Genomic DNA, 49848 nt, shown 5'->3' with positions numbered 1-49848 from the left:
ATGGCAAAAGAAAAGTTTGAACGCGTAAAACCGCACGTAAACGTTGGTACAATCGGCCACGTTGACCACGGTAAAACTACACTAACTGCAGCAATCACTAACGTACTTGCAAAAGTATACGGCGGTGTTGCTAAAGATTTCGCATCAATCGATAACGCTCCAGAAGAGCGCGAGCGTGGTATCACAATCTCAACTTCACACGTTGAGTACGATACTCCTACTCGTCACTACGCACACGTAGATTGTCCTGGTCACGCCGATTATGTTAAAAACATGATCACTGGTGCTGCTCAAATGGACGGCGCTATCTTAGTAGTTGCTGCGACTGACGGTCCTATGCCACAAACTCGTGAGCACATCCTACTTTCTCGCCAAGTTGGCGTTCCTTACATCGTTGTATTCATGAACAAATGTGACATGGTTGATGATGAAGAGCTACTTGAGCTAGTAGAAATGGAAGTTCGTGAACTTCTTTCTGAATACGACTTCCCAGGTGATGACTTACCACTAATTCAAGGTTCTGCACTTAAAGCACTTGAAGGCGAAGAGCAATGGGAAGCTAAAATCGTAGAGCTTGCAGAAGCACTAGATACTTACATTCCAGAGCCAGAGCGTGACATCGATAAGCCATTCATCATGCCTATCGAAGACGTTTTCTCAATCCAAGGTCGTGGTACTGTTGTAACTGGCCGTGTTGAAGCTGGTATCATCAACGTGAACGACGAAGTTGAAATCGTTGGTATCAAAGAGACGACTAAGTCTACTTGTACTGGTGTTGAGATGTTCCGTAAGCTTCTTGACGAAGGTCGTGCTGGTGAGAACATTGGTGCACTTTTACGTGGTACTAAGCGTGAAGACGTTGAACGTGGTCAAGTACTAGCTAAGCCTGGTTCAATCAAGCCACACACTACATTCACTTCAGAAGTATACGTACTTTCGAAAGATGAAGGTGGTCGTCATACTCCATTCTTCAAAGGTTACCGTCCACAGTTCTACTTCCGTACAACTGACGTAACAGGTGACGTACAGTTACCAGAAGGCGTAGAAATGGTAATGCCTGGTGATAACGTTAAGATGACTGTAACGCTAATCGCGCCAATCGCGATGGACGAAGGTCTTCGTTTCGCTATCCGTGAAGGTGGCCGTACTGTAGGTGCTGGTGTTGTAGCAACTATCGTAGAGTAATAATTAACGTTTAAGTTAATTGTTAGAAAAAGGTCACTTAGGTGGCCTTTTTTAATGGCTGCGATTTACATCATGTGAAGGTGGCGCAGTTACCTTAGGCGTAGGTGCTTTGTAGCAACTATCGTAGAGTAATAGTTAGCCTAGCTAATTAATACTAAAAAAACCCGAGCTTAGCCTCGGGTTTTTTAATGTCTGCAATTTACTTCATGTGAAGGTGGCGCTCTTACCTTAGGGGTAGGTGCTTTGTAGCAACTATCGTAGAGTAATAATTAGCCTAGCTAATTAATATGAAAAAAACCGAGCTTAGCGTCGGGCTTTTTAATGTCTCAAGAAAAATACAGGTTTCAGGTATTAGGTGCGAGGCTTCAGGCAGAGCAAAGTGGTATTAATTTGATCATCGTAGCATGGGTTGAGTTTTATCGAACTCAGAGGATAAAGCATGAAGGTGGCGCACTTACTTAGGCATCGGTGCTTTGTAGCAACTATCGTAGAGTAATCATTAGTTGTAATGCATTAAGCATTAATAAAACCCGAGCTCAGTCTCGGTTTTTTTATGCCTGAGGTAAAGTGTAATTATTAATGTTATCGCTGTAACAAAGTAGGAGTATGGACTTAATTAGTTAGTAACCAGCATTCTTACGTATTTCATCAAGCATATCTTGGTTACCCATCATTTCGTCAAGCGTTGCCCTTACTGCATTGTCAGAGCTGTTGTCATAAACTGAAAGTAGATGTTGCGCCATTTGCTTCGTATAACCACCTTGTTTATTTTGAGCTTGGTAGTATTGCGCCATCAACCCTTGTGCAGCTAAGCGACGGATATAATCATTCGTGTCTTGCTCTAACAAGTTTGTAAACTGCTCTGCAAGGCGGTAATCAAGTACCGGTGTTTGAGTTGATAACTCAACAGCTTGAATTTTAAATTTTTCGTCACTACTGTTGTTCGCTAAATTTAAAATGTTACCCACTACTTCATAGTCATACTCAGGCATAGTAGATTTATTTAGAATATACATATTCATTTGCAGTTGGCTCAGTGCAGCTAACCTATTTAAATCAGAGATGCTTGGATCTAAAGTTTGCTCTCTTAATTGAGAATTTATTTGTTTTGCATAATCAGGTTCTGATTTGATCCTTAAATCATAGTCTTCTGGTAAATCTGCATAAAAGCTATAAAGAGGGTTTTGCTCACGTCGTTTTTCATCTTCTTGCTGCTGTTTTTCCTCTAGTACGTCAAGAACAAGTTCCTTAAATTCGTCGGTATCTTGTTCTTGATAAGAGTCATTAGCGTGCAGTTTTAAGTTTGCTATTTTGCGTTGTAGCGAACTTACTTTCTTGCTTAGTTCGTCAATTAGGGCTTCATTTGATTGCTGGTATTCTGCAGGAGTACTAATAGAAACTGTGGAGCTTAGCTGTTGCTGGTTGGGTTTATTAAGCGAACTGGCCTGATCTTTAAAAAATGTTCCGTAGCATGAAATTACCAAGGCAAGTGTTGCTATAGCAATCGCAATAGTTCCTTTGTTTATAGTCATAAAATAATCAGCCTCTAAAATGGGTAATTTATCTGTTTTCGAAATATAAGTCTGTTAAAAAGTGTGTTAAATGAGGGTTAAATATACAGGTTAATTAAGAATGCGGGGCGTGAGTGGCGAAATACGGTGTTTAAAGTGGCTATAAGCGCTAGACCTAAGCCTAGCGCGTAAAGCTTAATGAGATTTTGCGTATTGCTCAGCTTGCTTCCACACTCTTAGCGTATTGCCGCTTAAAATCTTTTTAATATCGCTATCGCTGTAGCCTCTATCCATTAAGCCTTGTACAAGGTTTGGGTAGCTAGACACATCTTTTAAGCCGATAGGCAGCGAGTCACCTACACCGTCGTAATCAGAGCCAATACCAACATGATCGATACCAATTAGCTTCACAACGTGATCAATATGATCAAGTACTTGCTCTAAGCTTGCAAATGGGTAGGGGTTTTTAGCGCGGTACATCGCATCAAAATCTTTACTTAACTTAGTACCATCTTTTTTTACCGCTTCTTTTTTACTCTTTAACTGTTTGCCCCACGTACCTGCTTTAGCAGTAACAAAGCTTGAACCAAAGTTAATTTGAATCACACCACCGTTCTTTTTAAGAGCTAATAACATGTCGTCATTCATATTACGCTCAAAACCTGGTGTGTATTTACGTAGTGATGAGTGTGATGCAATCACAGGGGTGTTAGACAGTTCCATCACTTGATAAAACGCATCGTCCGAGATATGAGACACATCAATCAGCATGCCGATATTATTCATCTCTTTTACTAGCTCTTTACCAAATGGGCTTAGGCCTTTCCACTTGCGACGAATATCGTATGATGAGTCAGAAATATGGTTGCTTTGCGAGTGAGCAAGGGTGATATAGCGCACACCACGGTCAAAAAAATGCTGTAGGTTGTTTAAATCGCCTTCAATGGGTGAGCCGTTTTCCATGCCCATAGCAATCGACATTTTACCTTGCTTAAATTGTGCTTCGATATCGCTTGTTGAGCTGGCAATGGCAAACTTGTCAGGTGCACGTTGTGCAATTGCTTCCATACCATCAATCAATTGATTCGCTAATTGAAAGCTTTTGCCTTTGCCTTCAAACTCTAAATGAGCAGGAATATAAATCGACATAAATGGGGCGTTTAAACCACCTTCAACCGCGCGTGGGTAGTCAAAGTCACCGCCCTCAGTGGCTTTAGTAACATCTGCCCATTTATCATGAATACGGTAAGGTACATCAATGTGGGTGTCGATTAAAATGGTATCGTGAGCAAGCTTGATTGCTTTATCCGAAGGGGTAACTTGCGTAGCGTGTGCCCCTGCAACGGTGAGTGCGATGGCGCTAAGTGCTAGACGTAATTTCATGTTCTTACCTGTTTTATTATAATAATGCTAATGATTGTAACAACAATCGATTCGTCCTGCCTACTATCCGTTTATCCTCTTTTTTAGCCATTAATCACTTATTACCCTAAGGTATCAAGCGTAATCGTTATAGTTCTAGCCAACAAAGACTCAGTATGCATCTAAGGCGTACTGCAATTTAAGGGGTATCACTATGCAATTTACTATCAACAATAAGCAGTGCAAACTATCTTTAAAACCAACCTTAGCAGTATTATTACTGGGATTGTCATCAATTAGTTACGCCAATGAAACAGATGATAAAACCGATTTAGTGCTTAAATTCCATGAGGGTTTCTCTGTTGACTTTCAAACAGCCAAAATAAAAGACGTGTTTGATGGTAACGGTGTTGGTATTAATTACCAAGCTTCATTGAGCGAGCTTTCAGAAGACCAGCTTAATGGTAAGGTTGATCTTTATGGGCGTTTGCAGCACCAAATAAATGAAGAGGGCAGTAAATCTAATTTAACTCAAACCGAAATCACCTTAGGGGTTAATTGGGCATATTCAAATAAGACACATTTTTATATCGAAAGTGCATTAATGAAGCAGCAACTTGAAGTTAATAATCGCGTTGGTTCTCAAACATTTAATATTACTCGTCTCGGTGGCAAATATAATTTTTATAAGGATTTTGTGGTGAATGCGGCTCTAGAGCATCGCGATGCGTTAAAAAACGAGACTGGGTATAAGTTGGCACTTGAGACAACCAAGGCAAAATATGCTTTATTTAGCGCGGGTTACCTAAGTGTAGGTAATAATCAATCAATGTTTTTTACTTTAATATCAAAGTTTTGAGTAGCAAACTAACATAGCTTGGGTACAATACTGTGTATTATCAAAGGAGTGTGCCCATGCGAACTTATTGGCTTTGTCAGTTTTTAGTTTTTATTAGTATTGTGCTTATAAACTATGGTTTAGGAGTTGCGTTATTAAATACGTCAATTGAGCACCATGCTAATTTGCTTTTAAGGACTATCTCGCATGCATCCGTATTTGTTTTATTGACACATTTTATCCTTTACACCCTAGGTAACAGGCTATGTGGTAAGTTAAAAATAGCACGACTCAATATTTTTTTGTTAAGTGCATTGTCTATTTTGTTAGCGCTAATGCAGACGCTGAATGTGATTTATTTTACGCCTTTCATTTTACCTGAGAGCGCGTCGAGTATGAGCATACAAATGTATGGAGAAACAACCGTAGATTTGAATGAGAAACAGTTTACCGGAATAATCTCAAGCTTTTTAAATGCATTAGTAATGAGTTTAATATGGAGTAGTTGTTACTTAGCTGTTGTATCGCGAAGAGAGAAAAAACTTATTATGAGCCAGCTGAAAGAGCAGCAACTTGAAAGCCTTAAAAACCAAATAAAACCTCACTTTTTATTCAATACTTTAAATACAATTCGCGGCATGATTTACCAAGATCAAGATAAAGCTGCTGATATTGTTACTCAGCTTTCGGAGTTATTTAGATATAACCTCAACACAGACTTAGAAACCCACGTCAACTTTGATCAAGAGTGGAAGGTATGTGAACATTATTTAGCGATTGAAAAAGTAAGGTTTGGTAAACGGCTTTTAGTAACAATGCAGTGTGATGATTCGTTAAAAAAAGTTGTGTTACCGAGTATGGCTTTATTAACTTTAATTGAAAACGCCACAAAGCATGGCATTGCTCATTTAGAAGAGGGTGGAGAAATAAAAGTAAATGTAGTCAGAACAGGGGAAACTGTCACGATTACAGTGAGTAACCCTTTTGATGAAACGAAACTTAAGTCCGGCACCAAATTAGGATTACAGAATATTCAATCAAGACTTGAACTAATGTTTGCGCAACGAGGTAAATTGTTTATTGAAAAACAGAGCTGTCAGTTTAATGCAACTTTGGAGGTGCCCTATGCTGCATAATAAGCCAACCATAACAGCATTAATTGTTGATGATGAGCTCCTTGCTCGAAATGAGTTAGCTCGGTTATTAAAGCCTTATAAGCACATAGATATAATTGATGAGGCTGAAAATATTAGCCATGCCAATGAATTAATAAAAAAGCATAAGCCTGATGTTGTTTTTCTTGATATTGAAATGCCGGGCGGCACAGGTATTGAGCTTGCAGAGCAGCTTGCAGGTGAGACACCTATTATATTTTGCACAGCCTACAACGAGTTTGCTGTAGATGCCTTTAGTCTTAATGCCGTTGACTATTTACTAAAGCCCATTGTAAAAGAGCGTTTAGAAGGTACCTTAGAAAAGCTGGAAGGGCAACTGACACAGCGCCCTGTTAGTTACTTAGATGATAACTTTAAATTGATGGTTAAATTTTCTGAGAACATGAAAATTATCAAATTGGCAGACATTTTAAGGTTTGAAAGTATTGGTAATCATGCGGCGATCTATACTGCATTCGGGAAGGCCTATATTCATAGCTCTTTAACTAAAATTGAAGCTCGCTTAAATCCAGATTACTTTTTACGAGCAAGCCGCAGTGACATAATACGACTAGACGCGATAATAGAACTCGAAGAAACTATTAACTATGGGCTATTAGCAAAGCTCAGTAATGGTGCGCAAGTTGAAATATCTCGTCGTCAAGCAAGTAAATTAAAGCAACAATTAAGCTTTAATTTATAGTTATTGCTGCTGATGTTGCTCTTCACTTTGTAGTGCTTTGAATTCACTTTTAGAAATTATGGTGACCGACTCATGTAGCTCAGAGAAAAACACCATAGCTTCGCCGCTTTTTAATTGCTGATTTACTTGCGCTACTTTACTTTCAATACTGAACTCTTGTTCGCCATAGTCAGTGCCTTCGCGCAAAACGTAGCTTTCAATTAGGTTGTACAGTGTGTCTTTATCAAGTTGTTCAAAAGGAATAATCATAGCCACTCTTTATCGGTGTTATTAAATACACATTGCTTAAAATAATCAGGCACCACTTGCTCTAACCAAAACACGGGTTTAAATGGGTTGTTACCGCTAATAAAACCTACGTGGCCGCCCCTCTCTGAGATGCGCAGCGTAACATGCTCACTTACATCCTGACTACTTGGAACTGCTTTAATCGACAGCATAGGGTCGTCTTTGGCATGAATAATTAGTGTGGGTGTCGCAATATCTTTTAAATACGGCATGGCACTGGCTTTTTTGTAGTAGTCGTGCGCATTTTCAAAGCCATGTAGCGGTGCTGTAAGCTGGTTATCGAACTCTAATAAATCGTCAATTTCCATTAACTGATCGGTGGTGATCGGTATTTGCTGTTTAATTTGTGGTAGTTTGCGTTGCATCGACTTTTTCATCCGATCGAGCAAATATTTTTGGTAAATTTTACCTAAGCTTTTACGAATAACATCACTAGATGATGACAAATCATAGGGCGCAGATATCACGGCGGCTGCACTAAGCGGGCAGTGAATGTGTTCTTCCCCTAAGTATTTAGCCAGCACATTACCACCCAATGAAAAGCCAACCGCCAAAATCGGGCGCTTTGGAAATTGCTGTTTTAAATGGTTTATAAAAAAAGCTAAATCGGCAGTGTCGCCACTATGGTAGGCTCTTGGCAGGCGATTGACTTCGGTTGAGCAGTTTCTAAAGTGCATTAGCACCACTGCAAACCCTTGCTTTTTTAATGCTTTCATCATGCCTTTGGCATAAAAACTATTTATGTTGCCTTCAAGTCCATGAAGTACCACTGCGAGCGGCGCCGTTTCGTTATGCGGGAGTGACCAAGCAAGCTCAATAAAGTCACCATCGGGTGTATCAAGTTGCGCAAGTTCGTAGCGAGTATGGTGAAAAGGGCGAAAAAAACGCGGCATTATGGTTTGAACGTGTCGGTTGGTCATCCACCATGCGGGTTTGAACTTAGGGATCATGTCTGTACTACGCACTTTGCAATAAACGAAGCGCTAGTGTAGCAAATTTTTTATATTTAAAAATAAAAAGCGCCTAATCAGTAAACTAATAAGGCGCTTTGTGCGTCGTGCTTAATGCTGTTCTTTAATATCTGCATCGTGTACTTTTTTCATGAAAAAATACACAAAGAAGAGGCATAAACTAATAACGACGCCTAAAAATCCAAATGATAAAAATAGTACTGGGTCGCTAAAAAAATCTCTAAAGAATACGTCCATAATGGCCTCCTGATGTCTATGGGTTAATCATAGGCTGGCTTGGCAGGGCTTGATATGATCCAGATCAAGCTATTTAACAGATTATAAAATGGGCAATGCAGATGTTGATTTTGATCAATAAAGTTAAGTCGATTTTGCACTTTTTAGTAAATTATCTGCGATTTTTTAATCACTTTTATAATAAAGATGGTCAGCAAAGTTCAGCTTTGAATAACCGTTGCTTTGTTTTAAGTTAAATAAAACAAACCTGGTGTTAAATATATTTGACATGGCTAAAGAGTGAACTTATAGTTTTAAAGTCAAAAATATTTTACTTGGGGTTAGCTTTATATGACTCGTTCAGAGCACTTTAAAGAATTTTTACAAAGCATAAGTTTTAGAGAACTGACGCTGAGTATCGATTTACTAGTAAGCGTGTATATATCTTACTTTTATGTAAACAGCCTAATGAATGCGAGTACGCAGCAGCTTAGTTCTGTTTCTTGGTTATCTGGTTTATTGCTACAGGTGTTAATTTATTCTGTGATACTTATAGTATTGAGCTATTTATTACTTTCATTTATCAGTGATAATGAATTAAATCAGCCACCTGATGTGAGAGAAAAGCAAATAAATTTAGTGGGTTATAAATATAAGGCCATAATATTACAGACGGGAATTTGTGTTGCTATTGTTCAATATCAAATTGAAGCTAATAACTGGGGCCCAGCCATTGAATATAATATTCCATACTTACCAATGCACGTCATGGTAGGTGCTTTTTTGATTGCCGAAATAGTCAACTATATAGCGCAGCTTTATAAAGGTAGAACGGGTAATATTTATGAATGAGTATGTAATAACTAACTCTATTCGAACATTACGTTTTTTACGCGATGAAATGACGCAAAAGCAATTAGCAGATGCTATTGGTGTAACTCGGCAAACGGTAATGGCAATTGAGGCAAATAAATATTCACCCTCTCTAGAAGTGGCTTTTAAAATTTCTATAGTTTTTAACTTGCCATTAGAAGAGGTGTTTCAATACAAAGCCAAAGATATGCAGCTTGGTTTATAAAACAAACCAAAGTAACCACGTAAATAACGAGTTAATATTCATAATATAAGTGATCTGATGAAAATAATGGTGAAAAATTATGCCAAATATTTATCGCTGTTATTGGGCGTTGAACAGGCTGTTAAATCCATACTATTAACTACATCAATCAATATTATTTGTTGCTGCTTTTCTAACTTCAACTCGGCGCCGAGAAGTGCTTTTCGAATTGCGGCGTAATCGGTAATCTCGGTTTGATTTGTTTTTAAATAGGCGCGGGTAGTACGTAGAGGCTTTAATACCTGCTGCTCAAATTCACTAATAGATTGTTCAAGCTTGCTCAGCTGTGTTTGGTTAATAGCTAGATTGAGAGAATCTAAGTAATACAGCAACAAGCATAGGTTGACGTTTTTACCTTGCAGGTTTTGGTAATCTAACAGGCGCGCTTGCATGCCATCTTCGCTATAAAGCTGACATGCAAACTGCCAAAAATCGTTGCTGTTAAGCAAGTTCATCGGCGAATGCCTGTTCTTTTTGTTCCATCTCTTCAAGGGCCATTAATAACTCTTCTTCAACATTATTAAGCTTAGGCGTAAGTGTGGCTTGCTTGGTAATTAGCTCTTTGAGCTTAGCTTTATTTTCATCGTTATAAAGTGTGTTATCGCCGAGCGCCTCTTCAACGTCAGCTAATTCTGCAGCAAATTTATCCAATTGCTTTTCAAGCTTTTCAATTTGCTTTTTAAGCGGTTGAATCGCTTTTCTAAACTCGGCCTCTAAGCGCTTTTGCTCTTTTCGGTTTACTTGTGAGTGGGCTTTTGGCTCGTCATCGGTGTCGCTTTTAGCGGCTTCTTTATTAGCATTAAGCAGCCACTGATAATACGCGTCTAGGTCGTAACCAAACTGAGTAACTTCGCCGTTATCAACTAAGTAAAATTCATCAGCGGTGTTTTTAAGCATGTGGCGATCATGCGATACCGTGACCATAGCGCCTTCAAAGCCTTGTAATGCCATAACCAATGCGTGGCGCATTTCTAAATCAAGGTGGTTAGTTGGCTCATCGAGTAGTAATAAATTTGGTTTTTGATAAACCAACATAGCCAGCACTAAACGGGCTTTTTCGCCGCCTGAAAAGGGGGCAACAGGGTCTAGTGCTTTATCGCCTACAAAGGCAAAGCCGCCTAAAAAGTCACGCAGTGATTGTTCGCTGGCTTTAGGGTTTAAACGTTGCAGGTGAGTGACGGCACTGGCTTTTAAATCAAGTGATTCCAATTGATGCTGCGCAAAGTAGCCAATGTTTAACCCCTGATGCTGAAACACTTCACCTGCTTGAGGTTGTAAGTCACCAGAGAGCAGCTTAATAAGTGTTGATTTACCTGCGCCATTTCTACCAAGTAGAGCGATACGGCTGCCTGGCACTAAGTTCAGCTTAATACTGTTTAAAATGGTCACATCACCATAACCGGCTTTCGCTTTGTCGAGTGTCATTAGCGGGTTAGGCAGAGCGGTTGGCTCGGCAAATTCAAAATCAAATGGCGAGTCAGCATGTGCAGGGGCAAGTTTTTCCATGCGTTCTAGCGCTTTAACGCGGCTTTGTGCCTGTTTGGCTTTACTGGCTTTAGCTTTAAAACGAGTAATAAATTGCTCTAAGTGGGCAATTTGATCTTGTTGTTTTTCAAACATGGCTTGCTGCTGTAATAAACGCTCAGCTTTTTGGCGTTCAAACTGCGAGTAATTGCCTTTATATACATTGATAAGTTGTTTATCTATATGCCAAATTTGATCAACCACCGCATCTAAAAACTCTCGGTCATGAGATATCAGTACCAATGTACCAGTGTAGGCACGTAAAAAACGCTCAAGCCAATACACAGCATCTAAATCAAGGTGGTTTGTAGGCTCATCCAGTAACAGCAAGTCGGCATCGCGAATAAGCGCTTGGGCTAAGTTTAAACGCATACGCCAACCACCCGAAAATGCACTTACTGGGTTTTCTATTTGGTTATTAGCAAACCCTAAGCCATGTAATAGCTCTCCTGCCTTGGCTTCTATGCTATAGCCTTTAATATTTTCAAGCTGAATATGCACTTTAGCTTGAGTGTCGCCATCATTGGTTTGCTCAGCTTCACGTAAAGCAATTCGTAGCGCATAATATTCAGGGTGGCCTTGCAGTACGTAATCTATAGCGCTTATTTCAAGGGCGGGGGTTTCTTGTTTTACTGAGGCCAGTGACCAATCTTTAGGAATACTGCAATTACCGCCATCTAACGAAAGCTCAGACTTTAATAAACTAAATAGCGTTGACTTACCACAGCCATTAGCACCAACAAGGCCTACTTTGTGCTCTGGAAATAATGTAGCCGATGCATTTTTTAATAAAGCTTTGCCACCGCGAAGCAGTTCTATTTCTGAGATTTGGATCATAAATACGTTACTTTACTGTGCCTTGATTGAATTGCGGCCATTATAACACGGATCTTATTAGCTATATCAATCGTATCAAGTAGGCAAATATTGCGATAAAATAACGTCAGTCAAAATGGTAGGAAAAACGAAGTGAAACATAAAAAACGATTTATTGCTGGAGCAACGTGTCCTGAGTGTAAAACCATGGATATGTTAATGCTCTACAAAGAGCATGACGTAGAAAAAGTTGAATGTATGCAGTGTGGTCATAAAATGGCTCAACCAGAGCAGGCTGTGCAGGCATCAACACGCCAATTTGAACAGATCATTGGCGTGTTTAATCCAGGCGACTAAACCTAAACAGTTTAGTAATGCGGTGGCGGAGGCTCCGGCATATTCGACATCATAGGTTGCGATGCTTGCGACTCTTTAAGTTTTTCAGCCAGCAATTCGGTTTGGCGCTTTATTTTTGCCAACTGTTGCTGGTGAACTTTTATTTCATCATTCAAAATTTCAATTGTTTCGTCTTGAAAAGCCACTTTAGCCTCAAGTTCCATTAGCCGATGTTCAATTGTGTTCATTTGGTTCTCGTATAATAAAGCGCTCAGCGATTCCGCTCGAGCTTTCAGTTAACAATGATTTACCGTTATCTGTAAATGCCACATCAAGTACCACTGCCGATTTGGGCTTACTGCCTTCTCGCGGAGTGACTTGCCATGTTTGAATTTTTTCACCGCTGGTTAGCTGCCATAAATCAACCCGTTTATTGGGTGAACCGGTTGCTAATAAAGTGCCTTGATCGTTAAAGCGCACTGCGGTAAAAATTTTCTGACGCGCAATATACTTTAGTTTACTAACAAGGTCACCTGTAGTCAGCTTCCATACATTTGCTTGTGCCATACTGTCGGCGGTAAAAGCATAGCGCCCTTGAGGATCTAAAGCGACCTGCGTTACTCGGGTTGGGTGATTAAAGCGATGAACTACTTGCCCACTTTGAGTATCCCATAAGTAGGCAACATAATCGTTAGAGCCGCTTAGTGCATAGCGCCCGTTGGGTGATAGGTCAACGGTATTTACTTTTTCTTGATGGCCTAAAAATTCAATGCGCCTACCTGTGTTAAGGTTTATAAATACCACAACGCCATCGCTGCGCCCGTAAACAACACTTTGGCCTTGGTTGCTAATGGCAATATCGCGAATGCTGGCTTTTTGTATTTTATAAAAGCCTTTATTTTTGCCGGTGGCAATATCCCAGACCGCAAAGGTGGTTTTTTCGGCGGTAACAGCCACGCTATTATCAAAAGCAATGGCTACGGCATAAACTAAGCTATCTTCAGCCTGCTGTTGAAACCATTGGTATTTAAGCGCTTGCTGTTGATTATCCCAAAGGGCGACCCCATGATGGATAGAAGACACTAAGCTGTATTGACCATCGTGCGATAACGCAGATGAAAAGGCGCCCTGTGCAGTGTGCTCAAAACTGGCCACTGCTTGTTGTTTTTCATCACTACATGCAATTGTTAATAAACAGCAAGTGGCGACTAAAAAAGTACGAAATAACGACATATTACAGGTATTTCCTCTTAACTCTTAGTGACTGAGAGGTTAGACTAGGTCTCGTTAAACGCCTAGGTTGTTTGTCTAATCACTGGATATGTTTTTAGTTTAGCTATTAAACAAGCAGCCTACCATGTAGGCCGTTAATCTTTAACTAGTAATATTACAATAAATGGCAACTGCAAAGTGTGTCGGAGATTTAAAATGAGAAAGACGATTAAATTGTCATTGATTGCAGCGTCAGTTTTAGCGCTTACAGCTTGTAATCAAGAAGCAAAAAAAGAGCAAGCAGACGTTAAGCTAGATACTGTAGCACAGCAACAAGCGTACGGTATTGGTGCATCAGTAGGTAACTTTTTAAATAAAGATCTAGCGGATAAAAAAGAAATTGGTATTGAATTAGACCAAGCTTTATTAATGCGAGGCTTTGAAGATGCACTTGCGGGTAATGCAAAAATTGACGAAGAGAAAATTCGTGAAGTACTAACAGCATTAGACGAATCAGTGCGTACTAAACAAGAAGAAAAAGCAAAAGTAGAGTCTGAAAAAAGCAAAGCTGAAGGTGAAAAATACCTAGCTGATAACGCTAAAAAAGAAGGCGTGATGGTTACTGAGTCTGGTTTACAGTACGAAGTAATGAGCGAAGGCGAAGGCGCAAAACCAGTAGCAACTGATGTGGTTAAAGTACATTATAAAGGCACATTGTTAGACGGTACTGAGTTCGATAGCTCTTACTCACGTAACGAGCCGACAACGTTCCCACTAAACCGTGTAATTCCAGGTTGGACTGAAGGTTTACAACTTATGCCTGTAGGGTCTAAGTACAAATTTACTATTCCTTCAGACCTTGCTTACGGCGATCGTGATTTAGGTAAAATTCCTGCTAATTCAACACTTATTTTTGAAGTTGAATTATTAGAAATTCAAAATGATGCAGGAGCTGCCGCTGCAGAATAAGCGTTATAGATAATAAAAAAGGGACCTTAGGTCCCTTTTTTATTACGTCGAATAACTAATTAGTCAGTATGATTAGAAAATAAGTTATCAATCAGCTCATCTTCAAGTGCAAAGCGCGCTTCGAGTGCTTCACCCATTACTGAAAGATCGTTATCAAAGCCTTCTAGTAAATCTTCAGCGTCTACCTCAGCGTACTTATCGTTGAAATCCAGAGCGATGTCAGTGGTATCTGAAATACGTGGGTATATCGTATTAGCGAGTTGCTGGCTTTCTAGGCCTTTCTTTTCGCAGGCTTTAGCAATATCGTCGTACACTTCAAAGTGTCCGGCCGATAAATAATCCATTAAAATTTGGCAAAATGCCTGAATTTGTGATGGTTCAGGCAAAGACTGATCTTTTTTCTCATAAGGTGAAAAGCCTGCAATTTTACAGTAAAGCACAATCAGCTCTTGGCGTTCGTTTAACCAATTATCGATGACCGTATGGCTACCCCCCCACTTTTGTTGAGCTTTTTCTACACGCTTCAGCATAATTCTTCTCCTAAGCTGGGTTGGATTTTTTAAATTAAAAATAAAACTTATGTTATCCAAGATATATTTAATTGGCGTGTATATCAACAAGTAAAATAGATGTAATACCAGAGGGAATTTTGTTTAAGGGTATAAGTTGTAAGTAATTTATTCCAGGCAAGAAAAAACCACCTATTACGGTGGTTTAATTTCTTTATTAGACTTGTTTAAACAAGCATTCTTATTTTTATTAGAGATTTTTATTATTTTTATATTAACAATTTTTGTTATTGTTTTGTTAACGCGGGAGATACAATATCAAGCTTTTTAGATGTTGCAAATAGTTTAATGAAAAGTTTTTATTATTAACGTTTGTTTGGTTGTTTTATGTACAAAGCAACATAAAAATTAAAAATTACTTGATCTAGCGCTACTCTGTAGCGATTTAATCGCTTAGCGATAGAGGGGGCGTGAATATGGTGGTACAATCTTGCACAATTTCTAAAAGCCCTAGGACTCTATACGCTATGAGCGAATTAAAAAACGACCGTTATTTACGTGCCCTTGCCAAGCAACCTGTTGATGTCACGCCGGTATGGATGATGCGTCAAGCAGGACGTTATTTACCTGAATACCGTGCTACACGTGCACAAGCGGGCGATTTTATGAGCCTGTGTAGAAATGCTGAGTTAGCCTGTGAAGTAACATTACAGCCTTTGCGCCGTTACCCATTAGATGCAGCTATTTTGTTTAGTGATATTTTAACTATTCCCGATGCAATGGGATTAGGCTTGTACTTCGAAACCGGCGAAGGCCCTAAGTTTGAACGCCCAATTTCGTCACTAGCTGATGTTAAAAAAATTCCTAAACTTGATCCTACCGATGAGCTTGGCTATGTAATGAACGCAGTGAGCACTATTCGTCGTGAACTTAAAGGCGAAGTGCCATTAATTGGTTTTTCTGGTTCGCCTTGGACACTTGCAACTTACATGGTTGAAGGTGGTAGCAGTAAAGTATTTGGTAAAATCAAAAAAATGGCGTTTGCTGAGCCGCAAACACTGCATTTATTACTCGATAAACTAGCTGATTCGGTGATAGATTACTTAAACGCGCAAGTTAAAGCGGGTGCGCAATCGCTAATGGTATTTGACTCATGGGGCGGTGTACTAAGCCCGCGTGATTACAATGAGTTTTCATTGCAATACATGCATAAAATTGTTGATGGCTTAATTCGTGAATACGATGGCCGTAAAGTACCGGTTACTTTATTTACCAAAAATGGTGGTCAGTGGATTGAAGCGATTGCCGCAACGGGCTGTGACGCAGTAGGTTTAGATTGGACTATTAACATTGGTGATGCTAAACGTCGTGTTGGCGATAAAGTAGCACTGCAAGGTAATATGGACCCATCAATGCTTCATGGTACGCCTGATCGTATTCGCCAAGAGGTTGGTACTATTTTAGAAGACTTTGGTACTGGCAATGGCCATGTATTTAATTTAGGCCACGGTATTACACCAGATGTTGACCCAGAAAATGCCGGTGTATTCATTAACGCCGTGCATGAATTAAGTGCGCAATATCATAAATAGTTTCTAAATAACGATGAGTTATTAAAAAAGCCCGCTTGATTCAAGCGGGCTTTTTGTTACCTAGTGCTTGATATTACTTAAACAAGCGATTTAAGCCATTTAACGCCGCAACTCGGTAGGCTTCTGCCATCGTTGGGTAGTTAAACGTGGTATTTACAAAGTAGTCGATGGTGTTGCCACCATTTTTTTGTTCCATAATAGCTTGGCCAATATGCACAATTTCAGAGGCACGCTCACCAAAGCAGTGCACGCCGAGTACTTCTTTGGTTTCTGTATGAAATAATATTTTTAAACTGCCCACATCGGTGCCTGCAATTTGCGCGCGGGCTAAATGTTTAAATTGCGCACGTCCCACTTCATACGGTACTTTTGCAGCAGTTAATTGCTGCTCTGTTTTACCGACAGAACTCATTTCAGGAATAGTATAAATACCGGCTGGAATATCAATAATCAGCTTTTCATCACAATTACCACACGCGATGGCATCTGCGGCAATTCGACCTTGATCAAAGGCAGCACTAGCAAGGCTTGGATAGCCAATAACATCACCTACCGCGTATACATTGTCTACTTCTGTTTGGTAGGTTTCGTTTACTTTTATCTGTCCGCGGCTATCTGCTTTTAAGCCAATGGCTTCTAAATTAAGGGTATCAGTGTTACCGGTTCGGCCATTGGCAAATAAAATACAGTCAGCTTTAACACGTTTGCCCGATTTTAAATGCATAACAACGCAGTCATCACGGGTTTCAATGCGATCAAACTCTTCGTTATGACGAATTACAATACCGCTATTCCAAAAGTGATAGCTTAATGCATCAGATATTTCAGCATCCATGAACGCCAATAAGCGATCGCGAGTATTCACTAAGTCGACTTTGGCACCTAGCCCTTTAAAGATAGACGCATATTCACAACCAATTACACCCGCGCCGTATATAAGTACGCGATGCGGGTCGTGTTCAAGGCCTAAAATAGTGTCACTTTCGTAAATTCGTGAGTGGGTGAAATCAACCCCTGGTGGGCGATAAGGTCGTGAGCCGGTAGCAATAACAATCGTTTGTGCAGTAAGGCGCTCAGTAGAACCGTCATTACGTCTAATTTCAATAGTGTGCTTATCAACAAAGCTAGCGTCGCCTTGAAACATATGAATGCGGTTACGATCGTAAAAACTGCTGCGTAAGTTTGACTGCTTTGAAATTACCGAACTGGCATGGCGTAAAATATCAGGAAAGGTAAGTCTTACCGGACGCTCGCCTACGTTAAATAAAGGATTTGCTTTGTATTCAATGTAGCGACTAACAGAATGACGAAGTGCCTTTGAAGGAATGGTACCCCAATGTACACAGCCACCACCCACGGCTGTTTGGCGTTCAATAACCGCTACTTTTTTGTTACTTTTAGAGAGGTTCATAGCGGTCCCTTCACCGCCAGGACCCGTGCCAATAATGATTGCATCATATTGGTATGTCACGGGTACTTTTTTCTTTTCTGGTTGTTTGGCCACAGCCACTCCTATTTTAACTAAAAGAGGCTTTTAATAACCTCGCATTAAGTGCTAGCCATGCCTGTTTTTGTGTTTCCCAGGCGGCCTCAAGCTCGTGATATTGTGCCATTAATGCCGACTTTTCACACTGCTTTGCCATATTATTTTTTTTAGCTTCCAACACTTGTTTTTGTAATGAGCAATAATTTTGCAGTTTTTTAAGCAACAAATCGTACTCTTGTTGTAATAATGTAAGCTTATCTTGCGCTAAAGGCAATTTTGCGAGTCGACCTTGCGTTTTGCTCATCAAGGTTTCTGCTTTAGCTTTTTCTATGCGCTCAACCGGTGTGCGCTTTAATTTACTTGCTAGACCAAGAGCTGCTAACGAGCGGATCATCCATTTAGTTGGGTCGTAATGAAACCACTTAATGCCATTGCGGTAATCGCTAGCAAAAATATGATGAAAGTTATGATAACCCTCCCCATAAGTAAATAAGGCTAAAAAGCCATTATCGCGTGCGGTATTTTTTTCTGTGTAAGGGCGAGAACCCCAAATGTGCGCAACAGAGTTAATAAAAAAGGTAAAATGCTGGCTCAGTACTAAACGAAGTAGTCCCGCTAGTAATAACATGCCCCACACATCACCTAACATTAAACCTAATACCAGTGGTAAACCAACATTCATGGCAACTACCAGCTTTAAATAATGTTTATGTTGCCACATCACAATTTTATTGCGTTGTAGGTCGCGGCAATTGCTGTAATCACCGTAGCTATCGCCTTGGTAGTCGCGCAGCATCCAGCCTATGTGACTATACCAAAAGCCGTTGGTAGCGGCATAAGGGTCTTTTACAGGGTCATCAACTTGACCGTGGTGAATACGATGATCGCTGCTCCAATGCAGTGCACTGTTTTGCAAAGCAAACGCGCCGCCTAAGGCAAAAATAAATTCAACGACCGGGTGTGCGTTGTAAGTTTTGTGCGCCCATAAACGATGGTAACCCGCAGTGATCGATAATCCCGCGAAAAACATGCAAGCTACAAAAGCAGCCCATTGTGTGCCTGTAAAGCCATAGTTAAACCCATACCAAGGTACAAGTGTAACAGCAGCCAAAAACGTCAGGCTAAAGAAAAGGACGTTGGTCCATATAAGTGGTGGTTTTTTCATCTTTCTCATTTCTCAGCGTACAACTGTACGCTAAAATAATATTTCAATCTGCTGCCGTCAAGTATTAGACTGTACTATTAGCTATTTTTTTAATTAAAAATTTATTACAAATTCATTCAGGGAGCTGTTGATGTCGGGCGTTAGAGCACAACAGAAACAAAAAACACGACAAGCATTAATAGAAGCTGCTTTTAATCAGCTTAGTGCTGATCATAGCTTTTCAAATTTGAGCTTGCGTGAAGTAGCGCGCGAAGCGGGTATTGCGCCCACCTCTTTTTACCGTCACTTTAAAGATATGAACGAGCTAGGTTTAACCATGGTTGATGAAGCGGGTTTAACGCTGCGTCAGCTGATGCGTCAAGCTCGTAGGCGAATAGCCAGTGGCGGCAGTGTAATAAATACGTCTGTGGTTACTTTTATGGAGTTTATTGATAACTCTAGTAATCAATTTAGGTTATTGCTGCGTGAGCGCTCGGGTACCTCAAAAGCATTTAGAGCGGCAGTAGCACGTGAAGTGAAACACTTTATTTTAGAGCTTGCTCATTATTTAGAAAGTGAAACGCCCTGTGATGCGATTCATGCGTATATTCAGGCAGAGGCTATGGTTACGTTGGTATTTAATGCTGGCGCCGAAGCGCTAGATATTGAAGGTCAGCAACGCGATGAATTAATTGAGCGAGTTATTTGGCAGTTACGCTATATTACTCGTGGTGCGTCAAATTACGTACGCGCAGAAAAGAAAGAGTAAATATTAAAAAAAGTTAAAATAAGCACTGTACTTTACGGTGCTTGTTAATTTAAACGCCACGCCCTCCAAGGTTGAATTCTTTATCTCTTTTTTATCTATTTATTGAATTTAAAATCCCTTAAAAGTCTTGTGTAATTATTTTTATGGCATTTTTATGCTTGCACCTACTGCGCTGCAATGATAAAAATAAGCCTCATTGGACACACACACAAGAAAACAAATGCAAACTAATCGTTTAATTACACTAAAACTAAACCTCTTACTGCTGTGGCAAGTGAGCGGGGATTAGTGTGTTTGCATTGAGCTAAACAACAAAACCCCGCAATTGCGGGGTTTTTTTTATCTCGCTGCAGGGATAAATCGAAATTTGGGTAACACAGGAATGAGGGGCAGTTATGCAAGAGCAAGATAAAGTATGGATTTTTGATACCACCTTACGTGATGGCGAACAGGCACTTAAAGCAAGCCTGACTGAAGATGATAAAATTCAACTAGCGCATACCATTAGCCGCTTAAATGTGGATGTCATGGAAGTGGGGTTTCCGGTTTCGAGCCCCGCTGACTTTCGCTCAGTGCAGCGAATTGCCACTGAAGTAAAAGGCCCTATTATTTGTGGCTTAGCACGCTCGGTTGCCAAAGATATTGAGGCCTGTGGCGAGGCGCTTCGCAGTGCACAGCAAAGCCGTATTCATACTTTTATTGCAACCAGCCCTTTACACCTTGAGCATAAACTACGTATGAGCTTAGATGATGCAACCGCGATGGCGGTTAAATCAATCAAGCTTGCCCGTAATTACACTGATGATGTGGAATTTTCATGTGAAGACGCAGGACGTACACCACATTGGGATTTATGCAAAATTGTTGAGCAAGCTATTAGTGCCGGTGCATCCACGATTAACTTGCCAGATACCGTCGGTTTTGTAACGCCAGATGAATACGCAGCAATGATCCGTCATTTAATGAACAACGTGCCAAATATTGATAAAGCCCGTTTAAGTGTGCATTGCCATAACGACTTAGGCTTAGCCGTTGCTAACTCTGTTGCTGCCGTTCAAGCCGGTGCGCGCCAAATCGAATGCACCATTAATGGTATAGGGGAGCGCGCGGGTAATTGTTCACTTGAAGAAGTGGCGATGATCATGAAAATGCGCAAAGACCATTTAAACGTATATACCGATATAAAAAGCGAAGAAATTTACCGCGCCTCTCGCCAAGTAGCCAAAATTTGTAATATGCCGGTACAGCCAAATAAAGCGATTGTTGGCGAAAATGCGTTTGCCCACAGTTCAGGTATTCACCAAGATGGTGTATTAAAAGCGCAAAATACCTATGAAATTATGTCACCTGAAAGTGTGGGTGTGCCAAGTAATCAATTAAATATGACCTCGCGTTCAGGGCGTCATGTTATAGAGCATCGCTTAGAAGAATTAGGTTATCAAAAATCTGATTACGACATGGATAGCTTATACCAAAGTTTCGTTGCGTTAGCTGACCAAAAAGGCACAGTATATGACTACGACCTAGAAGCAATGATTTACTTTAATCAAATCAGCGACAAAGATGAAAAATATCAATTAGAGTTTGTTCACTCTACGTCGAACTCTCAATCGGTAGCCAGCTCAACGATAGGTTTGTTGATTGATGGCGAAGCAAAACAAGAAGCGGCCACAGGTAATGGCCCGGTAGAAGCCTCATTTGCAGCCATTGAGCGCTTAACCGGTATGAGCGTTGAAATGATTGAATACAATTTAGAGGCCACCGGCCAAGGTGCAAGCTCATTGGGACAAGTGAATATTATTGCTAAATATGATGGCCGTCCTTATCACGGTGCCGGTATTGCGGCCGATGTGGTCGAAGCCTCTGTTCGCGCAATGGTTCGGGTTTATAACTTAATTTATCGAGCACAAAAAGTGTCTGATTTAAAACAACAAAGGAAAGCAGGATGAGTAAAACACATTACAGCGTTGCCGTATTAGCGGGCGACGGTATTGGCCCAGAAGTTATGGCAGCTGCAGAGCAAGTGCTTGATGCAGTCAGTGATAAGTTTGGCTTTACTCTGAACCGTGAACACCATGCTATTGGTGGTGCTGCCATTGATGAATTTGGCAAAGCACTTCCTGATACGACCTTAAAAGCGTGTGAAAACGCCGATGCTATTTTATTTGGCTCCGTGGGTGGTCCTAAGTGGGAACATTTACCACCTAATGACCAACCGGAGCGCGCGTCACTGTTACCACTGCGCAAGCACTTTGGTTTGTTTTGTAACTTACGCCCTGCTCAGTTGTTACCCGCATTAAGCGCTGCATCACCACTACGTGCTGATATTAGCGAAAAAGGCTTTGATATTTTATGTGTGCGCGAGCTAACGGGTGGTATTTATTTTGGTGAGAAAGGTCGCAGTGGCGAAGGGGCAGAAGAAACTGCATTTGATACGCAAACTTATTCACGTAAAGAGATAGAGCGTATTGCACGTTTTGCTTTTGAGGCCGCTAAGTTGCGCAGCAATCATGTGACCTCGGTTGATAAAGCCAATGTTTTAGCATCAAGCGTTTTATGGCGCGAAGTGGTAACCGAAGTGAGTAAAGACTTTCCAGAAGTGAGCTTAGATTACATTTATGTAGATAACGCAGCGATGCAGCTGGTTAAACAACCTAGCCAGTTTGATGTATTACTTTGCGATAATTTATTTGGTGATATTTTATCGGACGAGTGCGCGATGATCACCGGTTCAATGGGTCTATTACCCTCCGCTAGCTTAAATCAATCAGGCTTTGGCTTGTATGAACCCGCGGGTGGTTCAGCGCCTGATATCGCCGGAAAAGGGGTGGCAAACCCAATCGCACAAATTTTAAGTGCCGCCTTAATGCTACGTTACTCATTAGGCCAAGACGAAGCGGCTCGTACGATTGAAAAAGCAGTTGCAGAGGCGGTTGAAGCTGGTGTGGGGACGCCTGATATTTATCCGCAGGGCGGCTATACCACCACCGATGTTGCAGCGGCCATCGTTTCACGCATTTAATTATTAAAGCCACAACACCGTCAGGCTGTGGCTCAATCAGATCAGGGAGTTAGCAAGTGGCCCAAACCTTATACAATAAAATTTGGCAAGCACACACCGTTGCCAGCATTAATGAGCAAACCGATTTACTTTATATTGACCGTCATTTAGTACACGAAGTGACGTCACCACAAGCATTTGCCGGCTTACGTGAAAAAAATCGTAAAGTGCGCTGTCCAGAAAAAACCATTGCCACCATGGATCATAATGTTTCAACTAAAAGTCGTTCACTGGATGCAGCCAGCGAAGTCTCTAAAAACCAATTAATGGCACTGGATGCAAACTGTAAAGAATTTGGTATTTTGCTGTACGACTTAAATTCAGTAAACCAAGGCATAGTGCATGTTATTGGACCAGAGCAGGGGATTACTTTACCAGGCACCACTATAGTCTGCGGCGATAGTCATACTTCAACGCATGGTGCGTTTGGTGCCTTGGCACATGGTATTGGTACCTCAGAGGTTGAGCATGTATTAGCTACGCAAACGCTACAGCAAAAAAAGGCGAAGTCGTTAAAAATTCAAATTAACGGTGTATTACGCCCTACAGTAACAGCTAAAGATTTAATTATGGCGGTTATTGGTAAGCTAGGCACTGCTGGTGGCACTGGCTATGTGGCTGAATTTTGTGGTGAAGGCATAGAAGCTCTATCAATGGAAGCCCGTATGACATTGTGTAACATGAGCATTGAAATGGGTGCCAAGGCAGGTTTAATTGCCCCAGATAAAATCACTTACGAGTACTTAAAAGGCCGCCCGTTTGCACCCAAAGGTGCTGATTTTGATGCCGCTGTTGCCTACTGGGAAACTTTAAAAACGGATGATGGTGCTCATTTTGATTTAGAAGTAGAGTTAGATGCAGGCAGTATTCAACCGCAAGTTACTTGGGGGACTAATCCAGAGCAAGTGATTGGCGTTGATGAATGTATTCCAGATCCAGATAAAGAAACCGATTTAATTAAAGCCGATGCAATTCGCAGTGCGCTTAAATACATGGGCTTAAAAGCGGGCGATAAACTATCAAGCGCCAAAGTAGACACGGTATTTATTGGCTCATGCACCAACAGCCGCATTGAAGATTTACGCGCTGCAGCAAAAATTGTTGAAGGTAAACAGGTTTTAGCTGGTATTGAAGCGCTGATTGTTCCAGGCTCAGGCTTAGTTAAGCAGCAAGCTGAAGATGAAGGCTTAGCCGATATTTTTAAAGCTGCAGGGTTTGAGTGGCGCGAGCCGGGTTGTTCGATGTGTTTAGCTATGAACGATGACCGTTTAGGAGCTGGTAAACGCTGTGCTTCCACCTCGAATCGTAATTTTGAAGGTCGCCAAGGGCGCGGCGGGCGTACACACTTAGTGAGCCCTGCAATGGCGGCAGCAGCTGCAATACATGGTCACTTTGTTGATATTAGAGGAGAAGCTTAATGAGCATCTATTTTAGCGGCTTAATGGCCCCACTTGATAAAAACAACGTCGATACCGATCAAATTATTCCTAAGCAGTTTTTAACTTCAACCAGCCGTGATGGTTTTGATGCAGCACTGTTTTACGATTGGCGTTATTTAGATAATGGCGAGCCAAACCCTGAATTTATTTTAAATCGTCCTTGTTACCAAGGTGCGCAAATATTATTAACCCGCGATAATTTTGGCTGTGGCTCATCACGCGAGCACGCACCATGGGCATTAAAGCAATATGGGTTTGAAGTGATTTTAGCTGAAAGCTTTGCTGATATTTTCTTTAATAACTGTGGTAACAATCAAATGCTTGCTATTACATTGCCAGCGCAAACGCTGGAAGAGTTATTTGTGTTAAGTGAGCAGCACGACGATATTCACATTGATGTGGATCTTGAAAACCAGGTGCTTACCAGTAATAAGTTTGCGCCAATCAACTTTGATATTCGCAAAGACGTGAAAGAGCGTTTATTAAGTGGCTTAGATTTTATTGGTGTAACCGAAACCCTGAATCCGCAAATTGATGCGTTTGAAAAGCAGTTAGCCGCAGAGAGACCGTGGCAGTAACCTTTTACATATGAAACTGGAGCGCAACTTAGGTTGCGCTTTTTTAATCGCTTATATTAAAAAACCACGCAATAAGCTTGCTAATGTAATCATTGCCATTAGTAATAAATTGAGAGTTTTAAATTTCTGGTAGCGGACTACCTTTGGGTCGTTGATAGTCGAAAAAAAACCATCTTTAAATGACTCAGCAAGATTGGCATAGGGTGTCCCATCTAATGAATTTTGTGATAATTTTTTCCATTGTTCTGGGTGCTGCTCAGCAAGGTGTTGATATATGTGCAGAGTGTAGCGATTTTGAATAATTAATAGTAAAACGATGATTATTAAGCCGATATATTTTTCCATTTAAATATGTGCTCCGCGCTAAAACTGGCTTTACGTTTATACCAATCCGCAATAATACTCAATCATTTTGCGGGGCTAAACGTGTCGCTATCTGTGTTAAAAAATTCTCATTTAGAACAACTAAATAGCGAATTTCTTGCCTAGCTATCAACCCGTTTTTCCTGCCTCAAAATAGACCGCTTAATTAAGCGAGTTGGTATTAGTTATTTCTCCTTTATCAAACAACGATATTTAATTTCTCATTTTCTTTCAAGCGATATTTTTTTACCAATTAATTAAAGCAAAGCTGCATTGTTCTGTTAATTTTTATTGCTGTTCATCGTGATTATTTTCTTTGTGTTTGCTTAAACGCTAAGCTGATTTTTTACATGTTTAGGGACACATTATGAAATTATTAACAGCTGCAGCGTTTATGCTGGCATCCACTGCTGCATTAGCACGTCCAGCGCCTTTAGTATCAATTCCAAGTCATGATAGCTTTTTCAATAGTATTGCTGCACATTGCGGTAAAGCTTTTGAGGGTAAAGTAACGGTTGATAATGCCACAGGGCCGAGTTCATTTGCCGATAAAAAGTTAATTATGCATGTGCGTAAGTGTAATGACCGTGAGTTACAGGTGCCGTTTCATGTCGGTGATGATGCTTCACGTACGTGGATCATTACTAAAACAGGCAGTGGGTTGAGCCTAAAGCACGATCATCGCCATAAAGATGGCAGCGATGATGTGTCTACTATGTATGGCGGTCATACTGTGGATGCGGGTTTTGCTAATATGCAGTCATTCCCTGCAGATCAATATTCAAAAGAGTTATTTGTTAGCCAAGGCATACCGCAATCGGTAGGCAATACATGGCAAATGTATATTTACCCTGAACAGTTCACTTATCGACTTATTCGCCAAGGTCGCGAATTCCGTGTTGATTTTGATTTAACTAAACCTATCACACCACCGGCTGCGCCGTGGGGATATGGCGTTAACTAACTTAGTTCAGGTTAACTAAAGTAAAACCACAGGCTATTTTAATACTCAGTGGTTTTACTGAAAATAACGAGGTGTTATTTTTTTGAGGTTTTTTTTGCAGGCATTTCACACTGCACAAATACACTGAGCGGTGGCTGATAAGCACGCGGTTTAGTTGGAAAGCGTTGGTACTCCTGCACGCCCTCAGTCACTTTTAACATAAAAGGATTATCGTGACATAAACGATTTGCGTGGCGCAACAAAAACACACTTTGGTTTCTAAAATGTGGGTAGTCGTCAGACTGTATTTCTAAGTGGTAATTGTTAGTGTCTATTTGAGTTTGCTTATAATGCACCTTTTCATCAAAATCATAAAGTCGCTGCATTTCACTTTGCTCTGCCGACACACTCAAACACCCCGTTAATAAACACCAGCTAATAATTCCATGTATGTAATGATTGGCTTTTATACTCATAAACCTTTAACTCCATCTTGATTTTGGGTAGTGTGATCAGCATATCTATTAAACCCGTTATGATATAAGTCTAACACCCAAAAAGGGGAAATGTGATGTTCAAGCAAATTAAACAGCTTTTTTCGAGTATTGATCAGCAAGATTATGATATTGAACAACATGATTTAAAAACAGCGGTTGCCGCATTATTAATTGAGGTAATGCGAGCGGATAACGATTTACAGGCTGATGAGCAACATACGCTAAGTCTAACATTAAAAAAATATTTTGATTTAACGGATGAAGCAGTAGATGAGTTAACCGAGCAAGCAAGTGCAAGCTTAGATGACGCCATTGATTATTTTCAATTTTCTAAGCAAATTAACAATCAATGTAGTGCACAGCAACGCATTGATATAGTTGAATTACTTTGGCGTTTAGCGTACTCCGATGGAGAACTTGATCCACAAGAAGAATACGTTATTCGTCGTGTTGCTAATTTATTGTATGTTACCCATGAAGACTTTATTGCTGCAAAGCTTGCAGCAACAAAGTTATAGTGGCTGCTTATTTAAGCTTACTTGCTACGCTAACTAACTGCTGTGCAAGACCAGCCACTTTTTCAGCGGTAGCGGGGTCGCTAATTCGACCGTTGTCATCTAATAAAGTATGAATAGCCGGTACTGCCAGTTGGTTCGCTAATACTAAGCTGCCAATGCCTGATAATATATCACGCACATGATTTAAGCCCCGTAAACCGCCCAACCCACCTGGTGAGGCTGCATATAACGCGGTTACTTTATTTGCAAATGCAGGCTCTGCGCCTTGTTCGGTGCGCGATGCCCAATCAATAGCATTTTTTAACACGGCGGTAATAGAGCCATTATATTCTGGGCTGGCCAGCAAAATGCCATCGGCTGCGCGAAGTTTGTCTTTAAGTTGTTGTACACCGGCTGGTGTGCCTTGTGCCTCGAGATCTTCATCAAACATAGGAATGGCTAAGTCTGCGAGTTTAATCACTTCTACTTCAGCGCCACTTTCTAAAGCAAAGCGTGCCGCTTCGTTAATGAGTTTTTGATGAAAGCTATCTTTACGTAAGCTACCTGCTAGGGCAATAATTTTTGGTGTTGTCATGAGCTGCTCCTGATAATGAGTTTGTATAATGTGACTTTAACAAATAATCACTTGCAGAAAAGCCAAATAAACGCAAAACTTGTGTGCGTATATGCACAGATTAAAGAGTAGTTATCATGGCAATTCAATTTAATGATTGGCAAGACCTGAAGGTTGCTTACGAGGTAGCGCGCTTAGGTACTTTAACTGCCGCGGCCGAAGTGTTAGATGTTCACCATAGTACGGTGCTCAGGCGAATAAATAACTTAGAAAAAAGCTTAAATGCGCGACTATTTCATCGCCATGCTCGCGGCTACAAAGTCACAGAAATTGGCGCTAAGTTATTTACCACAGCACAAGCGATTAATGGTGAACTAGAGCGCCTACATAATGACATTATTGCTGCAGATAGCACCTTGCAAGGTAGCTTGTTACTCACCACAGTTAGTGGCTTTATTGATGTATTAAGTGAGGTGTGTGAGCAGTTTCAAACCTTGCATCCGCAAGTGCAATTACAAGTGATTATGGATCAAAAACGCTTACGTTTAGATCATGGCCAAGCACATATCGCAGTAAGAGCTGGACCCAGACCGGATGAGGGTGATTATATTGCTCAGCATTTAGCGGCGCTCTCGTCAGGATTTTATGCATCAAAGCATTACATTAGCCGTTATGGGTTGCCACAAACATTAGCGCAACTATCGCTGCATAGCTTTGTGTCAGGTGTAGCAGGGTATAATGCCAAAGTGCCTTACTTTGCATGGGTTGATGAAAATATTCCCCCGTCGCAAGTTAAGCTAAGAGTGTCAGAAACCTCAGAAGCGACCCGCGCCATCGTTAAAGGACTCGGTATTGGCGGATTACAGCATGATGTTGCAGCGCAATACTCTGATTTAGTCCCTGTACTGCCTAATGAACTGAGTTGGCCAACCGATTTGTGGCTGGTTACGCATCATTTAGTGCATCGAACGGCAAAAGTTCAAGCGTTTAGTCAGCTATTAAAAAATTATTTTAGGCAGCGAAAGTTAAGTTAAAAAGGCTACAACGATTTTTTTATTGAAACACCTAAGCGCTTGGCTAGCCGCGTTAAGTTAGCGCGGTCGACCTGTAAACTACGCGCTGTGCTTGCCCAGTTATAATTATGTTGTTTAAGTTGCTGTATTATAAGTTGCTGAGTATAGGTATCTATGGCTTGCTTTAACGAAATGTTGTTTGCTAAAGGTGGGATTACAAGCTGGTTTGAGTGTTCAAGAGCCAAGGTGTTAACAGCGCTTAAATTTAGCTCACAATGCGCAGGTTCAATAGTAATAATTGGTTGCTGCCACTGATGTTGTTTAGCCTTTAATGCAGCCCGATTAATCACATGCTCAAGCTCCCTCACATTGCCTGGCCAGTCATATTTTTTAAGCAGCAGTTGCGTTTCAATACTGAGTTTTAGCTGTTTAATAGCGAGCTTGCGGGCTGTTTTTTCTGCAAAATAACCGGCTAATAAAATAACATCTTCATCACGGGCTTTCAATGGAGCGACTGTGAGTGGATAAACACTTAATCGATGGTACAAATCGGCGCGAAACCGTCCTTGTGTTACTTCGTGTTTTAGGTCGCGATTGGTTGCTGCAATCACTCTAACATCGACATATTTAAGTTCATCTTCGCCAACGGTTTGTACTTCGCCACTTTGCAGTACGCGTAATAATTTACTTTGCATAGCCAGAGGCAGCTCGCCGATTTCATCTAAAAATAAGGTGCCGCCATCGGCTAACTGAAATTTACCTTGGCGGGCATTTTGGGCGCCGGTAAAAGCGCCTTTTGCATGGCCAAAAAATTCACTTTCTGCGAGGTTTTCAGGCAGTGATGCACAATTTAAATGAATTAATGGCTGATCTTTACGTGCGGAGTGTAAGTGAATATTACGTGCCACCAACTCTTTGCCGACCCCAGTATCACCTAAAATAAGGACACTAAAGTTTGATGCCGCAACCAGTTTTATCTCATTTTTAAGCGTTTGTATTGCAGAGCTTTGGCCAATAATTTCACCACCATCACGTTTGAGCGCCTCACGGTTTAACGCTTGTACTAATTCACTAGAGTGCTGCGCATGTTGTTTGTAATGGGCAAGCTCTAGGGCTGTTTTAAAGTGCGCACTGCACAAGGTTTGTAAGGTGTTGAGTGTATCAGTGGTAATACCGTCAAACGCATTGGCGTTAAGGCTATCAAAGGTCAGAATGCCAAGTAGTGCGTTTTTATCATAAAGGGGTAACCCTAAGCAGGCATGCACTGGAATATCACCGGTTTTAGCCAGTAGTAGCCCGTCGTATGGATCAGGTAGTGGACAGTCATGTGCAAATTGCAGAGCCAAACGACTACTGCAGATGGCTTTAAGGCGAGGATGCTCCGCAATATCAAAACGTCGTCCTAGGCTATCGGGCATAAGGCCTTTAATGGCTAAGGGTTTTAATTGCTCACCTTGGCGAATCAATAATGCACTGGCATCGCTGGGAATAACACGTTCAACCGTGGCTAAAAGTTGCTCAAAACTGTGAGCATGTAACGTACTTTGCGCAAGTTCTAATGCAACTTGCGTCAGGTTGAATTGTTGGTTCATGTCAAAATGACCTGTTAGTGTATTTTTACAGGTTTTATAGTAGGTCATAAAGACTCATCTTGTAAAGCGAGTTAATTTAACCTGTTGAATATTATAGGTTTAATTAGTTGGCACGCTCTGTGTAATGCTAAATGCAAGCAGTTAGTTATTACATAGGAAATAAACATGTTATCCGATAAAACCATACAAATAGTTAAAAGCACGGTGCCATTGCTTGCAGAGGCAGGTACGGTCGTAACCGATCATTTTTACAAGCGCATGTTTAGTCATAATCCCGAACTTAAACATATTTTTAATATGACTAATCAAGAAACGGGTCGTCAGCAATTTGCATTATTTAATGCATTGGCTGCGTACGCGCAAAATATTGATAATTTAGCCGTGTTAAAAGAGGCGCTAGCGCGAATTAATCATAAGCATACCAGCTTAAATATTTTACCTGAGCATTATCCTATTGTGGGCGCACATTTAATCGGTACGTTAAAAGAGCTTATTCCTGAGCAGTTTACTGCCGATGTTGAATATGCGTGGCGCGAAGCCTACGGTGTACTTGCTGATATTTGTATTACCGAAGAAGCGGCATTGTATGCGCACAGTAAAAACAACCATGGTGGCTGGGCAGGCACGCGCCAGTTTGAAATTACTGATAAACATATTGAATCTGAATTCGTAACTAGTTTTACGCTGACACCTGTGGATGGTAAAGCAGTTATTACCTACAAGCCAGGACAGTACATTGGCATTAAAGTTAAGCCTGAGGGCGCAGAATATGAAGAGATCCGCCAGTATTCTATTTCGCAAAAGAGCAATGCTAAAAACTATCGTATTAGCGTTAAAAAAGAGTGCCAACCAAAGCCTGGCGTGGTGTCTAATTATTTACACTCACTAGAGCAAGGCGCACGAGTAGAGTTATACCCGCCAGCGGGAGATTTCATTTTAAAAAATGAGGCAACTCCAGTGGTACTTATTTCAGCAGGCGTTGGCCAAACCCCGATGATGGCGATGCTGCAAACGCTACTTAGTGGTGATAAAAATCAAGCGATTAGTTATTTGCACGCGTGTGAAAACAGCCGCGAATTTTCATTTAAAGGGTATTTAGCGCAGCAAACGGCAATGCATCCACAGCTAAAAACATTTACTTGGTTTAATCAAGGTGGCGAGGAGTGTGATTTCACTGGGCTAATGGATTTATCGGTGCTTGAGGCATCATTACCTATTAGCGAAGGGGCATTTTATTTGTGTGGACCAGCATCATTTATGGCTTACGTAAAAGGCCAGCTACTTGATTTAGGTGTGCAAAGCTCAAACATTCACTACGAAATATTTGGACCACACCAAGCGTTATAGGTTAATTAAAAGCGTGTGTTACACGCTTTTAATTTAAACTTACAGCTTTTTACTATTTGTGTTAGCAGCATAAGCTTGTTGTTGCCAAGCATTAAATAGCTTTTGTTGTTTAGCTGAAATTTTTAAACCATACGTTTTTTGCATGTAAGCGTACGCATCGGCAATGCGTTTACGTGCATGAACAGGCGGTTCAACAACACGTTGTTTAAAATTAACTTTAACCTCACAGCGACCATATTGCGTCGCGTTTTGGGCTAACATGCCAAAGCGGTAGTTTGAGCGATCGGCGTTAATTTCACCAATTGCAGGGGCTAAATTGTTTATATCGGCTTCCATCAAGCGAAACTTAGCGCTAACTTTGCGGCAGTTTTTACGCCCACCATCTTGCCAACATTGTAACTGGTGACCAAATTCCCATGCAGGGACAATATGTTCCCATTCAATTCGCAGGGCACGTTGATTTACTTTGCCTGAGCGGGTTAGTGTGTTGCGAGGCACGTAGCCACAATGGGTAGGGTCGGGTACCAACTTTTTGCCTTGTTTTTTTATATCGCAACCACAATAAATACTTTTAGCGTTTTCGGGAAGGGTATTAATTAAGTGCTTTTTGGCACTCGAAAACCGCGTAAATTGTTCGCCCATTGCTGAAAAACAAGCACAGCAAGCCAACAAAGCTAAAATAAACCGAATCATATCCATCACATACGTGAACTACAGGAGCGGCTAGTTTAAGGCCTAGAATAAAAAAGTAAACTGCCGCCGGCATGCTTTAATTTTAATTTGCGTATTTTGTGTAGGGCGTTTTTTAGGAGTAAATAGTGGGCAATATTCAGAGGCTAACGCTAAAAACGCGTTAATGCAGTGATTCCTGCGTTGTTGATTTGGTATAACGGTAAAACTGCGTTAAAGTTTGCAATGAGATTAATAGAGGGTAAAAACGAGATAATGTCGGAAATTCAATTTTTAAATGTAGATCTAGAGCTTGAGTCAAAGCAAGATATTAGCGTATTAGTTGCTGATTTAAAAAAGGTCGCAACTATTTTACATTATGATAAAGACGAATACCGTCAACTTGCTCGCATTGAGGTTGCAGGTGAAATAACCACGCCAGATAAAGCGATTAATCACTTGTGTGAGTTAATCGAGTCGTGTTCACGCAATGCATTAAAGCAATGGTTGAGTTGTTCACGCAGAACTTTCGATATTGGGTTTGAGTCTGGCACTTCGCCAAAATGCTTTAACCAAGCCTTACATGCAGATACCTTGTTACGTATATCTGCAATTGGTGCAGGCGTAGAAATTACTATTTACCCTTTCGAAAAGTAATTTAATTTCAACCTTGGTTAATTGACTTACTAGCCTTTTCGCTCTACTACGGCTGCGGTCATACGTGATACGCAGCAAAGCTCATTGCGGCTATTGGTTATTTTAATATCCCAAACCGAGCTGCGCTTGCCGATATGATAAGCTCTCGCTGTGGCCGTTAATGTGCCATTGCGTGATGCCTTTAAATGACTTGCACTGATCTCTTGGCCAACACAATAAAACCGATTGAAATCAACCACAAAATTAGCGGCATAACTTGCTACTGTTTCAGCAAGCACCACATTTGCACCACCATGAACGATACCCATAGGGTTATGATGCTCTGGAATTGCCGGCATAGTTGCCACTAAGTAGTCATCACCAATTTCACTGATTTCTATTCCCATGGTTTTCATGAGTGTCCCTTGGCCTGTAATACCTTGATCTAATTGCTTACAAAACTCTAATGTAATCGGTTGATGCCAAATACTCATGCTAGCTCCTTGGATAAGTAATTGAGAATTAAAATTTATTAATATGATAATGCGTTGCTAATAATTACATTTATCACCCTGCTTTTAAAGTAGGTTATTGTTTGATGATAACGGCATATAAGGCATTAATTTATATTTGCGATTTTTAAATAACTGTATATACTCACAGTTAATTGTACTGTATGGAAAACCAGTTGTATGCGACCATTAACGAAACGCCAAGCGCAAATACTCGAACTCATTAAAGTGTTTATTAAAGACACTGGTATGCCTCCTACACGTGCCGAAATTGCACAAACACTGGGTTTTAAAAGTGCGAATGCTGCAGAAGAACACTTAAAAGCACTGGCCAAAAAAGGTGTGATTAAAATGAAGCCAGGCGCGAGTCGGGGCATTCAGCTTGTTGAAGAAGAGGAGCCAGAGCAGTTAGGCTTACCTTTAATTGGCAGGGTGGCTGCCGGTGAGCCTATATTGGCGCAACAGCATGTAGAAAGCCACTGTAAAATTGACCCTTTAATGTTTAAACCTGCGGCCGATTTTTTATTGCGTGTTAACGGTATGAGTATGAAAGACATTGGTATTATGGATGGTGATTTACTTGCTGTGCATAAAACCCAAGTTGCCGAAAATGGACAAGTTATTGTTGCCCGTGTTGACGACGATGTAACCGTGAAGCGTTTAGAAAAAGCGGGCAGAAAAGTACTCTTACATGCTGAAAATGATGAGTTTTCAGCTATTGAGGTCGATTTAGAAAATGAGTCGTTCAATATTGAAGGCTTAGCGGTAGGTGTTATTCGTAACGCTGACTGGATGTAGTATTAAAGCATAATTTAGCGCTTAATAGTGATTAGGCGCTGGGTTTGTTAGCAGCACAATGTCTAACTTATCAAATGTATGACTATATGTTGTTAAGTGCTTCTCCTATCATAAATAAAATCACTAAATACTTTATAAATAAACAAATTTACTCTGCTTTTTTAAGTTAACAATTTTTTATATTTCTATCCTGTAATTTCAATACACCCCTTACTAAACCTGACTCTTAGATTAATTGCCTGACTAGTTGCTATTTTTTTAGCTGCGCATTTTAAAAAATACACCTTGTTTATTTTTCATACTCACCTTGCTTATTGTTTATTTTTTAACTAGTTATTAAAGAGCTGGAATAAAAATAACTCACAGCTTAGTCGTTTTGAGAACACACATTTACTAAATCCAGCACCCTTATAAAAAATAAAAATAACGAATAGGCGTTTAAGCCGTATGCCTCTTCGCTTTGCGTCAGCAATAGCATCAAAGGAGCCGTCACATGGGTAAGCTGAGTTCTTCCTTGTGGCTTATATTGTTTGTTTTTTCGCAGAATGTGCTTGCTAATAGCCAATATAATATGCGTAAAGGCGTAACCGATATAAGTAATAATGTATACCAACTGCACATGACTATTTTTTTAATATGTTGTGTGATTGGGGTGATCGTGTTTGCCATTATGTTTTGGGCACTCATTCATCATCGCAAATCTAAAGGGGCTGTCCCTGCCCAATTCCATGAAAGCACCAAAGTAGAAATACTGTGGACTGCGATCCCTTTTGTCATATTAATTGTTATGGCCATTCCTGCGACTAAAACCTTAATTGCCATGGAGGATGCCAGCAAAGCTGATCTCACCATTAAAATTACAGGCTCACAGTGGAAGTGGCATTACGAGTATATGGGGGAGGACGTTGAGTTTTATTCCATGCTAGCTACACCTCAAAATGAAATAACCAACCTTGCTGATAAAAACCCGAATTATTTACTCGAGGTCGATAAACCGCTGGTACTACCAATTAATCAAAAAGTACGTTTTTTAATGACTTCAGATGATGTTATTCACTCATGGTGGGTGCCTGACTTTGCCGTTAAAAAAGATGCAAACCCTGGGTTTATTAATGAAACATGGACCAATATTAATGAGGTTGGTACTTACCGTGGGCAGTGTGCAGAGCTTTGCGGTAAAGATCATGGTTTTATGCCTGTTGTGGTAGAAGCTAAAACTGAAGAAGACTTCAAAACGTGGTTAGCAGAGGCTAAACAAGCCAAGCAAAAAGCAGCTGCAGCAGACGCTGCGTTATTAGACCAAGTTGTACCAAAAGAAGAGCTGATGGCGCTTGGTGAGCAGGTTTATATGGCGAGCTGCGCGGCGTGCCATCAGCCAACAGGATTAGGCTTGCCGGGTGTTTTTCCGGCTCTTAAAGGCAGCCCAATAGTCATAGGTGATATCAAAGGGCATATAGATATTTTGCTCCACGGTAAACCAGGTACGGCTATGCAGTCTTTCGCAAAGCAATTATCAATCAAGCAAATAGCAGCTGTTATTACCTATAAACGCAACGCGTGGGGTAATGACACTGGTGATGTAATTCAACCGAGCGAGATACAAGCGGCACTGGATGCTGATGGGGAGGCTAAATAATGAGTAGCATTGCAGAACAACCTAATACCAATGAGGCTCATCATGCCCATCAACCTGCCACAGGCTTTAAGCGCTGGTTATTTACAACCAACCATAAAGATATAGGTAGCTTATATTTAATTTTTTCACTCACCATGTTTTTAATTGGTGGGGCAATGGCGATGGTTATTCGAGCTGAGTTATTTCAGCCGGGCCTACAACTGGTTGATCCTCACTTTTTTAATCAAATGACCACAGTGCATGGTTTAATAATGGTGTTTGGTGCGGTTATGCCAGCCTTTACCGGCTTGGCAAACTGGATGATCCCGCTAATGATTGGTGCGCCAGATATGGCCTTACCGAGAATGAATAACTGGAGCTTTTGGATTTTACCGTTTGCGTTTTTAATCCTATTAGCTTCATTATTTATGCCTGGTGGTGGCCCTGCATTTGGTTGGACCTTTTACGCGCCGCTTTCCACCACTTATAGTAACGACAACACAGCAATGTTTGTATTTGCTGTGCATATTATGGGTATTAGTTCGATTATGGGGGCCATTAATGTGGTGGTCACCATAGTAAATATGCGTGCTCCGGGTATGACGTGGATGAAGCTGCCGTTATTTGTGTGGACATGGTTGATCACGGCGTTTTTACTTATTGCAGTTATGCCGGTACTTGCTGGTGCAGTTACTATGGTGCTCACCGATAAATACTTCGCGACCAGTTTCTTTGATGCCGCTGGTGGTGGCGATCCGGTGATGTTCCAACATATTTTTTGGTTTTTTGGTCACCCTGAAGTTTATATTATGATTTTGCCTGCCTTTGGCATTATTTCTACGATTGTTCCCACCTTTTCACGTAAAAAACTATTTGGTTATGCCTCTATGGTGTATGCCACCTCCTCCATTGCCTTGTTGAGCTTTATTGTGTGGGCGCATCATATGTTTACCACTGGTATGCCCGTGGCGGGTGAGTTGTTTTTTATGTACGCGACTATGCTGATATCGGTACCTACCGGCGTAAAAGTATTTAACTGGGTAGCGACTATGTGGCGCGGGTCTATTAGCTTTGAAGTGCCAATGCTGTTTAGTATCGCATTTATTGTGTTGTTTACTTTAGGTGGTTTTTCGGGGTTGATGCTAGCGATTACACCTGCCGATTTCCAATATCATGATACCTATTTTGTGGTTGCACACTTTCATTATGTACTCGTAACGGGCGCGGTGTTTTCTATTATGGCGGGGGCTTATTATTGGCTGCCAAAATGGACCGGAAACATGTTCAATATTACCTTAGCAAAATGGCATTTTTGGTTGTCGTTAATAAGTGTAAATGTGCTGTTTTTCCCAATGCATTTTGTGGGGTTAGCCGGTATGCCACGCCGTATTCCAGATTATGCGCTACAGTTTGCTGATTTTAACGCCATTATTAGTATAGGTGGGTTTGCCTTTGGTTTATCGCAATTATTATTTGTGGTGGTTGTGTATAAATGTGCAAAAGGGGGCGACAAAGTGCCTGCAAAAGTTTGGGATGGAGCTGAGGGGCTTGAATGGGAAGTTGATTCACCTGCGCCTTATCATACGTTCTCAACGCCGCCGGACATTAAATAATGACTCACTTGCCGTTATTAAAAAAGCTGGTGGTGATTTGCATTGCAATGTTTGCATTTGCATTTGCCATGGTCCCTTTGTATGACGTGTTTTGCGATATAACGGGGCTTAATGGTAAGCCCTCGTTAGAGCAGGCACAGCAAAGTACCTTGGTCACTGAAAATAGAGAAGTCAGCGTTAGTTTCACTACGCATGCGCAAAGTGGTGCGCCTTTTGAAGTTAAATCTAAAGAGTACAGTGTAGATGTAAAGCCTGGGGCTATGCGTGAAGTTAAGTTTAGCGCTAAAAATAACAGTAATGAAGATAAAGTAATGCAGGCTATACCGTCGGTAGCACCAGGAAAAGCGGCCAAGTATTTACACAAAATAGCGTGTTTTTGCTTTGATCAGCAACCGTTAAAGGCAGGTGAAGAGCTGGAGTTTACATTATTGTTTTATGTAGATACTGAATTACCCAGTGATGTAGAAGAGTTAACCCTGTCTTATACCGTATTTGATATTAGCGAGCGGCTAGTAGCCAGTAATAACTAGCTTATAAAACTAGTGAAAAACTAGGAGCAAATAAAATGAATCAAAAATATGAACATTATTATGTACCAGAGCAAAGTCCATGGCCAATAGTTGGGGCAGTTGCGTTATTTTTTATTGCGGTAGGCGCAGCCTTAACCGTAATGGATATGGGCAAAGAGGGTGGTAATGGCGTTTACTTGTTATACGTAGGTATAGCTGTACTCCTTTACATGCTGTTTAGCTGGTTTAAAAATGTCATACACGAGTCTGATCAAGGGCTTTATTCTGCACAAATGGACCGTTCTTTTAGGCAAGGTATGAGCTGGTTTATTTTTTCAGAAGTGATGTTCTTCATGGCATTTTTTGGGGCGCTTTTTTATGCTCGCATGTTTTCTGTGCCTTGGCTTGGAGGTGCGGATAACAACGCCATGACAAATGAAGTATTGTGGCCGACGTTTGAAGCCATGTGGCCATTGCTAAATACCCCAGGAGGCACTTCGACCCAAGCGATGGGCTGGCAAGGGTTGCCGCTTATCAACACCCTTATTTTGCTGGCCTCGTCGGTAACTTTACATTTTGCCCATGTGGCGATGGAAAATAATAAACGTACCCCACTCAAAGTATGCTTGGGAGCGACCATTTTACTCGGAGTGTGCTTTTTAGGGCTGCAGGTAGAAGAGTATATATATGCTTATAACGATCTTAACTTAACCCTTGATGCGGGCATTTATGGCAATACCTTCTTTTTGTTAACCGGCTTTCACGGCATGCACGTCACCTTAGGAACAATTATTTTATTGGTGGTGTTTTTACGCATTATGAAAGGACATTTCACTAAAGATAAGCACTTTGCCTTTCAAGCTGCAGCTTGGTACTGGCATTTTGTTGATGTTGTTTGGCTGTGTTTGTTTGTATTTGTGTATGTGCTTTAGTGATTAAGGGAGACTGATTTGCCTTAATAAAACCAAGTTTTAGTGCGGCAATCACCATCACTAATACCACAACAGAAAATAACACCCGACGCCCTAAAAAGTGAGACATAGGGCGTCCATTGGTTTTCCCTGACACCATAATTAATAAAGCACGAAATAAATTAAATAATATAAATAATAACAGTAGAACAATAATAATTTTAATAATCACTGGATTATACCCTTATGCAGTTAGTTGTATTTAACAAACAAAAGCTTAGCTCAATAATAACAATTTGCTTGGTTGTTATTGTGGTATTGGTTTGTGTGCGACTAGGGTTTTGGCAATTACAGCGAGCAGAACAAAAGCAACAGCAGCTTAGTGCCATTGAAAATATACAACAACATGGCGTAATGAGCTGGGCAGAGTTACAACAGCTGCCAAAAGAGTGGAACAAAACCGGTGTATTGGTTTCGTTAAATGGTTATTTTGACACTAATAATTATTGGTTGCTTGATAATCAAATCTATAATGGTCAGGTTGGTTACGACTTACTGGCATTATTAAAACTGTCTGATGAATCACGCTTTTTGTTAGTGAACTTAGGCTGGGTAAAAGCAGAACGTTCAAGAGAAATCCTACCAAACGTAACAATACCTAGTGGTAAATTTACGTTAACGGCACAAATTAAAGAAGATAATTTAAGTGGCTTTACCTTAGCCAATAACAATACTCAGTCGGATTTAGCCAAACGAATTCAAATCATTGATTTACAAGCATTGAGTAGCCAATCTAATCGCCCTTTAGTGAATTTTATGGCTTACCGCCAAGGTCAAGCTGATGAAATTGCTGCCCCTCATTATGAAGCCGTTGTTATGAGTCCAGAAAAACATTATGCCTACTCAGTACAGTGGTTTTTAATTGCGGTTGCCTGTGTGGTGGTCGCTATTTTTGCAAGCAGGAAGAGGATAGATAATGAAAAATAAACCCCTGTTACTCTTTGCTGTGTGCTGCGCTATTCCCTTAGTGCTGGCTTACAGCGCGTTAAAACTTGATTGGCTACCTACAGCAATTACTAACCATGGTGAATTTTTAGAGCGTGAAATTAAGCTAGACAATTGGGCGCAGCATAATCCTAAGCAATGGACCATCGCTTTAAATTATTCAGCACAATGCAAAGCGTCTTGCACAGAGCAATTAGCCGCTTTAGACAATTTATATGTTGCCCTTGGCAAAAACCAACACAAAGTTGATATGGCTATTATGGGACAGCCTGAGCTAGTTACAACGCGTTGGCATGTTATTGATGAGCAACAGCAGTTAAAACCTGCCAGTTTGTATTTAATCGATCATATGGGGCTAATTGTACTGGAGTATCCATTTAGTTCTCAACCACAAGAAAACCGTTTGATCCAAAAAGGGTTATTAAAAGATCTAAAAAAATTACTCAATTACTCTCGTTCGAGCTAAGTAGAGGATGCTATGTATAAAAACTATAAAAATTTGGTATTAGCAACGAGTTTATTCGCATTAATTGTGGTGGCTCTGGGCGCATACACGCGTTTAAGTGACGCAGGGCTTGGTTGTCCCGATTGGCCTGGTTGTTATGGCTTTTTAACCGTGCCTAAACACGAAGCAGAGATTGCACAAGCGATTCAAAGTTATCCCGATATGATATTTGAAAAAGCAAAAGCATGGAAAGAAATGATCCATCGCTACTTTGCAGGCACGCTTGGGGTATTAATTTTAGTGTTGTTTATTTTAGCTTTTCTAAAGCGTCAGTACCCAACCACGCCTGTAAGGTTGCCTATGATATTGCTGCTGCTTGTTATTTTTCAGGCCGCATTAGGTATGTGGACGGTTACTATGAACCTACAGCCGCTTATAGTTATGGGGCATTTGCTCGGAGGATTTAGTATTTTAGCGTTATTAACGCTATTGTATTTGCGTCTGACCAGCCAACCTATTACGGGTGGTGATGCGGGCGCAAAACCTCACTTTAAATTAAGCCTCGTGGCATTAACGGTACTGATTTTACAAATCGCCCTTGGTGGTTGGTTAGCGGCTAATTATGCGGCTCCACATTGTAATGGCTTACCGCTGTGTAGTTACGCTCAGCCTTTTTCATTCAGTAGTGTCTTTCAGCTCCCCCTTGAGCACAGTAATTATGAATTTGGTGTGTTGTCGCAACAGGCGCGTATGTCTATTCATTTACTGCATCGAATATGGGCCTTAGTTACTTGCATTGTTTTAGCCTTGGTGATGTGGCGTATATACAGTCATGCCTATTCGCAAAAAATTAAAAGCTGTACGGTGAGTGTGTTAGTGGCGTTATTCTGCCAGATAGCTTTAGGGTTAGCCGTGGTGCATTTTCATTTTCCGTTAGGCGTGGCACTGGCGCATAACTTAATGGCTGCCATACTGTTATTAACTATGGTTAGGTTATGTTATTACCTAAAAGTACGTACTTAGAGGGGAATGATTATGGCACTTACAATTAATAAAAAAGCAATGCAGCCCGTTTACAGCGCATCGTTATTGACTAAAAGTTACCACTTAATCCAAGATTATTTGGCAATAAGTAAATTTAAAGTAGTGGCTATGCTAGTGTTAACAGCATGGGTTGGCTTAGCGCTAGCCCCTGATGTTGGCAGAGGTGTTGGGGTTCAGTTCATCAGTTTATTAGGGATTGGATTACTCTCTGCGGCCGCCGCAGTCATCAATCATGTGGTTGATAGCGAAATTGATAGCAAAATGGCACGCACCCGCCATCGCCCTGTTGCTAAAGGGCGTTTAAGTAAATTACATGCACTGAGCTTTGCTGCTGTGATTGGCGTTGCGGGCTTTATTATGCTGATGTTGTGGGCAAATACGCTCACAGCCATACTGACCTTATTTGCACTTGTTGGTTATGCGTTTATTTATACGTCATTTTTAAAACGTGCCACACCACAAAATATAGTTATAGGGGGATTAGCCGGTGCAATGCCTCCATTACTCGGTTGGGTGTCTGAAACAAATCAAATGGCGGCAGCCCCTTGGTTGCTGGTGATGATTATATTTACCTGGACCCCACCTCATTTTTGGGCGCTCGCCATCGCGCGTAAAAGTGATTATGAGCGGGCTAAAATCCCCATGTTACCGGTCACCCATGGTATCGATTTTTGTAAAACATGCGTGCTTGCATATTCGGTATTACTCGCCATTGTATGTGTGTTTCCTTATTTGATTGGCATGTCAGGGCTTATTTATCTAAGCGGGGCATGTCTTCTCAATATTGTATTTATATACAAAGCAATTAACTTAAAGTTTGCCGCCAAAGAAGACACTGCGATGGATTTATTTCGTTTTTCGATTATTCATTTGATGATACTATTTATCATCTTATTTATAGATAAATGGCTAGTTATATGAAGCAGTTATGGTGTGGTTTAGTTGTTTTTTCAGTACTCTTTTTATCGGCCTGTAGTGATAAAAAAAATTTACAAGATCTTGATGCGTTAGTTTATGAAACCGCAAAACCGTTATCTGACTTTTCGTTGAGTGATCAACAAGGGAAGTTAGTAACCAAACAGCAGTTTTTAGGCCAGTGGAATTTAGTGTTTTTAGGTTACACAAGTTGCCCTGATATTTGCCCGATGACGCTAGCTAAGCTCAACAATGCCTATAAAAATTTGCAGGCTGAGTATCCACTACAAGTATGGTTTATATCTGTTGATCCTAAACGTGATATTGCTCAAAAACGTAAAGAGTACATAGATTACTTTAATCCAGATTTTTTAGCTGTATCAGGTGAACATAAAGACTTATTTCCATTTGTCCGCGAGCTTGGATTAATTTACGCAATTAGTGATAGTAATGAATCCGACTATGCGGTGGATCATAGTGCATCTGTTGCCCTTGTTGATGGCAGTGGCGCACTAAGAGCTATTTTTAAGCCTGAATTTAAACAAGGAGATGTGCCTTTGGTTAATACTACAAAATTAACCGCAGAATTTATTAAAATAGCCGAATACTACAAAAACTAGCTTTTAAAGGTTTTACGATTTTAAAGGGGCTTTATGCCCCTTTTCGCGTTTTTTATTAACGGTTTTTAATTAATTAGTTATTTTTTAGTCGTTTTTATGGCGTTTTCATTATCTCGGTCTAAGCTTTTGTTATGGATTGAGTTGATAAGGAAAAGCTTAAAAAATGCTTAAACTACCAAACGAACTTTCAATTGTTCATGTTGAAGTTTTACATCAAGATTTATTAAGCGAACTTAATAATAGCCGAGATATTTGCTTAGATATTAGCGATGTAATGTCTGCTGATACGGCCTCGGTTCAACTTTTATGTGCCCTACAAAAACATCTCCTTACTATTAATCAAAAAATTGCCTGGGTTGGCAGTAGTGATGCATTAACCAATGCCATTGATCAACTCGGTTTAAGTGAATACCTAGCACCAGAAAGTACTAATTAGAGGTCTATATGAAAAGAATATTAGCTGTAGATGATTCTGCATCAATGCGTCAAATGGTGAGTTTTACGTTAAAAACAGCAGGGTTTGATGTTACCGAAGCCAAAGACGGTAGTGAGGCATTAGCGATTGCCAAGCAGCAAGGTTTTGATGCAGTTATTTCTGATGTAAATATGCCTGTTATGGATGGGATCACGCTTATTAGAGAGTTAAGAGGGCTTCCGAATTACAAGTTTACACCGCTACTTATGTTAACCACAGAATCGGGTATGGATAAAAAGGTAGAAGGGAAAGCTGCTGGGGCAACAGGGTGGATTGTAAAGCCCTTCAATCCAGATCAACTATTAGCCGTGCTAAAAAAAGTAATCCGCTAACCTAGGAGTGCACTGTGAGTATTGATTTAAGCCAGTTTTTTGAAGTGTTCTTTGAAGAGAGTTTTGAAGGCCTCGATGTTATGGAGACTGAATTACTCAACTTAGTGCCGGGCGAAGAAGACTTAGAAACCATTAATACTATTTTTAGGGCTGCCCATTCTATTAAAGGAGGCAGTGCTACCTTTGGGTTTAATTCAATCGCAAACTTCACTCATGTTCTAGAAACATTACTGGATCAAATACGTGAAGGTCAGCGAAATATAAGCAGTGAACATATTAACTTATTACTTAAATCAGTAGATTGTTTAAGAGCCTTGTTGCATTCGCTTAAAGTACAGGAAGAGCCTGATTTAAGCCAAGCTGACTCATTACGAGAGCAGTTTGAAAGATTACTTGGCATGCCTGAAAGTGAAGCCGTAGTGGCAGAAGCCAGTGTTGAACAGGTCATTATTAATACTTATCAAATTGATTTTAAACCGCATTTTCATTTGTTTAAAACGGGTAACGAACCGCTGTTTATGATCAGTGAATTAGCTGAACTTGGTGAATTGGAAGTACAAGCGTTTACAGATGTCATACCTGATATTAAAGATTTAACGACCGATGAATGCTTTTTATATTGGCGATTTTTCTTAAACACTGACCGTGACGATCAAGCAATTAGAGAAATTTTTGAGTGGGTTGAGGACGATGCCGATATTAAAATTGAGCTTTGCGGTGGCTTATTTAATGATGGTAAAGCAGCAGAAGCTGCAGTGGTCAACGAACCTGTTATTGAAACACCAAAAACGGTTGTTGAGCCCAAAACCAATAAACCAAAAGCACCAACCAGTGCAAAAGCAGCGCCTGAGTCAACTTCCATTCGTGTTGGCATTGATAAGGTCGACTCACTGATTAATATGGTTGGAGAGTTGGTCATTACCCAAGCGATGCTAAATCAGCTTAGCGAACAAGAAATGACGCCTACCACGGTGACCTCGCTTCAAGAGGGGCTTGCGCAATTAGCGCATAACACCCGCGACTTACAAGAAAACGTGATGCGTATTCGCATGCTGCCAATTAACTTTGTGTTCAGTCGTTTTCCACGTTTAGTACGTGATATTGCCCAAAAGCTTAATAAAGAGGTGGAGTTAAAGCTGATAGGAGAACAAACAGAATTAGATAAAACCGTTATGGAAAAAATATCCGATCCTATGGTGCATTTAGTAAGAAACTCATTGGATCATGGTATTGAAACGGTAGAAAAACGTATTGCAGCAGGAAAAGATCCTGTGGGTAAGGTTACATTAAATGCCTTTCATCAGGGCGGCAATATCGTCATTGAAATTATGGATGATGGCCAAGGTCTTAACACTCAAAAGATCAAAGAAAAAGCGATTACCAATGAAGTGATCGCCGCTGACAGTGAGCTAACAGATGATGAAATTAACGAACTCATTTTTATGCCAGGATTTTCTACCGCTGATGAGGTCAGTGACTTATCTGGCCGTGGTGTGGGTATGGATGTGGTTAAGCGTAATATTCAATCATTAAATGGCTCGGTAGAAGTGACATCTGCTGCTGGAATTGGTTCTACTTTTACTATTCGGCTACCGCTCACTTTAGCTATTTTAGATGGGCAATTAGTCAAAGTAGCCAAGCATACTTACATTATTCCACTGATCTCGATTGTAGAATCGTTGCAAATTGATATTGCAAAAGTAAGCCGTGTTGGTAAAGACCTAGATGTACTCAGATTACGTGATGAATACATTCCTATTTTACGTTTATACGACATTTTTAATCACCAAAATGCCATTGAATCGTTAGATAAAACCTTACTAGTTGTCGTGGAAAACGATAATCAAAAAGTAGGGTTACTTGTCGACGATTTACTTTCACAACAGCAGGTGGTTATAAAAAGCTTAGAGGCTAATTACCACAAAGTGGATGGTGTGTCGGGGGCAACGATTTTAGGTGATGGGCGTGTTTCGTTAATTTTAGATATTAGCGGCTTGATAAAGCTTTCAGGGTTAAAAAAGCCAGGTAGCCAAGCATTGAGTATTGAGCCATCGACCATCTTGGAGGATTCATGTTCTCTGAATCAATAGCATTAAATAGCAATATTGAACTACAGCGCAAAGAGGGCATTAAGCAGTTTCTCACCTTTATTATGGCTGAAGAAGAGTACGGAGTAGATATATTAACGGTGCAAGAAATTCGTAGCTGGGAAGATATAACCGCACTGCCAAATGCCCCTGAGTACGTAAAAGGCGTGATTAATTTACGCGGCACCATTGTGCCAATTATTGATTTACGATTGCGCTTTGGTTTACCCACCATTGAGTATGGACCGTTAACGGTAGTCATTATTGTAAAAGTTGAGTTTGAGCAAGAAAGTAAAGTGATGGGGATCACGGTAGACGCCGTAGCGGATGTTTACAGTATTGCTGAGCAAGACGCTAAAGCAGTGCCAAGTTTAACCCAAACAAATGAAAGTGAATATGTCGCAGGGCTAGTGAATGTGGGTGATAAAATGGTCGCGCTAATTAACCTGCAGGCAACCATGAATATTTAGCGGTAATAGTAACTAAATAAAGCAAATAACTTAAAGGTGGTGATAAGCATGGGATGGTTTAGTAATTCAAAACAGTCTAAATCAAGCAATGATTTGATTATAAATGCATTGCATAAATCATTAGCAATAATTGAATTTGAGCCTAATGGAAGAATCATTACTGCCAATGTTAATTTTCTTCGTGTAATGGGCTACTCACTCGCTGAGATTCAAGGCCAGCACCATTCTTTATTTGTAAGCCCTAGCGAAACGCAAAGTGATGAATATCGTCAATTTTGGCAGCGTTTGAACGCGGGTGAATTTATTTCAGATGAATTTAAGCGTATTGGAAAAAATGGCAAAGAAGTCTGGATCCAAGCAACATACAATCCTGTTATAGACTCGCAAGGGCAAGTACTTAAAGTCGTTAAATTTGCAACAGACATTACTGAGCAAAAGTTAAAAGCGGTTGAAGCTGCAGGCCAAATTACCGCAATCAGTAAGTCACAAGCGGTTATTGAGTTTAATTTAGATGGAACCATTATTGGCGCTAATGATAATTTTTTAAAAACATTTGGTTATCAGGCAAATGAAATACAAGGGCAGCATCATAGATTGTTTGTTACTTCTGAATATGCAAATAGCCAAGAATATCAAGCGTTTTGGGATAAACTTGGGCGTGGCGAGTATGACAGTGGTGAGTATTTAAGAATAGGTAAACAAGGCGAGGAAATTTGGATATATGCCTCTTATAATCCTATTTACGATATGAATGGTAAGCCATTTAAAGTGATTAAGTACGCCACCGATATCACAGCGCAAAAAGAGCTAGAAAAAACCTCTAAAAAAGCGGCCGACTTGGCTAACGCATTAAAAGTATGCCAAGCAAGTGTGATGATTGCTGATAAAAATTTAAACATTATTTTTGTGAATGACTGCATCAAGCAAATGTTTAAAGCACGTGAAAAAGAGTTGCAAACTGTTTTACCTAGTTTTTCAGTCGCTGGGTTAATGGATATCCGTGTTGATGAGTTTCATCAGGAACTAGCTAATCAGCAAGAGCGACTAAAAAACTTAGATGCTCCTTATAAAACTACGTTGAATTTAGCTGGTCTTATTTTTGACATCATTGCTTCTCCTTGGACTAATCAAGATGGCAAGTGCTTAGGTACTATTGTTGAATGGCAAGATATTACTGATGAGGTGTCTAAAGCGGATGCTGAACGTGCTAGAGCGCAAGAAAACTTACGTGTTCGCCAAGCATTAGATACCGTGGCAACCAATACCATGATTGCTGATGCCTCGAATGTCATTGTGTATATGAATAGCGCAGTGAGAAATATGATGAGTGTTGCGCAAAATGATATACGCACTGACTTACCTAACTTTGATAGCAAGAACTTACTTAATCAAAGTATTGATATATTTCATAAAAATCCAGCCCATCAGCAAAATATGTTGGCTAAGTTAACGGATACTTACAGTACAGAAATTAAAGTGGGCGGCAGAACCTTTGGTTTAGTGGCAAACCCTATAATCACCACAGACAATGAGCGTATTGGGACGGTAGTTGAGTGGGAAGACAGAACCGCAGAAGTTGCTATTGAAAAAGAAATTGCTCAATTAGTCGGCGCAGCAAGCAAAGGTGATTTAAATGCACGAGTAGCTGAGCAAGGTAAAGATGGCTTTTTCTTACGTTTAGCTCAGGGTCTTAATAGTTTAGTTAAAGTGGTTGACGATGCGGTAACTGATACTGGCAATATGCTCGATGCCATGGCCACTGGTGATTTATCTAAACGGATTGAAAAAGAATACCAAGGCTCGTTTGAAAAACTTAAAACAGATGCAAATGCGACAGCAGATAAACTAACTGAGGTTATTAACCGAATTAATACATCAGCCACTTTGGTGGCCAGTGGAGCTGAAGAAATTTCACAAGGCAATGCTGATTTAAGCCAGCGCACAGAAGAGCAAGCGTCATCGTTAGAGGAAACGGCCTCTAGCATGGAAGAAATGACCAGTACAGTTCGCCAAAACGCCGATAATGCTAAAGTGGCAAATGACTTAGCTGAAGAAACCTGTGATAAGGCGATTCAGGGTGGAGAAGTGGTTAATAAAGCGGTAACCAGCATGTCTGCGATTAATGAATCGAGTAAGAAAATTGCCGACATCATTGGAGTGATAGACGAAATAGCATTCCAAACCAATTTGCTTGCACTTAATGCTGCCGTAGAGGCTGCTAGAGCCGGTGAGCAAGGCCGAGGTTTTGCGGTTGTTGCAGGTGAAGTACGTAACTTAGCGCAGCGCTCGGCAGGTGCAGCGAAAGAAATTAAAGAGCTAATTAGAGACAGTGTTGGCAAAGTTGCTGACGGTAGCGCGCTTGTGAATGAGTCAGGTGTGACGTTACAAGAGATTGTGGTATCGGTGAAACGCGTAACGCAAATGATAGCCGATATTACCCAAGCCTCTGAAGAGCAAAGTGCAGGTATTGAGCAAGTAAATAAAGCTGTATCGCAAATGGATGAAATGACCCAGCAAAATGCGGCATTAGTTGAACAAGCATCGGCTGCAGGTGAATCAATGGCGGAACAAGCCAATGAAATGCGCCATTTACTGCACTTTTTCTCATTAGGCCAGCAAGATATGGCAGTGGTATCGCCTGTTATTCGCACACCTGAAATATCTCATCAGCAACAAAATAGCTTCGTTAGTAATAAAAGCAAAGGTGAAAATTTTGTAGACTCGGCTGAAGAGTGGGAGGAGTTTTAAACTCACTTTAGTTAGGTTCACCTGCAATGTATGCGTGAACCTCGCTTTATTTTTAAATGAGAGCAAATAATGAAAGAGTTTTTATTAACGGATAGTGATTTTAAGGAAGTGGCTCATTTAGTTTATAACGCCTGCGGTATTGTACTAGGAGAGCATAAGCGAGAGATGGTCTACTCACGCTTGGCAAGACGAATTCGTGAGCGAAAATTAACAAACTTTTCAAGCTACCTCGATTACTTAAAAAATCATAAAGATCAGGAGTTTGATGCATTTATCAATGCCATTACCACTAATCTAACCTCTTTTTTTCGTGAAATGCATCACTTTGAGTTTATAAAAGATCAGTTAATACCAACCCTGTTAAAGACAAATAAACAGACTAAGCGCATTCGAATTTGGTCTGCAGGCTGCTCTACCGGTGAAGAGCCCTATAGTTTAGCAATGACGCTGCAAGGAGCTTTTCCAAGTGATTGGGATGTGAAGATATTAGCCACTGATCTTGACTCTAATGTACTGGCGAAGGCGCAAAGTGGTATTTATACCGCAGCGAACGTAAATGGTCTTGATGATGCTTTACTAAAACGCTGGTTTTTAACCAGTAAAGATGGGCAAAGTTATAAGGTTAAACCTAAGCTGCAGCAATGTATTTCATTTAAGCGTTTAAACTTATTACAAGACTGGCCAATGAAAGGCTCGTTTGACCTGATTTTGTGCCGAAATGTAGTGATTTACTTTGATAAAGAGACAAAGGATCAGCTTTTTAACCGTTATGCCGATATTCTTAATGACCAAGGTTATTTATTTTTAGGGCACTCAGAAACCATGGGTAAAGAGCATG

The 49848-nt window shown here is 40.6% G+C and carries 54 protein-coding genes (1 of these 54 running past the window's edge); 36 read left to right on the top strand and 18 right to left on the bottom strand.

The genetic code is table 11. The annotated features are described in order from the left end of the window. Both tuf and ND6B_RS20255 read left to right on the top strand, forming a co-directional pair. On the top strand, positions 1 to 1185 hold the full coding sequence (gene tuf / locus ND6B_RS15205) for an elongation factor Tu (protein ID WP_013463851.1): 1185 nt from the start codon (positions 1 to 3) through the stop codon (positions 1183 to 1185). A 321-nt stretch (positions 1186 to 1506) separates the two neighbouring features. Beyond that, positions 1507 to 1647 (top strand): hypothetical protein, encoded by a 141-nt coding sequence (locus tag ND6B_RS20255; RefSeq protein WP_164907914.1) that lies wholly within the window; start codon positions 1507 to 1509, stop codon positions 1645 to 1647. 158 nt (positions 1648 to 1805) lie between these two features. Here ND6B_RS20255 and ND6B_RS15210 read toward each other — a convergent pair whose 3' ends face one another. Next, entirely contained in the window at positions 1806 to 2717 is a 912-nt protein-coding gene (locus ND6B_RS15210; protein WP_033102779.1) for a hypothetical protein, read from the bottom strand. 174 nt (positions 2718 to 2891) lie between these two features. Then, positions 2892 to 4079 carry a dipeptidase gene (locus ND6B_RS15215; protein WP_028834812.1) on the bottom strand — a complete coding sequence of 396 codons (1188 nt, stop codon included), beginning with the start codon at positions 4077 to 4079 and terminating at the stop codon, positions 2892 to 2894. A gap of 193 nt (positions 4080 to 4272) precedes the next feature. On the opposite strand from ND6B_RS15215, the gene ND6B_RS15220 reads away from it, so the two are divergent. From ND6B_RS15220 to ND6B_RS15230, 3 genes are all read left to right on the top strand, one after another. After that, the gene (locus ND6B_RS15220; RefSeq protein ID WP_028834813.1) at positions 4273 to 4917 is read left to right on the top strand and encodes a hypothetical protein; all 645 of its coding nucleotides are present in this window, start codon (positions 4273 to 4275) and stop codon (positions 4915 to 4917) included. 374 nt (positions 4918 to 5291) lie between these two features. Next, complete coding sequence (locus ND6B_RS15225) at positions 5292 to 6032, top strand: sensor histidine kinase (RefSeq protein WP_160173134.1); 741 nt, start codon at positions 5292 to 5294, stop codon at positions 6030 to 6032. Beyond that, entirely contained in the window at positions 6022 to 6753 is a 732-nt protein-coding gene (locus tag ND6B_RS15230; protein ID WP_028834815.1) for a LytR/AlgR family response regulator transcription factor, read from the top strand. Before ND6B_RS15225 ends, ND6B_RS15230 begins: the two co-directional genes overlap by 11 nt. Here ND6B_RS15230 and ND6B_RS15235 read toward each other — a convergent pair whose 3' ends face one another. Together ND6B_RS15235 and ND6B_RS15240 are read right to left on the bottom strand one after the other, a co-directional pair. Next, positions 6754 to 7002, bottom strand: coding sequence for a YheU family protein (locus tag ND6B_RS15235; protein ID WP_028834816.1), 249 nt, complete (start codon positions 7000 to 7002; stop codon positions 6754 to 6756). Further along, entirely contained in the window at positions 6999 to 7991 is a 993-nt protein-coding gene (locus tag ND6B_RS15240; protein ID WP_033102777.1) for a hydrolase, read from the bottom strand. Before ND6B_RS15240 ends, ND6B_RS15235 begins: the two co-directional genes overlap by 4 nt. 588 nt (positions 7992 to 8579) lie before the next feature. Between ND6B_RS15240 and ND6B_RS15245 the strand changes: the two genes are divergently transcribed. After that, on the top strand, positions 8580 to 9080 hold the full coding sequence (locus ND6B_RS15245) for a hypothetical protein (protein WP_013466172.1): 501 nt from the start codon (positions 8580 to 8582) through the stop codon (positions 9078 to 9080). Beyond that, positions 9073 to 9306, top strand: a complete 234-nt coding sequence (locus ND6B_RS15250) for a helix-turn-helix transcriptional regulator (protein ID WP_028834818.1) — start codon at positions 9073 to 9075, stop codon at positions 9304 to 9306. Before ND6B_RS15245 ends, ND6B_RS15250 begins: the two co-directional genes overlap by 8 nt. Before the next feature lie 77 nt (positions 9307 to 9383). On the opposite strand, the gene ND6B_RS15255 is transcribed toward ND6B_RS15250, so the two are convergent. Continuing rightward, positions 9384 to 9800 (bottom strand): TIGR02444 family protein, encoded by a 417-nt coding sequence (locus ND6B_RS15255; RefSeq protein ID WP_033102776.1) that lies wholly within the window; start codon positions 9798 to 9800, stop codon positions 9384 to 9386. Further along, positions 9787 to 11706: an ATP-binding cassette domain-containing protein gene (locus ND6B_RS15260; protein WP_013466169.1), complete on the bottom strand. Its 1920-nt coding sequence runs from the start codon at positions 11704 to 11706 to the stop codon at positions 9787 to 9789. The genes ND6B_RS15255 and ND6B_RS15260 overlap by 14 nt, the downstream gene beginning before the upstream one ends. Positions 11707 to 11838: 132 nt before the next feature. Here ND6B_RS15260 and ND6B_RS15265 point away from each other — a divergent pair, with 132 nt between their 5' ends. Further along, positions 11839 to 12042 (top strand): YheV family putative zinc ribbon protein, encoded by a 204-nt coding sequence (locus tag ND6B_RS15265; RefSeq protein WP_008114218.1) that lies wholly within the window; start codon positions 11839 to 11841, stop codon positions 12040 to 12042. Between the two features lie 11 nt (positions 12043 to 12053). Here ND6B_RS15265 and ND6B_RS15270 read toward each other — a convergent pair whose 3' ends face one another. Together ND6B_RS15270 and ND6B_RS15275 are read right to left on the bottom strand one after the other, a co-directional pair. Further along, entirely contained in the window at positions 12054 to 12269 is a 216-nt protein-coding gene (locus ND6B_RS15270; protein ID WP_013466167.1) for a SlyX family protein, read from the bottom strand. Next, positions 12256 to 13254 carry a WD40 repeat domain-containing protein gene (locus ND6B_RS15275; RefSeq protein ID WP_013466166.1) on the bottom strand — a complete coding sequence of 333 codons (999 nt, stop codon included), beginning with the start codon at positions 13252 to 13254 and terminating at the stop codon, positions 12256 to 12258. The genes ND6B_RS15270 and ND6B_RS15275 overlap by 14 nt, the downstream gene beginning before the upstream one ends. Before the next feature lie 195 nt (positions 13255 to 13449). On the opposite strand from ND6B_RS15275, the gene fkpA reads away from it, so the two are divergent. Further along, the gene (gene fkpA / locus ND6B_RS15280) at positions 13450 to 14202 is read left to right on the top strand and encodes an FKBP-type peptidyl-prolyl cis-trans isomerase (protein ID WP_033102775.1); all 753 of its coding nucleotides are present in this window, start codon (positions 13450 to 13452) and stop codon (positions 14200 to 14202) included. 59 nt (positions 14203 to 14261) lie between these two features. Here fkpA and ND6B_RS15285 read toward each other — a convergent pair whose 3' ends face one another. Further along, entirely contained in the window at positions 14262 to 14732 is a 471-nt protein-coding gene (locus tag ND6B_RS15285; protein ID WP_013466164.1) for an Rsd/AlgQ family anti-sigma factor, read from the bottom strand. A gap of 506 nt (positions 14733 to 15238) precedes the next feature. Here ND6B_RS15285 and hemE point away from each other — a divergent pair. After that, positions 15239 to 16303 (top strand): uroporphyrinogen decarboxylase, encoded by a 1065-nt coding sequence (gene hemE, locus ND6B_RS15290; protein ID WP_013466162.1) that lies wholly within the window; start codon positions 15239 to 15241, stop codon positions 16301 to 16303. 73 nt (positions 16304 to 16376) lie between these two features. Here the strand turns inward: hemE and sthA are convergent, their stop codons facing one another. Next, positions 16377 to 17807, bottom strand: a complete 1431-nt coding sequence (gene sthA, locus ND6B_RS15295; protein ID WP_016900074.1) for a Si-specific NAD(P)(+) transhydrogenase — start codon at positions 17805 to 17807, stop codon at positions 16377 to 16379. Between the two features lie 13 nt (positions 17808 to 17820). Then, positions 17821 to 18954, bottom strand: coding sequence for an acyl-CoA desaturase (locus tag ND6B_RS15300; protein WP_024602170.1), 1134 nt, complete (start codon positions 18952 to 18954; stop codon positions 17821 to 17823). Between the two features lie 130 nt (positions 18955 to 19084). Between ND6B_RS15300 and fabR the strand changes: the two genes are divergently transcribed. From fabR to leuD, 5 genes are all read left to right on the top strand, one after another. Further along, positions 19085 to 19702, top strand: coding sequence for an HTH-type transcriptional repressor FabR (gene fabR, locus ND6B_RS15305; protein ID WP_013466159.1), 618 nt, complete (start codon positions 19085 to 19087; stop codon positions 19700 to 19702). Between the two features lie 395 nt (positions 19703 to 20097). Continuing rightward, positions 20098 to 21651: a 2-isopropylmalate synthase gene (gene leuA, locus ND6B_RS15310; RefSeq protein WP_033102774.1), complete on the top strand. Its 1554-nt coding sequence runs from the start codon at positions 20098 to 20100 to the stop codon at positions 21649 to 21651. Next, positions 21648 to 22724, top strand: coding sequence for a 3-isopropylmalate dehydrogenase (gene leuB / locus ND6B_RS15315; RefSeq protein ID WP_013466156.1), 1077 nt, complete (start codon positions 21648 to 21650; stop codon positions 22722 to 22724). The genes leuA and leuB overlap by 4 nt, the downstream gene beginning before the upstream one ends. Positions 22725 to 22780: 56 nt before the next feature. Then, on the top strand, positions 22781 to 24181 hold the full coding sequence (gene leuC, locus ND6B_RS15320; RefSeq protein ID WP_008465616.1) for a 3-isopropylmalate dehydratase large subunit: 1401 nt from the start codon (positions 22781 to 22783) through the stop codon (positions 24179 to 24181). Continuing rightward, entirely contained in the window at positions 24181 to 24780 is a 600-nt protein-coding gene (gene leuD / locus ND6B_RS15325) for a 3-isopropylmalate dehydratase small subunit (protein ID WP_033102773.1), read from the top strand. Before leuC ends, leuD begins: the two co-directional genes overlap by 1 nt. Positions 24781 to 24831: 51 nt before the next feature. Here the strand turns inward: leuD and ND6B_RS15330 are convergent, their stop codons facing one another. Continuing rightward, on the bottom strand, positions 24832 to 25125 hold the full coding sequence (locus tag ND6B_RS15330) for a hypothetical protein (protein WP_013466154.1): 294 nt from the start codon (positions 25123 to 25125) through the stop codon (positions 24832 to 24834). A 385-nt stretch (positions 25126 to 25510) separates the two neighbouring features. On the opposite strand from ND6B_RS15330, the gene ND6B_RS15335 reads away from it, so the two are divergent. Further along, positions 25511 to 26107 (top strand): hypothetical protein, encoded by a 597-nt coding sequence (locus tag ND6B_RS15335; protein WP_028834823.1) that lies wholly within the window; start codon positions 25511 to 25513, stop codon positions 26105 to 26107. Between the two features lie 74 nt (positions 26108 to 26181). On the opposite strand, the gene ND6B_RS15340 is transcribed toward ND6B_RS15335, so the two are convergent. Then, the gene (locus tag ND6B_RS15340; RefSeq protein WP_033102772.1) at positions 26182 to 26562 is read right to left on the bottom strand and encodes a hypothetical protein; all 381 of its coding nucleotides are present in this window, start codon (positions 26560 to 26562) and stop codon (positions 26182 to 26184) included. A gap of 95 nt (positions 26563 to 26657) precedes the next feature. Between ND6B_RS15340 and ND6B_RS15345 the strand changes: the two genes are divergently transcribed. Then, on the top strand, positions 26658 to 27101 hold the full coding sequence (locus tag ND6B_RS15345; protein WP_013466151.1) for a tellurite resistance TerB family protein: 444 nt from the start codon (positions 26658 to 26660) through the stop codon (positions 27099 to 27101). Positions 27102 to 27108: 7 nt separating this feature from the next. Here the strand turns inward: ND6B_RS15345 and ND6B_RS15350 are convergent, their stop codons facing one another. Beyond that, positions 27109 to 27675, bottom strand: coding sequence for an NADPH-dependent FMN reductase (locus tag ND6B_RS15350; protein WP_013466150.1), 567 nt, complete (start codon positions 27673 to 27675; stop codon positions 27109 to 27111). 116 nt (positions 27676 to 27791) lie between these two features. On the opposite strand from ND6B_RS15350, the gene ND6B_RS15355 reads away from it, so the two are divergent. After that, complete coding sequence (locus ND6B_RS15355) at positions 27792 to 28688, top strand: LysR family transcriptional regulator (RefSeq protein ID WP_013466149.1); 897 nt, start codon at positions 27792 to 27794, stop codon at positions 28686 to 28688. A gap of 5 nt (positions 28689 to 28693) precedes the next feature. On the opposite strand, the gene norR is transcribed toward ND6B_RS15355, so the two are convergent. Further along, complete coding sequence (norR, locus tag ND6B_RS15360; protein WP_033102782.1) at positions 28694 to 30259, bottom strand: nitric oxide reductase transcriptional regulator NorR; 1566 nt, start codon at positions 30257 to 30259, stop codon at positions 28694 to 28696. 165 nt (positions 30260 to 30424) lie between these two features. Between norR and hmpA the strand changes: the two genes are divergently transcribed. Beyond that, positions 30425 to 31606 carry an NO-inducible flavohemoprotein gene (gene hmpA / locus ND6B_RS15365; protein ID WP_028834826.1) on the top strand — a complete coding sequence of 394 codons (1182 nt, stop codon included), beginning with the start codon at positions 30425 to 30427 and terminating at the stop codon, positions 31604 to 31606. 39 nt (positions 31607 to 31645) lie between these two features. Here the strand turns inward: hmpA and ND6B_RS15370 are convergent, their stop codons facing one another. Further along, a complete protein-coding gene (locus ND6B_RS15370; protein WP_028834827.1) occupies positions 31646 to 32299 on the bottom strand; it encodes an endonuclease in 654 nt (217 codons plus the stop codon). A gap of 252 nt (positions 32300 to 32551) precedes the next feature. Here ND6B_RS15370 and ND6B_RS15375 point away from each other — a divergent pair, with 252 nt between their 5' ends. Continuing rightward, positions 32552 to 32932: a hypothetical protein gene (locus ND6B_RS15375; RefSeq protein WP_013466145.1), complete on the top strand. Its 381-nt coding sequence runs from the start codon at positions 32552 to 32554 to the stop codon at positions 32930 to 32932. A 29-nt stretch (positions 32933 to 32961) separates the two neighbouring features. Here the strand turns inward: ND6B_RS15375 and ND6B_RS15380 are convergent, their stop codons facing one another. Beyond that, positions 32962 to 33405, bottom strand: coding sequence for a PaaI family thioesterase (locus ND6B_RS15380; protein ID WP_013466144.1), 444 nt, complete (start codon positions 33403 to 33405; stop codon positions 32962 to 32964). Positions 33406 to 33603: 198 nt separating this feature from the next. Between ND6B_RS15380 and lexA the strand changes: the two genes are divergently transcribed. The 5 genes from lexA (at position 33604) to ND6B_RS15405 (ending at position 38890) form a co-directional block, all read left to right on the top strand. Continuing rightward, positions 33604 to 34221 (top strand): transcriptional repressor LexA, encoded by a 618-nt coding sequence (gene lexA, locus ND6B_RS15385; RefSeq protein WP_008114166.1) that lies wholly within the window; start codon positions 33604 to 33606, stop codon positions 34219 to 34221. Between the two features lie 493 nt (positions 34222 to 34714). Continuing rightward, positions 34715 to 35857, top strand: coding sequence for a cytochrome c oxidase subunit II (gene coxB / locus ND6B_RS15390; protein ID WP_013466140.1), 1143 nt, complete (start codon positions 34715 to 34717; stop codon positions 35855 to 35857). Then, positions 35857 to 37449, top strand: a complete 1593-nt coding sequence (gene ctaD, locus ND6B_RS15395) for a cytochrome c oxidase subunit I (RefSeq protein ID WP_028834828.1) — start codon at positions 35857 to 35859, stop codon at positions 37447 to 37449. Before coxB ends, ctaD begins: the two co-directional genes overlap by 1 nt. After that, positions 37449 to 37979, top strand: a complete 531-nt coding sequence (locus ND6B_RS15400) for a cytochrome c oxidase assembly protein (RefSeq protein WP_013466139.1) — start codon at positions 37449 to 37451, stop codon at positions 37977 to 37979. The genes ctaD and ND6B_RS15400 overlap by 1 nt, the downstream gene beginning before the upstream one ends. Positions 37980 to 38014: 35 nt before the next feature. Then, the gene (locus ND6B_RS15405; protein WP_028834829.1) at positions 38015 to 38890 is read left to right on the top strand and encodes a cytochrome c oxidase subunit 3; all 876 of its coding nucleotides are present in this window, start codon (positions 38015 to 38017) and stop codon (positions 38888 to 38890) included. Here the strand turns inward: ND6B_RS15405 and ND6B_RS20525 are convergent. Next, positions 38793 to 39101 carry a DUF2909 family protein gene (locus tag ND6B_RS20525; RefSeq protein WP_081745118.1) on the bottom strand — a complete coding sequence of 103 codons (309 nt, stop codon included), beginning with the start codon at positions 39099 to 39101 and terminating at the stop codon, positions 38793 to 38795. The genes ND6B_RS15405 and ND6B_RS20525 overlap by 98 nt on opposite strands. A gap of 14 nt (positions 39102 to 39115) precedes the next feature. On the opposite strand from ND6B_RS20525, the gene ND6B_RS15410 reads away from it, so the two are divergent. From ND6B_RS15410 to ND6B_RS15460, 11 genes are all read left to right on the top strand, one after another. Beyond that, a complete protein-coding gene (locus tag ND6B_RS15410) occupies positions 39116 to 39856 on the top strand; it encodes an SURF1 family protein (RefSeq protein WP_013466137.1) in 741 nt (246 codons plus the stop codon). After that, positions 39846 to 40340 (top strand): hypothetical protein, encoded by a 495-nt coding sequence (locus ND6B_RS15415; protein ID WP_013466136.1) that lies wholly within the window; start codon positions 39846 to 39848, stop codon positions 40338 to 40340. Before ND6B_RS15410 ends, ND6B_RS15415 begins: the two co-directional genes overlap by 11 nt. A 12-nt stretch (positions 40341 to 40352) precedes the next feature. Beyond that, entirely contained in the window at positions 40353 to 41342 is a 990-nt protein-coding gene (locus ND6B_RS15420; RefSeq protein WP_024602181.1) for a COX15/CtaA family protein, read from the top strand. A gap of 12 nt (positions 41343 to 41354) precedes the next feature. Further along, positions 41355 to 42284, top strand: coding sequence for a heme o synthase (gene cyoE / locus ND6B_RS15425; protein WP_013466134.1), 930 nt, complete (start codon positions 41355 to 41357; stop codon positions 42282 to 42284). Then, the gene (locus ND6B_RS15430; RefSeq protein WP_028834830.1) at positions 42281 to 42898 is read left to right on the top strand and encodes an SCO family protein; all 618 of its coding nucleotides are present in this window, start codon (positions 42281 to 42283) and stop codon (positions 42896 to 42898) included. Before cyoE ends, ND6B_RS15430 begins: the two co-directional genes overlap by 4 nt. A 163-nt stretch (positions 42899 to 43061) precedes the next feature. Continuing rightward, on the top strand, positions 43062 to 43334 hold the full coding sequence (locus tag ND6B_RS15435; protein ID WP_024602184.1) for an STAS domain-containing protein: 273 nt from the start codon (positions 43062 to 43064) through the stop codon (positions 43332 to 43334). A gap of 8 nt (positions 43335 to 43342) precedes the next feature. Beyond that, on the top strand, positions 43343 to 43705 hold the full coding sequence (locus tag ND6B_RS15440) for a response regulator (RefSeq protein ID WP_013466131.1): 363 nt from the start codon (positions 43343 to 43345) through the stop codon (positions 43703 to 43705). A gap of 14 nt (positions 43706 to 43719) precedes the next feature. After that, on the top strand, positions 43720 to 45795 hold the full coding sequence (locus ND6B_RS15445) for a chemotaxis protein CheA (protein ID WP_013466130.1): 2076 nt from the start codon (positions 43720 to 43722) through the stop codon (positions 45793 to 45795). Continuing rightward, a complete protein-coding gene (locus ND6B_RS15450; RefSeq protein WP_013466129.1) occupies positions 45777 to 46262 on the top strand; it encodes a chemotaxis protein CheW in 486 nt (161 codons plus the stop codon). The genes ND6B_RS15445 and ND6B_RS15450 overlap by 19 nt, the downstream gene beginning before the upstream one ends. A 48-nt stretch (positions 46263 to 46310) precedes the next feature. Then, positions 46311 to 49010: a methyl-accepting chemotaxis protein gene (locus ND6B_RS15455; RefSeq protein WP_033102771.1), complete on the top strand. Its 2700-nt coding sequence runs from the start codon at positions 46311 to 46313 to the stop codon at positions 49008 to 49010. A gap of 69 nt (positions 49011 to 49079) precedes the next feature. Beyond that, on the top strand, positions 49080 to 49848 hold the 5' portion of the coding sequence (locus ND6B_RS15460) for a CheR family methyltransferase (protein ID WP_013466126.1). 62 nt of this gene lie beyond the right edge of the window; 769 of the gene's 831 nt are visible here — the first part of the coding sequence; its start codon is at positions 49080 to 49082; its stop codon lies off the right edge, out of view.

Origin of the sequence: Pseudoalteromonas sp. ND6B (assembly GCF_000764215.1) — a bacterium.
Lineage (GTDB): Bacteria > Pseudomonadota > Gammaproteobacteria > Enterobacterales > Alteromonadaceae > Pseudoalteromonas > Pseudoalteromonas tetraodonis.
The sequence above is the reverse complement of the archived record's forward strand: the minus strand, read 5'-3'. Positions and strand labels throughout refer to the sequence as shown.

Coding starts and splice junctions, on each gene's coding strand:
- tuf (WP_013463851.1), top strand. CDS start 1: ATGGCAAAAGAAAAGTTTGAACGCGTAAAACCGCACGTAAACGTTGGT.
- ND6B_RS20255 (WP_164907914.1), top strand. CDS start 1,507: ATGTCTCAAGAAAAATACAGGTTTCAGGTATTAGGTGCGAGGCTTCAG.
- ND6B_RS15210 (WP_033102779.1), bottom strand. CDS start 2,717: ATGACTATAAACAAAGGAACTATTGCGATTGCTATAGCAACACTTGCC.
- ND6B_RS15215 (WP_028834812.1), bottom strand. CDS start 4,079: ATGAAATTACGTCTAGCACTTAGCGCCATCGCACTCACCGTTGCAGGG.
- ND6B_RS15220 (WP_028834813.1), top strand. CDS start 4,273: ATGCAATTTACTATCAACAATAAGCAGTGCAAACTATCTTTAAAACCA.
- ND6B_RS15225 (WP_160173134.1), top strand. CDS start 5,292: ATGAGCATACAAATGTATGGAGAAACAACCGTAGATTTGAATGAGAAA.
- ND6B_RS15230 (WP_028834815.1), top strand. CDS start 6,022: ATGCTGCATAATAAGCCAACCATAACAGCATTAATTGTTGATGATGAG.
- ND6B_RS15235 (WP_028834816.1), bottom strand. CDS start 7,002: ATGATTATTCCTTTTGAACAACTTGATAAAGACACACTGTACAACCTA.
- ND6B_RS15240 (WP_033102777.1), bottom strand. CDS start 7,991: ATGATCCCTAAGTTCAAACCCGCATGGTGGATGACCAACCGACACGTT.
- ND6B_RS15245 (WP_013466172.1), top strand. CDS start 8,580: ATGACTCGTTCAGAGCACTTTAAAGAATTTTTACAAAGCATAAGTTTT.
- ND6B_RS15250 (WP_028834818.1), top strand. CDS start 9,073: ATGAATGAGTATGTAATAACTAACTCTATTCGAACATTACGTTTTTTA.
- ND6B_RS15255 (WP_033102776.1), bottom strand. CDS start 9,800: ATGAACTTGCTTAACAGCAACGATTTTTGGCAGTTTGCATGTCAGCTT.
- ND6B_RS15260 (WP_013466169.1), bottom strand. CDS start 11,706: ATGATCCAAATCTCAGAAATAGAACTGCTTCGCGGTGGCAAAGCTTTA.
- ND6B_RS15270 (WP_013466167.1), bottom strand. CDS start 12,269: ATGAACACAATTGAACATCGGCTAATGGAACTTGAGGCTAAAGTGGCT.
- ND6B_RS15275 (WP_013466166.1), bottom strand. CDS start 13,254: ATGTCGTTATTTCGTACTTTTTTAGTCGCCACTTGCTGTTTATTAACA.
- fkpA (WP_033102775.1), top strand. CDS start 13,450: ATGAGAAAGACGATTAAATTGTCATTGATTGCAGCGTCAGTTTTAGCG.
- ND6B_RS15285 (WP_013466164.1), bottom strand. CDS start 14,732: ATGCTGAAGCGTGTAGAAAAAGCTCAACAAAAGTGGGGGGGTAGCCAT.
- hemE (WP_013466162.1), top strand. CDS start 15,239: ATGAGCGAATTAAAAAACGACCGTTATTTACGTGCCCTTGCCAAGCAA.
- ND6B_RS15300 (WP_024602170.1), bottom strand. CDS start 18,954: ATGAAAAAACCACCACTTATATGGACCAACGTCCTTTTCTTTAGCCTG.
- fabR (WP_013466159.1), top strand. CDS start 19,085: ATGTCGGGCGTTAGAGCACAACAGAAACAAAAAACACGACAAGCATTA.
- leuA (WP_033102774.1), top strand. CDS start 20,098: ATGCAAGAGCAAGATAAAGTATGGATTTTTGATACCACCTTACGTGAT.
- leuB (WP_013466156.1), top strand. CDS start 21,648: ATGAGTAAAACACATTACAGCGTTGCCGTATTAGCGGGCGACGGTATT.
- leuD (WP_033102773.1), top strand. CDS start 24,181: ATGAGCATCTATTTTAGCGGCTTAATGGCCCCACTTGATAAAAACAAC.
- ND6B_RS15330 (WP_013466154.1), bottom strand. CDS start 25,125: ATGGAAAAATATATCGGCTTAATAATCATCGTTTTACTATTAATTATT.
- ND6B_RS15335 (WP_028834823.1), top strand. CDS start 25,511: ATGAAATTATTAACAGCTGCAGCGTTTATGCTGGCATCCACTGCTGCA.
- ND6B_RS15340 (WP_033102772.1), bottom strand. CDS start 26,562: ATGAGTATAAAAGCCAATCATTACATACATGGAATTATTAGCTGGTGT.
- ND6B_RS15345 (WP_013466151.1), top strand. CDS start 26,658: ATGTTCAAGCAAATTAAACAGCTTTTTTCGAGTATTGATCAGCAAGAT.
- ND6B_RS15350 (WP_013466150.1), bottom strand. CDS start 27,675: ATGACAACACCAAAAATTATTGCCCTAGCAGGTAGCTTACGTAAAGAT.
- ND6B_RS15355 (WP_013466149.1), top strand. CDS start 27,792: ATGGCAATTCAATTTAATGATTGGCAAGACCTGAAGGTTGCTTACGAG.
- norR (WP_033102782.1), bottom strand. CDS start 30,259: ATGAACCAACAATTCAACCTGACGCAAGTTGCATTAGAACTTGCGCAA.
- hmpA (WP_028834826.1), top strand. CDS start 30,425: ATGTTATCCGATAAAACCATACAAATAGTTAAAAGCACGGTGCCATTG.
- ND6B_RS15370 (WP_028834827.1), bottom strand. CDS start 32,299: ATGATTCGGTTTATTTTAGCTTTGTTGGCTTGCTGTGCTTGTTTTTCA.
- ND6B_RS15375 (WP_013466145.1), top strand. CDS start 32,552: ATGTCGGAAATTCAATTTTTAAATGTAGATCTAGAGCTTGAGTCAAAG.
- ND6B_RS15380 (WP_013466144.1), bottom strand. CDS start 33,405: ATGAGTATTTGGCATCAACCGATTACATTAGAGTTTTGTAAGCAATTA.
- lexA (WP_008114166.1), top strand. CDS start 33,604: ATGCGACCATTAACGAAACGCCAAGCGCAAATACTCGAACTCATTAAA.
- coxB (WP_013466140.1), top strand. CDS start 34,715: ATGGGTAAGCTGAGTTCTTCCTTGTGGCTTATATTGTTTGTTTTTTCG.
- ctaD (WP_028834828.1), top strand. CDS start 35,857: ATGAGTAGCATTGCAGAACAACCTAATACCAATGAGGCTCATCATGCC.
- ND6B_RS15400 (WP_013466139.1), top strand. CDS start 37,449: ATGACTCACTTGCCGTTATTAAAAAAGCTGGTGGTGATTTGCATTGCA.
- ND6B_RS15405 (WP_028834829.1), top strand. CDS start 38,015: ATGAATCAAAAATATGAACATTATTATGTACCAGAGCAAAGTCCATGG.
- ND6B_RS15410 (WP_013466137.1), top strand. CDS start 39,116: ATGCAGTTAGTTGTATTTAACAAACAAAAGCTTAGCTCAATAATAACA.
- ND6B_RS15415 (WP_013466136.1), top strand. CDS start 39,846: ATGAAAAATAAACCCCTGTTACTCTTTGCTGTGTGCTGCGCTATTCCC.
- ND6B_RS15420 (WP_024602181.1), top strand. CDS start 40,353: ATGTATAAAAACTATAAAAATTTGGTATTAGCAACGAGTTTATTCGCA.
- cyoE (WP_013466134.1), top strand. CDS start 41,355: ATGGCACTTACAATTAATAAAAAAGCAATGCAGCCCGTTTACAGCGCA.
- ND6B_RS15430 (WP_028834830.1), top strand. CDS start 42,281: ATGAAGCAGTTATGGTGTGGTTTAGTTGTTTTTTCAGTACTCTTTTTA.
- ND6B_RS15435 (WP_024602184.1), top strand. CDS start 43,062: ATGCTTAAACTACCAAACGAACTTTCAATTGTTCATGTTGAAGTTTTA.
- ND6B_RS15440 (WP_013466131.1), top strand. CDS start 43,343: ATGAAAAGAATATTAGCTGTAGATGATTCTGCATCAATGCGTCAAATG.
- ND6B_RS15450 (WP_013466129.1), top strand. CDS start 45,777: ATGTTCTCTGAATCAATAGCATTAAATAGCAATATTGAACTACAGCGC.
- ND6B_RS15455 (WP_033102771.1), top strand. CDS start 46,311: ATGGGATGGTTTAGTAATTCAAAACAGTCTAAATCAAGCAATGATTTG.